This window comes from Buchnera aphidicola (Sitobion avenae) (assembly GCF_005082585.1).
GTDB classification, from domain to species: domain Bacteria; phylum Pseudomonadota; class Gammaproteobacteria; order Enterobacterales; family Enterobacteriaceae; genus Buchnera; species Buchnera aphidicola_Z.
Map to the genome: position 1 here is coordinate 576,716 of NZ_CP034855.1, position 57,671 is coordinate 634,386.

The window sequence follows — 57,671 nt, forward strand, 5'->3', positions numbered from 1 at the left end:
AAGTCTGGAATGATTATTTTATATTGATTAATATTCAAATGTAATTTTTATTAGTTCTTCTATATTTAAAAAATACATCTAAATAACTAATTTAGTTTATTAAAGAAATAAATAAAAGTTGCTTAATTATTGGTGAAAAAAAACTTTTTATAAATTATAAAAAATATTTAAAATAAAAACCTATATCGCCCCAAAAATTGGGGCTCTTATTCGTTCAATTTTAACAATTCTTTCTTAAAAAGGAATCTCATCATCAAAATCTATTTCTGAAGAATGAATTAAATCTTTGTTAGGTTTATGTGTTTCTATATTTTTATCAAAATTTACTTTGTCTATTTTTTGTGCTTTCATTACAGTATTATTATTATCATGTGTTGACATTGCTTGCACGTTAGAATTACGACTACCTAACATTTGCATAGTACCACCAATGTTTACAATTATTTCTGTAGTATAACGTTCGAGTCCATTTTGATCTTGCCACTTTCTAGTTTGTAATGAACCTTCAATATATACTTGAGAACCTTTTCTTAAATATTCTCCAGCGATTTCTGCTAATTTTCCAAACAAAACTATACGATGCCATTCTGTTTTTTCTTTATTTTCACCAGTGTTTTTATCTTTCCAATTTTCTGAAGTAGCCAAAGTCATATTTACTACTGCATTACCATTTGGCATATAACGCACTTCAGGATCTTGTCCTAAATGTCCAATAAGAATAACTTTATTTACACCTCTACTTGCCATAACAAATAACTCCATTTTTAAAGTTTGATTTAAAAAAATACACTTAAATGTATACATGTTAAATATTTTATTTAGTATAATCAAATCTATAAAAATGCTATATTATTTTCTAAAATTTTAAAATATGTTAGATATTAATTTATTAAAATTAATCTAGAAAAAAATGTTATGATTTTTATCATTGTTAATTTAAAGAAATAGTTGCAAATTTTGTTTGCGTTTAAAATAAAAAAATATCTATAAAATTTTATTTAAAATATTTATATCTTTTAAAAGGTAGCAGAATAATCAATATTATTAAAGATAATTTTGAATTATTTTAAATATTATGTTTTCTATAACATAATTAAAAAACACAAAGAAATATTTTTAATAAAAAAACAACTAATTCTTATTAGAATATAACTTTAATAATTTTATTGTTTATATATATTAAAATATAGCAATTAAATTTTAAATAATTATTTGATAAAAATATTACCATCTATATCAGATAAATTTCTAATTTTTTGTTTTTCATTAAATAGATAAAAATATTTTGAAACATGACTCAAACAGACTAGTCCATAGATAGTGTATTATTGCAATATTACGATATAATTTCACACAGATTCATTAAACAATGGTATATGCAATAAATATGGCTAAAAATAAATTATATTTAAACCACATTAATAGATTAAAACTTCCACCTCATTCTTTAGAAGCAGAACAGTCAGTATTAGGTGGATTAATGCTAGATAATGAACAATGGGACAGTGTTTCAGAACATGTAGTTGCTGATGATTTTTTTAGTAAACCCCATCGTTTAATCTTTCAAGAAATGCAAAAACTTCTTGATCTAGGATATCCAATAGATTTGATTACTCTATCTGAATCTTTAGAACAAAAAGGAAAATTAGAAAGTGTAGGTAGATTTTCTTATTTAGCTGAATTATCAAAAAATACGCCTAGCACAGCAAATATTACAGCATATGCAGATATAGTTCGAGAACGTGCTATAGTAAGAGAAATGATATTAGTGGCTAATAAAATAGCTAATGCTGGATATGATACGCAAGGTCGAAAAAGCGAAGAATTATTAGATTATGCAGAATCAAGTGTATTTAAAATTGCAGAGAAGCGTTTTAAAAAAGACTCAGGACCAAAAAATGTAGAACAAATTCTAGATGAAACTGTTGCAAGTATTGAAAAATTATTTTTATCACCTCATGATGGCGTAACAGGAATTAATACAGGATATCAAGATTTAAATAAAAAAACATCAGGTTTACAACGTTCTGAACTAATCATCATTGCAGCAAGACCTTCTATGGGAAAAACAACATTTGCAATGAACTTATGTGAAAATGCTGCTATGCTTTATGATAAGCCTGTATTAATATTTAGTTTAGAAATGCCTGGAGAACAAATTATGATGCGTATGTTAGCATCTTTATCCAGAGTTAATCAAGCACGAATTCGAACTGGACAGTTAAATGATGAAGATTGGGCTCGTATGTCTGGAACTATTAATATTCTTCTTAAAAAAAAGAATATCTATATTGATGATTCTTCAGCACTAACACCTAGTGAAGTTCGTTCAAGAGCACGTCGTATTTATCGTGAAAATAATGGACTAACTTTAATTATGGTGGATTATCTTCAATTAATGAGAGTTCCTTCTCTATCTGATAATCGTACTCTTGAAATTGCAGAAATATCTAGAACATTAAAAGCATTAGCAAAAGAACTGCAAGTTCCAGTAATAGCACTTTCACAACTTAATCGGTCTTTAGAACAAAGATCTGATAAAAGACCAGTAAATTCAGATTTACGTGAATCAGGATCTTTAGAACAAGATGCAGATTTAATTATGTTTATATATCGTGATGAAATCTATAATGAAAATAGTGATCTTAAAGGAATAGCAGAGATTATCATAGGAAAGCAAAGAAACGGACCAATTGGGACTGTTTGTTTGACTTTTAATGGCCATTGGTCTAGATTTGACAATTATTCTGGTCATAAATATGATTAAATATTAACATATTTAAAAAATTTAAAATCAACAATATAAATCATAATTATCAAAAAATATTTTTTTAATTATTTAATAATAAAAAATTAATTCTTTTTTTCAATAAATGATTTAAATATTAAAAACCATTAAACTGTACCAAATTAAAATTTTTATGAAAACGAGTCTATCAATATATTTTTAAAAAAATAAAATAATTAAAATAATATTATTTTAAATTTGAATATATAAATGTATCGCCGATTGAATTCAAATAAAAAAACACCATTTCTTTATTAAAAAATCATTCAATTACTAAGATAAAATATATGTCTAAGAAAAAAAATTTAAAAATTGGAATTGTAATGGATTCTATTGAATCAATTAATATTAAAAAAGATTCAAGTTTTGCTATTTTACTAGAAGCGCAAAAAAGAAATCATATTATCCACTATATGGAAATGAATGATCTTTATTTAAGAAAAGGCCATGCATATGCAAGAACTTTTTTAATAAAATTAAAAAATGATAAAAAACAATGGCATTCTTTTATAAAAGAAAAAAATATTTCTTTAAGTGAATTAGATGTTATTTTTATGCGTAAAGATCCTCCTTTTAACACTGAATTTATTTATTCAACATATATTTTAGAACGTGCAGAAGAAACAGGTGTATTAATAATTAACAAACCTCAAAGTTTACGAGACTGTAATGAAAAAATGTTTATATCATGGTTTTCAGAATTAACTACTGATACTTTAGTGACAAGAAGTCTTGTTAAGATACGTGAATTTTGGGAAAAATATCAAGATGTTATAATAAAACCATTAGATGAAATGGGAGGAGCTCATATATTTCGAATTAAAAAAAATGATCCTAATTTTTCGGTTATTGTTGAAACCATGACAAATTATGAAAAAAAATATTGCATGATTCAAAATTATTTACCAGAAATAAAATTCGGTGATAAAAGAATTTTAATTATCGATGGAAAACCTGTACCTTGGTGTTTAGCTAGAATTCCCTCAACAAGAGAAACAAGAGCCAACTTAGCTGTTGGAGGAACAGGAAAAGTACAATCGTTAAGTGAAACAGACTGGAAAATAGCTAATTATTTATGTCCTATTTTGAAAAAAAAAGGTTTGATTTTTGTAGGATTAGATGTAATAGGTGACAAACTAACAGAAATAAATGTTACAAGTCCAACATGCATTTGTGAAATTGAATCAGAAAAAAAAATTTCTATCACTGGAATGTTATTAGATTGTATTGAAAAAAGAATATTATATTAGAGATCATAAAATGATAGTGATTGCATTTGATTTTGGCATAAAAAGAATTGGAGTAGCAGTGGGAGAAAATATAACTAAAAAAGGAAGACCTTTAAATGTTTTAAATGCTCAAAATGGACATCCAAATTGGAGTATAGTAAAAAAATTAATACAATTTTGGCAACCTAATTTTATCATTGTAGGACTTCCATTAAATATAAATGGTACAAAACAAAATATAACCAGAAAATCAGAAAAATTCGCTAATTTATTACAATATAAATTTAAGATTATTGTAAAAATGCATGATGAACGTTTAACTACTGTAGAAGCTAAATCAATTATGTTTAAAAAAAATGGTTTTAAAGCATTAAAAAAAGAAAAAATTCATTCTTGTGCCGCTACAATTATATTAGAAAGTTGGTTAAATCAATATTTTGTAACATTATAGTTATTTTAAAACTATTTAAAAGTAGTACTTATGTAAATTAAAAGTTATATCTAGCATGGATAATTTTATTAATTTCTATTCTATATTAATTTCTATTCTATATTTAAGAAAAATTATAGAAGTATATTAAATAAAACGATAATACTAATATAAAATATTTATGAATAAAAATACTTTATTAAGTAGATATCAATTTTAATAAAAAAACATTGCTTGTTATAAATATTTTAATAAAAATTAAAAGTGATGTTTTCAATAAATAAAAAATTTTTTAATACAATATTATCTAAAAAGATGAAATAATTGTTATGTTTAAATTACCTCCTATTAGTCTATATATTCATATTCCTTGGTGCTTAAAAAAATGTGGGTATTGTGATTTTTATTCATATGTCAGTCAAGAAGTTATTCCTGAAAAAGAATATATTAAACATTTATTAAAAGATTTCGAAAAAGATTTACTTTTAACTCATAATAGAGAAATAAAAACTGTTTTTATCGGCGGTGGAACACCCAGTTTATTAAAAAGCATTTCTATAAAAAAATTACTTTATGGTATAAAAAAAAGAAATATGATTTCCAAAAACGCTGAAATTACTATAGAAGCAAATCCTAAAACACTTGAATATCAACGTTTTATTCATTATAAAAATTCTGGCGTTAATCGTTTTTCTTTAGGTATTCAAACATTTAATTCCGATTTATTAAAAAAAATAGAGCGTACATATGATGCAAAAGAAGCAATAGATGCAATAATAACATCAAAAAAAATTAGTGATAATGTAAATTTAGATTTGATGTACGGCTTACCTGGACAATTACTAAAAGATGCATTATCTGATTTACAATGTGCTATTCAGCATAATCCAACTCATATATCATGGTATCAACTAAACATAGAACCCAACACTGTGTTTTATGCAAAAAAAATAAAACTTCCAAATGAAGATATAATATCAAAAATGTCAGTAAAAGGAGAGAAATTATTAGAACAATCAGGCTATAAAAAATATGAAATATCTTCATATTCAAAAATCAATTATCAATGTCAACATAATCTTAATTATTGGAATTTTGGAGACTATATAGGAATAGGCTGTGGTGCTCATGGTAAAATTACTCAAAATAATGGGAAAATCATTCGAACTGTTAAAAATAAAAACATAAATGATTTTTTAAATGGAAACTACCTTAATTCTATACATACAGTATCTAAAAAAGATAAAATATTTGAATATTTTATGAATGCTTTTAGACTGTATCAACCTATTCTTAAAAAGGATTTTCAAGAAAAAACCCATGTAACCAAAAACTTCATAGAAAAAAATATTCAAATTGCAATACAAGAAGGTTTTTTAATTAATAAGTCAAATTTTTGGCGTACAACACAAAGAGGAAAAAATTTTTTAAATTTATTATTAGAGATTTTTTTAAAATAAACTAAAATATTATTTTTTAATTTGAAACATTAAATCAAAAATTCTATTACCTTGAAGATATCCTTTTTCTTCAAATTTAGTTATTAAACGAGATAAAGGACGTTGTACAAAATTATTTTTTTTAGATAAATTTTTATAATTTTCAATATCTTTTATTTCATTTAATATATAAAAAGCATATGATTCCGAATCAGTAGCAATATGTAATATACCATCAATTGTTAATTTTTTTGAAATCATTTTTAAAAAATGATTGTTTAAAAGTCTTCTTTTATGATGACGTTTTTTATTCCAAGGATCTGGAAAAAAAATCTGTACAGCAGATAAAGTATAATCTAAAATCATATTTCGTACAACTTCAACTGCATCATAATAAATAATTCTTAAATTGTGAATTTCATAAAAATGAATAGCATTTAAACAAGATCCTATTCCTGATTTATACACTTCCACTCCTAAAAAATTTTTATTAGGAAAGTTTATTGCAGTTTGTACTAAAGATTTTCCTGAACCAAAACCAATCTCTAACACAACTGGAGCATGACAATTAAATATAGAAGTTAGATTTATTGGTGTTAATTGAAAATCAACACCAATTACGGACCAATGTTTTTGAATCGCGCGTAATTGGGATATAGTAATACGACCTTTTCTGGATACGAAACTTCGATTTTGACGTAAAAAAACACCATTATGATTATATTTTGGTGTAATAATGTTATTTTTCATGTTTTATTTAAAATTTTACTTGAAATTAATAAAAATACTTTATTGCAATGATATTATCATATTAACGTTTCTAAAAAAACACGTCGATGATTTTTTTATAAAAATGGTTTAAACTATAATGACCAAATACATTTTTTCACAATTAGTTTTAAATTGGTACCATAAAAATGGTAGAAAAGATTTGCCATGGCAAAAAAATAAAACATTATATACAGTTTGGATATCTGAAATAATGTTACAACAAACTACAGTAAAATCTGTCATCCCTTACTTCAAAAAATTTATATCAAGTTTTCCTAATATAAAATCTTTAAATAATAGTCAATTAGATGATATCTTATACTTGTGGAGTGGTCTAGGATATTACAATAGAGCTAAAAATATTTATAAATCAGCGCAAATAATTAAAAACGAATATAAAGGAATATTTCCTGATCAATTTATAGATGTGATCAAATTACCTGGAATAGGAAGATCCACAGCAGGAGCTATTTTATCTTTATCATTAAATTTTAATTATCCTATTTTAGATGGAAATGTAAAAAGAATTTTGATTCGTTATTATGGAATAGTAGGTTTTTTAAAAGATTTTAGAATAGAAAAAAAATTATGGGACATCATTGAATTAATTACACCAATACATAATACTGGTAAGTTTAATCAAGGGATGATGGATATAGGTTCGTCTATTTGTATATCTAAAAATCCAGCATGTAAAATTTGCCCATTAAATAGAAAATGCATTGCTAATATAGAACAAAAATGGGAAAAATATCCTTTAAAAACTATAAAAAAAAATTCTCCTAAAAAAAAATCTTGGTTTATTATAATAAAATTTAAAAATAATTTTTGGCTCGAAAAAAACACAGACAAAGATATATGGAAAAATTTGTTTTATTTTCCAAAATTTAATGATAAAAAAACGGCTTTGATCTGGTTAAAAGAAAAAAAAATAAATATAAATAAATGTGAAAATATGATATCCTTTTCCCATAAATTTAGTCATTTTATTTTACATATTTATCCAATTGTAATTAAATTAAATAAAGTTCCAAAATTTTTTAAAGAGAAAAGTACGAGTATTTGGTACAACTTAAAAAATCCTCAACATATAGGACTTCCTCAACCAGTACAGAAAATACTTGAAATTTTTAAAAAAGATATTTCTTAAAAAAACGGAGTATTCAAATAATGAGCCGCATCATTTTTTGCACATTTTTAGAAGAAAAATCTGAAGGTCAAGATTTTCAGTCTTATCCAGGTGAATTAGGAAGACAAATATATAATCAAATTTCAAAAAAAGCATGGAAAAAATGGATCGCAAGACAAACTATTTTAATTAATGAAAAAAATCTTAATATGCTTGATCTTCAAGATCGTAAAAAACTTGAAAAATATATGATATCATTTTTATTTAAAAATAAAACTCACACTAATATATAAAATATTGGAAATTATTTAAAATATGTTTTTAATATGCAATATAATATTTTTTACTTTATAAAAAAATCGTACAGTGCTTATATTTGATTCTGGTGTCGGTGGATTATCTGTATTAAAAAATATAAAAAAAATTCTACCAAAAATGCACTATATTTATATTTTAGATAATGAAGCATTTCCTTATGGAAATAAAACAGAATTTTTTATTGTTCAAAGAAGTATAAAAATAATTAATACAGTAAAAAATATTTATCCTATTAATATAGTCGTAATTGCTTGCAACACGGTAAGTACCATAGCTTTATCTATTTTAAAAAGTAAATTTAGTTTTCCTATTATTGGAATATTTCCAGACATAAAAACTGCAAAAAAAATAACTAAAAATAAAATTATCGGCTTAATAGCAACTAAAGCAACGATGAATTCGTCTTATATTAAAAAAACAATATATAAAAATATTTCCAAAAATACCATTCAAGTAATAGGTACAAATAAATTGGCTTCAATATCTGAAAAAAAAATTCGGGGCATTGAAGTTTCACAAAAAAAATTAAAAAATATTTTTAAATCATGGATAGATCTTCCTGTACATCCTGATACCATTATATTAGGATGTACTCACTTTTCATTGCTAGAAAAAGAAATCAAAAAAATTTTATATAAAACATCATCGATTTATTTTATTGATTCAATACACACAGTGACATCTCAGATTAAAAATTATTTAAAAAAATTACATATTAATCAAAATATAAGAAAAAATATTTTTTTATATTCAAAATATAGTATTAGCTTAAAAGAATTATTAATTTTTTTAAAAAAATACCAGTTTACGATAATAAAACATATTAATTTAAATTAATATCTTTAAAGAATAATTTTTTATATTGTTTAACAATATATTCTAACAATTGTTTTAATAACAAAACCTTTTCTAAATTTTTAGAATATTTCTTCAATAAGAATTGAATTTCATTACAATATTGCTTTAAATATAAAGGATTTAAAACATTCATACAATGCTTCAACCATATTTTTCTTTCATTGCTATCTAGTGTATCAAAAAAATTACGAGCTCGATAACGAAAAAGTAAATCTTTTAAACGCGAATCATAGAAATTAAAACTACTATTTTTTAAAGATTCCGGTTCAGAATTTCTAATAACTTTTATTATTGCTTTATCATGAGAGTTAAAAAAAGAATTATATATATCTAAATCAACATTTAAAGATTTTCTAAAATTTTTTTCTTTCGAAAAAATAATTTTGATATTTTTAATAAAAAAATTATTTTTTTTAATTAAATCAATATTTTTGTTAAATAAAGATATATTAAGGTTTAATCTATTAGAGTCTTCTTTTCGTATTGTTTGAATCGGCGCTAAAATAGGACAACGATTTAAATATAAAAATACTATTCCTAAACTGAATAAATTTTTAATAAAAACTTCATCAAAACATATTTTTTTACATGCGTTTATTAATTTTTGAATATCTTTAAACAAATCAACCGCAATTAATAGATTTCTATTATTTTTATCCCATGTTATGGGAAGTACATAGCTTATATTATTACGAATCGCTCCAAAATAACTAGAGACATAAATAATAGGTTTAATTTTTTTTAAATCAATTAATTTATATAATTCATTTTTTTTTCTCATTTTTAAAAAAAAATTAAATAATCTAGGTTGTTTTTTTTTAATAAGTTTAGCTATTTCAATAGTTGCACATACATCTGATACCGCATCATGCGCATATGAATGTGCAATACTATTCATTTTTGTTAGATCTGATAATTTAAAACTCGGAAATCCTAATTTGTTTTTAGGCCATTTTATACCAGCGGGTCTTAATGCATAACATGCTCGTAATAAATTTATTAAATCCCAGCGAGAATTTCCGTTTTTCCAACTCCATTCATAAGGCTCAAAAAAATTTCGATAAAATAAGTTTCTTGTAATCTCATCATCAAAGTTAATATTATTATAACCAAGAATACAAGTATTAGACTCTTTAAAAATATTATATATTTTTTTAGAAAAATTATATTCATTAGTTCCATTTTTTTGTGTATATTGAGGAGTAATATGAGTGATTAACACAGAATAAGGATCAGGTAAATAATCATCAGATGGAAAACAGTAAAAATATTGCGGATCATCTTTGATATTTAAGTTTAAATCTGTTCTAATACAGGCAAATTGAGCTGGTTTATCTAAAGACGTATGTGTACCAAAAGTTTCATAATCATAAAATAAAAAAGTAGGAGTTGTTTTTAGTTGTTTCATTTTAAATTTTAATAAAATATTAAACTCCTAAAAAAATTAATTACATTAATAAAAAAATAAAAATCAAATACAAATTTTAAAAAGGTTTATTAATATGTCAGATACAAAAAAATCATTTAAAAATGTATTAGAATTTGTACATAAGTTTCGAAGAAAGAATAAAATTAAAAGAGAAATAAACGATATTGAAAAAAAAATAAGAGATGATCAAAAAAGAATATTACTTTTAGACAATCTTAGTCAATATATTACATTAGATATGAGTTACGAAGAAATTAAAAAAATAATTTTTATGATGAAAAATGATTATGAAGATCGAGTAGATGATTATATTATGAAAAGCGCAGAATTATCAAAAGAAAAAAGAAACTTGTCACAAGAATTAAAATTAATTATTAAGTAAGAAGTAATTTTTTTCTCCCCTGACTGGATTCGAACCAGTGACATACGGATTAACAGTCCGCCGTTCTACCAACTGAACTACAGAGGAATATTAATATATATATCAAAATTTTTTATATGTGTCAAATATATAAAAAAATATTTTTAAAAAATACAAATTTTTTTAAAAGAATTCTAGATTATTAGAAAAAATTGATTTATAGTAAGAGGATAAAAGAATACGGCCCTTTAGCTCAGTGGTAAGAGCAGGCGACTCATAATCGCTTGGTCGCTGGTTCAAATCCAGCAAGGGCCACCAATATAAAACAAAATTAACTTTTTCTCCCTATATATTATCTAATAAAAATAAAATCATGCTTAATTTTTCATGTCATTCAAATTATTAACATGTAAAATTCTATTGTAAATTTTTACGATTAATTAGGATTTAATTTTTATGGACTGGAAAAAAGAATTCATTGATTTCTCTTTTAAAAAAAAAGCATTAAAATTTGGAACTTTTAAATTAAAGTCAGGACGAAGCAGCCCTTACTTTTTTAATTCAGGATTACTCTCTACAGGCAAAGATATCATTAAAATAGGATTGTTTTACGCTCATTCCATAATAGCATCAAAAATAAAATTCGATGTTTTATTTGGTCCTGCATATAAAGGTATACCTATAGCTGTAGCTACCTCTATAGCATTAAAAAATCATTATAATTTAAATATTCCATATGCTTTTAATAGAAAAGAGTCTAAAAAACATGGAGAACAAGGAGATTTAATTGGAGAAAAAATACATAACAAAAAAATTATTATTTTAGATGATGTAATTACATCAGGTACAGCAATACATCATTCTATAGAAATTATTGAAAAACAAGGAGCTCAAATTTCTTCCGTATTTGTATTGTTAGATCGCAAAGAAAAGGGAAAAAGAAATTTATGCACTATTAATCATTTGAAAAATCAAAAAAGTTATGAAATTATTTCTATAATTACAATTGAAGATTTAATCTCTTATTTGCTAGAAGATAAAACATTAAAAAAACACATACCAGACTTAGTACAATATCGCAAAAAATATGGTATTTAAAAAAATATTTTTTTAGATCATACCGGAATGCCCAAAACCGTTTTCCGAGCGTGAGGTTTTTTTAAACTCTTTCACTAAAGAAAAATGTGGTTTAATAATTGGAATAAATACTATTTGCGCAACCCTATCATATGGGGATACATAAAACTCTTTCTTGCTGCGATTCCAAAGAGATATCATTAATTGACCTTGATAATCAGAATCAATTAAACCAACTAAATTACCTAATACAATACCTTTTTTATGACCTAATCCTGATCTAGGCAAAATCAATGCTGTAATATTAGGATCTGCGATATATATTGCTATTCCAGTCGGAATTAAAATAGTTTGCTGAGATTTCAATATAATTTTTTTTTCTAAACAAGCCCTAAGATCTAAACCAGATGATCCTATTGTTGCATATGTAGGAAAAGAAAAATTTTTTTCTATCTGTGAATCTAAAATTTTTATTTCAATAGTATTCATAATAAAATTATATATTTCTTATAAGATAAATGTTGAATAAAAAAAAATATTATAACACTGACGCACAAAACCCTGGATTAATAAAAGAAGCGCGAGAAGATAGTGAATAATTTAAATTCTTGCCTGTCCATGTTTTTACTTGTCCACCAGCTGCAACAACAATAGCATGACCAGCAGCAGTATCCCATATATGAGTATTTCCAAATCGTGGGTAAACTTGAGCAGTACCTTCAGCTATCAAGCAAAATTTTAATGAAGAACCTAATTTTTTTAATTTATAATGTTTTATTCCTTTTAAATAATTATCTAATTCTTCATCAACATGTGAACGACTAGTAATTAATAATGGAATTTCTGATTGATACACTTTAATTGATTTCTTTAAACCTGAATGATTTTCTTTCCAAGCATTCTGATAAAATGAAGAATACAAAATATCAAAAAAAGGAGCATATACTACTCCTAGTATAGGAACCCCATTTTTAATTAAACTAATATTTACTGTAAATTCACCATTTTTTTTTAAAAATTCTTTAGTTCCATCTAATGGATCAATCAACCAATAATTCTCCCAGTGTTGACAACTTGTTAAGTTGCATGATTGCTCTTCAGAAATTATTGGAATATCAGGAGTAATTAAAATTAGCCCTTTTTTAATTATATCATTGACGGCACAATCAACATTAGTTACAGGAGTGTTGTCAGATTTATACGAAATATTTATAAGTTCCGGGGAATAATAAAACTTCATAATACAATTGCCGGCACAACGTGCTAAATTACAAATTTTTTCTAACATGTTACTTTATAATATTGTTTTAAATTGAATTTTAAAAAATTCTAATGAAATTAATTTTTTGCAATGATGTTAACTATAAAATCAATAGATACTTTTCTATGTGGTTGAAATACGACTATATGCTCACCGACTTGACGTAGCAAACCATTAGGTAATCGAATTTCTTTTTTATTAACTTTTACACCCAACAGCATTATTTCTTTAATGATATTTCTAATGCCTACTGAACCGAATATTTTACCTTCTTTTCCTACTTTAGATGAAATTTTTATAGAACTTAATTTTTTTATTTTTTCAGCTCTTGACTGCGCTATAAGAAATTTACTAATATTTTCTTTTTCTAATGCAATGCGTTGAGCTTCGAAAGATTCAATGTTTTTTTTATTAGCTAAAATAGCTTTTCCTTTAGGAATTAAAAAATTTCTTGCATAACCAGATTTAACATTTATAATCGCACCTGAATCACCTAATTTATCAATTTTAGATAAAAGAATAACTTCCATAGTTTATTTTTCTCTTTTTATATAATATAATCATCAAATTATCTTAGCGATGTTGATCAGTATACGGTAGCAAAGAAAGATAACGTGCTCGCTTAATAGCTCTAGATAATTGTCTTTGATACTTTGCTCTGGTACCAGTAATACGACTAGGCACAATTTTGCCACTTTCTGTTATATAATTTTTTAAAACAGCAATATCTTTATAATCTATTTCTTGAACACCCTCTGCAGTAAAACGACAAAATTTTCTACGACGAAAGTAACGTGCCATTTATTTTTTCTCCAAAAATCATTATAAATGATACAAATTTTTTATATGATTTATTTATAAAATAAATTATGACTATAGGTATATTAGTATTTTTGAAAACGATTTTTAATGAACTAAAACTATTTTTTTTCTTTCTTATCATCTTTTAATTTAAAAATAGGCGAGGGCTCTATTACTGCTTTTTTCATAGACATAATCATGTTACGAAGAATTATATTATTAAAACGAAATTCTGTTTCTAGAAGAGTGATAGTTTTAGAAAAAACTTCTATATTCATTAAGATATAATGTGCTTTATGTAGCTTATTAATTGAATAAGACAGTTGACGTCTGCCCCAATCTTCTAAACGATGTATAACACCATCACTATCATTAATAATTTTTTTATATTTTTCAATTAGTAATGGTACTTTATCACTTTGATCAGGATGAACCATAAATATTATTTCATAATGACGCATTAAAATGCTCCTTTTGGTTTATTTAGCTTTCTTATCGAATAAATATGTTATAAATATTTATTAAGGAAGCAAGGAACTTTTTTTAGAATATTTAACATATCTAAAATAATTATTTTATTTTATTTTTTTAAAAAAATCAATACTATTTCATGGTTTTAAAGATAAAGATCATCAGGTTTTATATAAAGACAATTCTATTTTTCTTTCATTAAGGTTAACAGAAATTACTTTAACTTGCAACGAATCACCAAGACAATAAGTATTTCTTCTAGATTTACCAATAAGTTTAAGTCCTAAAGAATCAAAATAATAATAATCATCATTTAAAGAAGCTATATGAACTAATCCATCAATAAAAAAATGATTTAGACGCACAAAAAAACCAAATGAAGTTACATTAGAAATCACACCATTTAATATAGCACCGATTTTTTTATGCATAAAATCACATTTTAGCCAATCAACTACATCTCTACTCGCTTCATCTGCACGTCTTTCAGTTATAGAACAATGCAACCCTATTTTTTTCATTTCATTGATACTATATAAAAAAGAATTAGAATAATTACAATTATTTATAGATATATCCTTATTTTTTAATAATAAATGTTTAATAACTCTATGTAATATAAGATCGGGATATCGTCTAATGGGTGAAGTGAAATGAACATAACTAGATAAAGATAAACCAAAATGACCACGATTATCTGGAGAATATACTGCTTGCTTCATAGAGCGTAATAATATTGTTTGAATCATTTCATATTCGGGACGATTCGAAACACTTCTCAACAAATTTGAATAATGAGTGGATTCTGGAACATCACCTCCCAATAATGTCAGTCCTAGTTCATTTAAAAATAAACGAAAACTAATAACATTATCTTTTTTAGGACGATCATGATTACGAAATAAAACAGGATGCTTATGTTTTTCAACAAAACGAGATGAAGCTATATTAGCTAATATCATACATGATTCAATAAATTTATGTGCATCATTTCGAGTATTTTGATAAATACTTTTAATTCGAGAATCAGAATCTAAAATAAATCTAGGTTCTATATTTTCAAAATAAATACCTTTTTTAGAAATACTATCTTTATTTAAGATTTTCTGTAAATATGATAAATTCTTAATATCCTTTAAAAAATTTTTATATTTAGAACATAATAGAACGTCTCCATTCCACATTCTAAAAATCTCATCATAAGTAAAGCGCCCATGAGAACATATAATTCCTTCATAATGTTTATAACTAATTAATTCTCCTTTATTTGATAAACTCATTTCGCATATCAAACATAAACGTTCTACATGAGGATTTAAAGAACATAAATCTGTTGAAATTTTTTCTGGCAGCATAGGTATAACTAAAGATGGAAAATATATAGATGTACCTCTTTCTAATGCTTCTTTATCTAAAGGAGTATCAGGTTGAATATAGAAGCTTACATCAGCAATAGCTACCCATAAGTTCCAACCTTCTTCTGGCGAATTAATTTGTCTTTTACAAAATACAGCATCATCAAAATCACGAGCATCCTCATCATCAATTGTAAAAAAAGGAAGATGTCTCAAATCTACACGATTTTTTAAATCAGATTGATTTATTTTATTGCCAATTGTATATAATTGTTTTTTGATTTCTTCTGACCATAAAGAAGGAATAGAATGTGTACGCAGCGCCATTTCTATAGCTAAATTTGTATTCATTTCTTTTCCTAGAACTTCTACTATCAATCCTTGTATTTTGACATTTCTAATAGGATGCTGCTTTAATTTTACCACTACAACAGATCCTGTAGAAATATCTTCTTTAATAGCTGAGCAGATAAAAATCTTAAAACTAAAACGAGTATCATTTGGAATTACAAAGTTCATTCTACTATCAATATAATATCTACCAACAATTAATACATTATTAGGCTGTAATAGTTTTAAAAACCTTGCTGAACTTCTTCTCTTTCCATGATTATTAACAATATGAGCAAGAATAATATCACCATGAATACAAGATTTCATTTGTTCTGATGAAAGCCACAGATCATCTTTTAATGTTTCTGTTCTAAGAAAACCATAACCATCTCTATGACCTATAACTTTTCCTTTAATTACTTTTAGACTTTCAGGAGCAATATAACAATGATTTTTAGTATATATAACTTGGCCATCTCGTTCCATGGCTCTCAATCTTCGACGTAACGCTTTTTTTTCTTCTTGATTATTAATACCAAATTTTTTTTCTAAATTTTTCTGACTTATTAGATCTTGACATTTTTGAAGCCACGAGGAAATATATTCCCGACTAGGAATCGGGTTTTTATATTTACTAGCTTCTCTTTTTTGGTAGGGATCTACTACCATATTTACTTCTCCAAATATATTATTTTATAGTGAAATTATATGTTAATAAATTTTAATCTCATTTTTTATTTAATTCATTATAATTTGTTTGAAAAAAATATATTTAATTTTTTAAATCAAAAATAATTAGTTTTAAATAAAAAAATTATCTTTAACTAAAATAATATCAGAACGATCAGGACCAGTAGAAATAATATCAATAGGAATTTGAGTTATCTCTTCGATACGATCGAGATAATTGCGCGCTTCATAAGGTAAATCTTCTAGTTTTTTAATCCCTAAAGTTTTTCTATTCCATCCAGGATAAGTTTCATATATTGGTGTTACGTTTTCCCAATCATCTATATCAGAAAATGATATCACTTCTGAGGTATGAACATTTCTATAAGCTACACAAATTTTTATTTCATTCAATCCATCTAATACATCTAATTTTGTTATGCATAAACCAGACAAAGAATTAATATGTACTGATTGACATAAAGATACTGCATCTAACCAACCAGTACGTCTTTTTCTGCCAGTTGTAGAACCAAATTCATGACCTTTATTTGAAAAATGTTTATCTGTATTATCAAACAATTCAGTAGGAAAGGGACCATAACCTACTCTTGTAGAGTATGCTTTTGTTACACCAAGAATATAATCTAAATTTTTAGGGCCTACTCCTGTTCCTGTAAGCACACCACCAATAGTGCTATTAGAAGAAGTTACATAAGGATATGTGCCATGATCAATATCTAAAAAACTACCTTGAGCCCCTTCAAAAACTATTTTTTTCTTGTCTTTAATAGCTTGATGTAAGATATTAGTAGTATCTTTTATCATATCATAAATCACGTCTATTGTTGGCAATAAGTCTCTTAAAACAATTTTATAATCAACAGGTTTTTGTTTATAAAAAGATACTAATTGATGATTGTAATAACTGACTATTTTTTCTAAACGCATAGATAAATTTTTTTCGTTTTTCAAATCCCCAACACGTAAAGCACGCCTTGCAACTTTATCTTCATATGCTGGACCAATACCTCTTCCTGTTGTACCTAATGCACTAATTCCTAATTTTTTTTCACGAGCGATATCCATCTCAATATGATATTGTAAAACTAAGGGAGAAGATCTAGAAATAAACAAACGTTTATCGATACAAATATGATTTTTTTTTAACATATTTATTTCTTTTATTAATTCTAAAGGAGAAACTACTACCCCATTAGAAATAACTCCAATGACATTATTATGTAGCAATCCAGATGGAATTAAATGCAGTACTGTTTTCTTTCCATTAACAACTAAAGTGTGACCCGCATTATGTCCACCTTGATATCTTACGACATATGAACTATCCGAAGTTAAATAATCTACTATCTTTCCTTTTCCTTCATCACCCCATTGCGTTCCTAATATTACAATATTTTTATTCATGTCTTATAATGCCTATTTGTATTAAATATTTTAACTCTTACATTTAAAATTATCGATTTTCAATATGAATCATTTTATTTATATAGTGAAAAAAGTCGCTATCTGAATCAATTAACATGATATTTCCATTATTTTTAAAACTATTTTCATATGCACGTAAACTACGAATAAAAAAATAAAAATCTGGTTCCTTGCTAAAATGTTCTGAAAATAATTTTGTTACTTCAGCTTCTCCTTGACCTTTAATTATTAAAGCCTGTTTTTGTGCTTCAGCTAATATCATGGATACTTTATAATCCGCTGCCGCACGTAGTTTTTCAGCTTTTTCTTGTCCTTGAGAACGTTGGCTTCTTGCTACGGATTCTCTTTCTGCTCTCATGCGATTATATATAGCATCAGAGACTTCGATAGGTAAATTAATTTGTTTAATACGAACATCTACTACTTGAATTCCTAACGCATTCATGCTATTTACATTAATCAAAGAAGTTTTTTCTAAATTAATACTTCCTTCATTTAATGCGTTTAAAACATCAGTTGTTAATCTTCCTCGTGAATCAGTAACAATTTCTTTAACATTAAGACAGCCGATCTCAGATCGCAATCGATCACTAAATTTTCTTTTCAATAGTACTTCGGCTTGTAAAATATCACCTCCTCCAGTTGCGAGGTAATAACGACTAAAATCATTAATACGCCATTTTATATAAGAGTCGACAATTAGATCTTTTTTTTCTTTTGTAACAAAACGATCTGCTTGATTGTCCATAGTATGAATTCGACTATCTAACATTTTAACTGTTTCTAAAAATGGCAATTTAAAATGCAACCCAGGATAGTATACTACTGTTTTTTGTTCATTATTACGCAAAACTTTTCCGAACTGCAAAACAATACCACACTCCCCTTCTTTCACAATAAAAAAAGAAGAAGATAGTAAAAGAAGCATCATACTTGACAGGAAAATAAAGATTTTACTCATATTCATTCTCTCTCTATATTTTTCAGATTACTTCGAATAGAATCAATATGACGTTGTTCTAAAACATTATTAGGAAATAACGAAGAAAAATGATTATTTTTTCTTTTCTTTTTATTAAACAAAGAACCCTTTTTGTCAAAATTATTAATTTTATTTTTAAAACTTTTATGCAATGATTTTATATTAGAAAAAAAGTTATCTAAAGATAAAAAAAATATTGAATTATTGTTCTTATTAATAAATATTTTTTTATTTTTGCTTAACAATCTTTCCATAGATTCTATATAAAGACGCTTTAAAGTTATTGTTTTAGCCATTCTATATTCAGGTACAATTTTAGAAAAACGAGCCACTTCTCCTTGAGCTTCTAAAGTAATACGTGAAGAATATGCTCGTGCTTCTTCTAAAATTCTTTGAGCTTTACCATTTGCTTTAGGCTGAACTTCATTTGAATAAGCCTCAGCTTCACGGACGTATTGTTCACGATTTTCACGTGCCGCAATTGCATCATCAAAAGCAGCTTTTACTTCTTCAGGAGGTCGAGCTTTTTGAAAATTAACATCTAATATTGTGATTCCCATTTTATATGGTTTGATTATGTCTTCAATTTCTTTTTGAGTATCACTTCGTACTAAAGTACGTCCTTCTGTCAACACTCGATCCATAGTCGAATGTCCTATAACACCTCTCAATGCACTATCTGTTGCTTGACGTAAACTATCATCTGGATAAGAAACAGAAAAAAGATAATCGGCTGGATTAGTTATTTTATATTGTACATTCATCTCTACACGTACTACATTTTCATCTGAAGTCAACATTATACCTGAAGTAGCCAACTCACGTACCGTTTCAACATTTACAGCTTTAACTTCGTTAAAAAAAACAGGTCTCCAATTTAATCCTGGTTCGACTAAATGACTAAATCTACCAAAACTAGTAATTACACCGCGTTCAGCTTCTTTAATAGTATAAAAACCACTGATACACCAAATAAAAAAACTTATCAATATTATTATTGAAAAAGGATGAATTATTTTTTTTGATGAGTATGAAGAATTAGTGTTTTTAGTAATAGTATTTTTAATACTATATAAAAAATTTTTTATATCTGATACGGTAGTTTTTTTTTCATATTTATTATCTGAACAGTTTTTGCTATTACCGTTCTTATTCCCCCATGGATCAAATTCAGGTTCATTATTATTTGGTTTATTCCAAACCATCTTATGCCTCATTTGTTAATTTTACTACTAAAATAAACTTTGAAAAATAATTTAAGAAATTATATTTTTTTATAGATGATAAGATCTAAAAAAAGTTATTATTAAAATAATATACCTTATATTCTATTGGAATAAAAATGCGTTTTTTATAAAAATTTTTCTAATCATGTAGAAAATTTATTGTTTTTTTGAAGGACATCTAATATTTTTTGAACCAAAATATTGAAATTAGAATCATATAATATTTTATTAAGATTATTCCATTTTTTTAACCAGGTTAATTGATGTTTAGCAAGTTTTCTTGTGGCATATATTATTTTTTTAAACATTTCTGCATAACTATTTTTATATTCAAGATATTCCCAGATTTGACGATATCCTATACATCGAATAGATGGCAAATTTATATGCAAATCTCCTCTCAAAAAGAGAATTTCTACCTCTTTTTGAAAACCCAAAATCAACATTTTTTTTACACGAAGTTCAATTTTATTGTTTAACCATTCTTTGTTTGGAGGCATAATGGCAAATTGAAAAATATTATATGATAATTCATAGTTATTTTTTTCTTTTAGTTCTGTTAAGTTTTTTCCAGAAATATAAAAAACTTCTAGAGCTCTTAATAATCTTTGAAAATCATTTCTATGAATTCTGCTAGCAGAAACAGGATCTATTAATTCTAATCTTTTATGTAAAAAATTTTTCTTATTGCTTGTTTGTAATAAATATTCACGAACTTTGATATTAGATGGTGGCAAAATAGATAATCCATGTAGTAATGTATGATAATAAAACATTGTTCCACCAACAAGACAAGGTATCTTTCCTAATTTAATAACGTCATCAATGGCTTTTAACGCATCTTTTTGAAACTCTGCAGCTGAATAACTTTCAATTGGATCTTTTATACTTAATAAACGATGAGGGTGATTAGACAAATCAGAAGAACTTGGTTTATCTGTTCCAATATCCATTCCACGGTAAATTAATGCAGAATCTACACTAATTAATTCTATTGGCAAAAATTTTCTCATATAAATAGCAAGTCGACTCTTTCCACATCCTGTAGGCCCCATTAAAAAAATAACAAAAGGTTTATTTTTTATAAAATTCATATTTTTAAGATACACAAAGCTTTATTAATATTTATTTTTTGTAGTAATTTTGGCGGAGGATTTTTTAGTAATAAAGGACAATAATATTCCATTTCCAAAAGTACTTTAATACCATTAGTACGAGTCCAATCTTTTAGTTCTATAAAAACATTAATATAAAACCAATCTACTATTTGTGAAATTAAAACTGGTTTTTTAAGAAATAAAAATTTAAAAAAATCTGATACAACTACATTAGTATTGCATTTTTTTAAAAAGATAGGAATAGAACATAAAATAACATAGTTTTTTTTAAAAATTAAACGAAATCCAAATTTTAATAAAGTTTCTTTAATATGGAATAAAATTCCATATTCTTGAGGTGTAGTATTAATTTTAATATTACTTGAAAAATACTCATATATTATTTTTTTTTCAATATTATCTTTCAACTTTTGTCTTCTAACCATTCCTTTAGCTAAAGGAAAAGAAATCAATAAAAAATTTTTACGATGATGAATTAATCCATAATATTCACGTGTAATTGTTAATAATTTTCCAATAGAACATTGGTATTTTTCTAGAAAAATATCGAAAGCAAGATCATTACATATTTTTTTTATATTTATATTTTTAAAATATTTTTTTTTGAAAAAAAATAAAGATATTAATGTTAAAAAAATAGAATCTAAAGGATTAGAATGAATTTTTTTTTCATCATGTAAATTAATTCTTGGATTAGATAAAGAATCCTTTGATAAATATTTTTTTTCTATTTTTTTTAAATTATAAAAAACAGTTTCATAAATAAATTTATAAATTACATTGGGTTTATGAAATTTAATTTCATTTTTAGTCGGATGAATGTTGAAATCAATATTATCAGGTGAAATTTCTAAATACAAAATAAATGATATATTTGTTTTTCCTATTGTTTCATGATAAGCAGAACGAACAGCTTTAAGAAAAATATTATTATAAATACATCGATTATTAACATAACAATATTGAATATTTTTTAATTCTTTGCATGCATATGGATGTGATATCCATCCAAATAAAATCATATTGTACTTATTTTTTTCTTTTACTTCCAGAAATTGATTAGCATCAGATATATTGAATATATCTTGTAATCTATGAATTTTATTATTTTTATTATTCACAGAATTATATTTAATAATTAATTTCTTGTTATGTTCAAGAGAAAAATTTACATAAAAATAGGATAAAGCTATTTTTCGAACTACTTCACAAATTTTTAAAAATTCTAGTTTTTTATTTTTTAAAAATTTAAGACGAACTGGCATATTATAAAATAAATTTTCTATTATAATAGTAGTACCTTGAGGATGTGCTATCGGTTGCAAAGGGATATAATTATTAGAAAATCCTTCTAAATATATCTTCCAAGCACAATCATTAAATTGAGTACAAGAAATCAAAGTTAATCTTGAAACAGCTCTAATACTAGCTAAAGCTTCGCCACGAAATCCGAAAGTAGTAAGTACATCTAAATCTGATAATGAAGTAATTTTACTTGTGGCATGATGGCACACTGCAAGTAATAAATCTTTTTTATTAATACCGCAACCGTCATCTTTTAAGATAATAGATTGAAACCCGCTTTTTTCGATGAAAATATTAATATTTTTTGATCCGGCATCTATACTATTCTCTATAATCTCTTTAACAACTGAAGCTGGACGTTCAATAATTTCTCCAGCAGAAATTTGACTTGATAAATCTTTTGGCAATACACGAATAGACATTACCTTATTCTCTAAATTTATATAAAATACTATTTATAAAAATTAAAATAATATCATATTAAATTCCTATAATTAAAAACAGTTTTACTGTCTACACAATTCAACTATTTTTTAAAATTGAATTATATTCTAAAATGATAGAATTAACTTCTTCACTATTTTCACATAAATTGCAAATTTTAATTAAAGTTTTTTTAAAACCCTGTTTTTTTATTAAAGATGCAATCTGTATTGATTCTAGATCATTTAAATTCTGATAAAAAAATGCTGATGCAATGCCTTTTACTAAATTAGAATAAGGTAGTTGATATTTAATAGTCCCTAGAAGGGGTTTAATTAAACGTTCTTCTTTTCCTAGTTTTTGTAGTGGATTTCTTGCTATTCTTTCAAGGTTGTCTGATAAAAAAGGATTTTTAAAACGTGAAAAAATTTTTTTGATGTAAGATAAGTGATCATTTTTATTAAATTTATAACGTTTTATTAATACTGATCCACTTTCTTCCATAGCAGATCTCACAATAAAACCTATTTTTTCATCTGAAGTCGCTTCTTGTATAGTTTTATATTTTTTTATTAAACCTAAATAAGCTGCTATAGCATGACCGGTATTTAATGTAAATAATTTTCGTTCTACAAATGCATTTAAATTATTACTCAGCTTCATGTCAATTATTTTTGGAATTCTTCCTTTAAATTGAGAGGCATTAACAATCCATTCTTTAAAGTCTTCGGCAACTAAAAATAAATAATCTTTTTTATTAACTAATGGTATAATTGTATCGATGCTACAATCTATAAAACCAATATATTCATTTAAATAATCATGATATTTTATTGGTAATTTTTTAAGAACTTCTTGTTTTAAAAAAGAACTAGCTTGAATTTTATTTTCACAAGCAATGATATTAAGTGGTTTGATAGACTTGTTTTTAATTTTGAGTTTTATTCCACGCATGATAACTAAAGCAATTTTATCTAATACACGCGGACCTACCGCAGTTGTAATTAAATCAACTATAGAAATTATTTTTATAATATTTGAATCATTAGAGTTTATAGCACTGACTCTTTTAACATCAACAATGTTTTTTGTAGTAGCACTTATTATTTGAACAGAATATTCTTTATTACGATTAATAGCATCTACTATCTCTTGATTTACATCAGAAAAAATAACGTTAAAACCAGATTGTGATAATGTTTTTCCAACAAAACCCCGACCAATATTTCCAGCTCCAAAATGTAGTGCTTGCATATAAGTAAGTCCAATAAAATTTTATAAAAAACTATTAGAAAATTAAATTTTTTCAGTAGTTAAAAGTGATAATGCTTCTTTTACACTAGTAGTATTGGATAACTTTTTAATTGTATCTTTATTGTCTAATACATTAGTAATATTACTAACTACCATAATATGTTCATTATTTTTCGCTGCAATTCCAATAACGAGATAAGCAATATCTTCTGCTTCTTCTCCAAAATGAACCCCATTAGGGAATTGACAAAAAATTATTCCAGTTCGTAATACAGAATCTTTTGCCTCAATAGTTCCATGTGGTAATGCTATTGATTCTCCCAACCAAGTAGAAGCTATTTTTTCTCTCTCTAGCATTGAATTAATATAATCAGATTTTACATAACCTTGCTTTACTAAATTATTTCCAACAATATTGATTGCTTCTTCTTTATTATTTGCATGTTGATTAAGAATAATATTCTCTTCAGTTAGATGAAATAAATTATATGATTTTTCTACATTATTAATATTGATAGCATTCTTATGATTATCATCTAAAAAAATTATATTTTCCATTAATTTTCGTATTAAATTATCATAAAAACTATTATTAAGAAAGTTTTTTAAAGATACATGCTTAGCATGTGGTGCATATTTTTGAGCTCGATGTGTTAGATTTTGATGTGTAATTACTAAATCTGCTTTTTTAGGTAATACATTAATTGCCATATTTAATACAGAAATATGAGTTAAATTAGCATTTTTTATTTTTTTACGTAGAATACTTGCACCCATGGCACTAGATCCCATTCCTGCATCACACGCCACAATAATCGTTTTAATTTTTCTATTAAATTGTAAAGTATGAAAACTGTCTTCTAATGTTTCTTGAACAAAAAGATCTTTATTTTTTTGTGTAGCATTTTTATCATCTTTTTTAAAAGTGTAAAAAAAATTATATTTTAACAATACGGCAGCACTTAAAAAAGAAATAATAAAAGAACAAAAAATAGAAAGAATATTAGAAAAATATAAATCTTTAGGAGTCATGGCTAGAATAGATAAAATAGAACCTGGTGACGCAGCTGAAATCAAACCACCATGTAATAAAACAAGCATGAAAATACCACTCATGCCACCTAAGATAAGAGCAAAAATTAATTTTGGTTTAATTAAGACGTAAGGAAAATAAATTTCATGAACTCCTCCTAAAAATTCGATAATTGCTGCTCCTCCAGAAGATTTACGAAGTTCACCTTTTCCGAAAAAAAACCATGCTATTAACACACCTAATCCTGGACCTGGATTAGATTCAATTAAAAAAAATATAGAACTACGTTTTTCTAATGCATCTTGAATGCCTAAAGGAGAAAAAATTCCATGATTAATAATATTATTTAAAAAAAATATTTTAGATGGTTCTATTATAATAGAAATAAGAGGTAATAAATTATAAGATACAATAATTTTTATTAATTTTCCTAAAATATGAGAAGTCCATTCAATAAATGGTCCAATTGTAAAAAATGAAAGTACTGCTAATAATATTCCACAAATAGCAAGAGAAAAATTATTCACTAACATTTCAAAACCATTTTTTATTTTATTTTCTATTTTGCTATCAAAATATTTTATAGTCCATCCACCTAAAGGTCCTGCAATCATGCCACCTAATAACATCGGTATATCAGTACTGGTAATAACTCCTATAGTGGTTATACTACCGACTAAACTTCCTCTTAAACCAGAAACTAAACCGCCTCCAGTATATCCAATTAAAATAGGTAAAAGATAGAAAATTATAGGTGATATTAATTTTTCTAAAGTTTTATTAGGGTGCCATCCTAATGGCATAAATAAAGCAGTCATTATTCCCCATGCAATAAAAATACTTATATTAGGCATAATCATGCTGCTTAAAAATCGACCAAAATTTTGTATTTTCAATTTAATTAATATAAACATAATAACCACTCATATTCTTAAAAAAATAAAATTTTTAAAATAATTTAAAAGTAAAATATTAATTATTGAATTATTAATTCAATTAGATGAAAAGAAATGTTTAACTAATATATCAATATTACTTAAAGAAAATTTTTAATACATTTTTTAATTTGAATATTTTTCTAAATCATAACATTTTTATATTATAAAAGATTTATAAAATTTAATAAGACCTTCAGTTGAAGAATCATAAAACTGATCTTTAATATCACCATGTAAATAATTATAAATATTTTTAGATAATTTTTTTCCTATTTCAACACCCCACTGATCAAAACTAAAAATATTTAATATATAGCCTTGAACAAAAATTTTATGTTCATATAAAGAAATCAACGCTCCTAAAGTATAAGGAGTAATCTTTCGAATTAAAATTGAATTAGTAGGCTGGTTCCCCTTACATATTTTAAAAGGTAAAATTTTACTTGAATTATTCTTGTTCTTTTTTAATAATTTTGATTCATCTATACAATCATCTCTAGATTGACCAAAAGCTAATGCTTGTGTTTGAGCAAAAAAATTAGATACTAATTTTATATGGTGATTGTCTAAATTATTATGTGAAAAAACTGATGCAATAAAATCACAGGGAATTAATTTAGTTCCTTGATGTATTAACTGATAAAATGCATGTTGACCATTGGTACCAGGTTCCCCCCATATAATAGGTCCAGTCTGGTAAGTTATTTTCTTTCCATTCCTATCAATTGATTTACCATTAGATTCCATATTAGATTGTTGAAAATATGCAGAAAAACGATGCATATATTGATCATATGGAAATATTGCTTCTGTTTCAGAATTAAAAAAATTAGTATACCAAATACTAATTAAAGCTAATAAGATAGGAATATTTTCATTATAATTAGAATTGTAAAAGTGATTATCCATAGAATGAGCTCCATCTAAAAATTTCTCAAAATTATCAAATCCAATCGATAATATTATAGATAATCCTGCTGAAGACCATAATGAAAAACGTCCACCTACCCAATCCCAAAATTTAAAAATATTATTAATATTAATTCCAAAATTTAGAGCATTTTTTATATTTGCTGATGAAGCAAAAAAGTGTTTTTCTAAAGCATTTGTATCTTTTGCATGATGTAAAAACCATTTTTTTGCACTATATGCATTCGTGATAGTTTCATCTGTTGTAAATGTTTTAGACGCAATTAAAAAAATAGTTCTTTCAGGATTTATTTTCTTTAAAACTTCAATTAGATGAGTACCATCTATATTTGAAACAAAATGCATATTTAAATGATTTTTATATGGACGTAATGCTTCACTAACCATATAGGGTCCTAAATCAGATCCACCAATACCAATATTTACAATATCAGAAATAGATTTTCCTGTATAACCTTTCCATTGACCATTGATAATACAATTTGAAAAATTTTTCATTTTTTCAAGTGAATTATTTATCTCCAACATAACATTAGAATTATTAACCATAATAGGACGATTACTTCTATTACGCAACGCGATATGTAATACAGCACGATCTTCTGTTTGATTTATTTTCGCTCCGGAAAACATTAATTTTATTCCAGATTTTACATCAGTTTCTTTAGCCAAATTTAATAAATAGATCAAAGTTTCATCATTAATACGATTTTTTGAAAAATCAATTAACATTTCATTTTCAAATACAATTGAAAATTTTTTAAATCGATTTAAATCATTTCTAAAAAGATCTCTTAAGTGGGTATTTTTAATTTTGTTAAAGTGATTTTTTAAATCTTGATAAGATTTAGTCTCATTAAAATTTATATTTTTCATTAAAGAATTATTCTCCTTCAACTGGTATGATAATTTTTTATGTAATAAGAAATATTTTAAATAATATATTTATAATTAAAAAGTTTAATATATAATTAATATATATAATATAAACATTAAATAAAAAATACGATAGAAAATCGTAAATTAATAATTCAAAAATTAAATTTCAAAAGAATGTTTAATAATATAGAAAGAATATGAAAATCAATAGAACAAATTTAATTTGGATAGATCTGGAAATGACTGGACTTGACCCTAAAATACATCGCATTCTTGAAATTGCCACATTAATTACAGACATTAACTTAAATATAATTTCAGAAGGTCCAGTTATTCCTATATACCAAAAAAAAGAGCAGATTTTACTTATGGATCAGTGGAATACAAAAACCCATCAAAAAAATGGACTAATAAAGCGTGTTGAACAAAGTTTATACAACGAACAAAAAGCAGAGTCTGAAACTATACTTTTTTTAAAAAAATGGGTGCCTATTCAATCATCTCCAATTTGCGGAAATAGTATTGCTCAAGATCGAAGATTTTTATTTCAATATATGCCGAAATTAGAAAATTATTTTCATTATCGATATATAGATGTTAGTACTCTTAAAGAATTAGCTTACCGTTGGAATCCATCAATATTTAATAAATTTAAAAAAAAACATAATCATAAAGCATTAGAAGATCTTCATGAATCTGTAATGGAGCTAAATTTTTATAAAAAAAATTTTTTAAAATTTAAATAAAATTATTTTTTTAGAAAAGAAAGCTTGAAAAATTTGTTGTATATATATAAAATAAATTAATAATTTAAAATTAAAATTTTTATATTTTTGCGGGAATAGCTCAGTCGGTAGAGCACAACCTTGCCAAGGTTGGGGTCGCGAGTTCAAATCTCGTTTCCCGCTCCAATCATATCATTCAAAACATTATTCAAAATATTTTTTTAGATTTAATCTAAAAAAAGTAAAATATATAAAAATACAAAATTCAGGAAAATTTATGATTTTTCATTCTTATAAATGGATAGTATTTTTTATCTTTTTAGTAACATTTCCCACTGAAGCTAAAGATAATATTTTCTCTAAAAAAAACAGCTCAAAAACAATAGAAAATTTTTTTTTAATAAAATCAATGTTAAAAAAGAACTATGTAAAAATAGTAATAATACAAATTCATTAAAAAAAATCATTATAATAATAGATGCAGGGCATGGTGGATACGATCCTGGAGCAATTGGCATTCAAGGAATACAAGAAAAAAAAATAAATATCGCAATAGCACTGCGACTTCAAAAATTACTAAATGATAACAGTATGTTTCATACAATTCTAACTCGTAGTAATGATTCTTATCTTTCACTAAAAAAAAGAAAACAATTTATAAATAAAAACCACGTAAATTTTTTAGTATCTATTCACGCCGATTCTTCTAAAAAACAATATGTATCAGGAGCTTCTGTTTGGATTGTATCAAAAACTAGAATTAATCGTGAAATTGACAATTACTTAAAAAAAAAATCACCGATAGTTTTTTCTCAAAAAATTGAAAAAATATTTAACGAAAATAAAAATGATATTTATTTAAAAAAAACTATTTTAGAATTACAAACTAATAACTTTCAAAAAATAGAGTTAGATGTATCTAACAAAATATTAGAACAGCTTGAAAAAAATACAAAATTAAATAAAACATATCCAAATTACGCCAGTTTAGGTATATTAAGCTCTATTAACACGCCCTCCATATTAATAGAAACCGGTTTTATTACAAATTTTTTAGAAGAAAAGAAATTGAGAACTACAGAACACCAAGATAAAATTGCTTATTCGATTTATTTAGCTCTCAAGAATTATTTTAATAACTCATCTTAATTTTGAAAAATAAATATATTTCAAATATTAATTTTATTATTAAGCATCTTAATTACAAAATTCAAGATGCTTAATTCTTAAAAAAATCCATAATAAAACAAAGAATAATTTTATTTTAATTCTTTTTTAATAAATTTAAAACGCTTTTTAAATCTTTCAACACGTCCTCCAGTATCAATTACTCTTTGTTTTCCTGTATAGAATGGATGACACTTTGCACATATATCTAGATTTATATTTTGATTAATAGTAGAAAAAACTTCAATTATGTTTCCACAAGAACAAGTAGCTGTTATCTTGGAATAGAAAGGGTGGATTTTTTTTTTCATATAAAGCATTCCTAATTTAATTTTAAATATATATATATATTGATTATACGAGTATTAGTATATTAATACTAAAAAATTATCAATTTTTATTCATAAAACATAATATGCAGAAAATATATGTATGATAATAAAAAAAAAATTAAATTCATGTATTTTAATAAAAAAAATAATAAAAATAAAAAATTAAATTTGTACATATATTTAATTTTAATATGTATATTTATTTTTTTTATTTATTCGAATATAAACTTGAATATATCTTCTACAATAAAAAGTAATAATATTGAAAAAGACACTAAACATGATAATCAACTACCTCCTAAACCGAAGGAAAAATGGAAATATATTCATAAACTAGAAAATTTATAAAAATACATGTTTTTTTAAATAGAATAGATTACATTTCTAATATATTTTTTTAATAAAAAAAACATTTTAAAAATACAATATATCCAGAAAGCATATACTATTGAAAAAATAGTTAATTACATCTTATATAAAGCTATTTTATTATTGAGAAACAATATATGAGAAATAAAAATATTATTTTAAAGAGGCTTTTCTTGTGACTACAATATTAAGCGTAAGATTAAAAAATAAAGTAGTAATTGGAGGTGATGGACAAGCAACTCTAGGCAACACAATCATGAAAAGTAATGTAAAAAAAATCAGATCTTTATATCATGAACAAGTAATTGCTGGTTTTGCAGGAGGAACTGCAGACGCATTTACTTTATTTGAAATGTTTGAAAAAAAATTAGCGATGTATCAAGGACAATTACAACGCGCAGCTATTGAATTAGCAAAAGATTGGCGATCTGATAGAATGCTACGAAAACTTGAAGCTTTATTAGCCGTTGCTGATAAAGAAAGTTCGTTAATTATCACAGGAAATGGAGACGTAATACAACCTGAAGATGATTTAATAGCTATAGGATCAGGTGGTTCTTATGCCCAATCTTCTGCTCGAGCGTTAATCGAAAATACTAGTTTAGATGCAAATGAAATTGTAAAAAAATCATTAAACATCGCAGCTAATATTTGTATATATACAAATCATACTTTCACTATAAAAGAACTATTTTCGGAAAAATAAGGATTATCTCTATGTCTGAAATGACTCCTCCTCAAATTGTTTCTGAACTTGATAAATTTATTATTGGTCAAGAAAAAGCAAAAAGAGCCGTGTCTATTGCATTAAGGAATCGTTGGCGCCGTATGCAGTTAAATAGTGAACTTCGTCATGAAATCACTCCTAAAAACATTTTAATGATTGGACCTACAGGAGTAGGTAAAACAGAAATAGCAAGACGTTTAGCTAAATTAGCAAACTCTCCTTTTATTAAAGTCGAGGCGACTAAATTTACTGAAGTAGGATATGTTGGTAAAGAAGTAGATTCAATCATTCGCGATTTAACTGATGCTGCAATAAAAATGATTCGAATTAAAAACATCGAAAAAAATAAAACTCAAGTAGAAGCAATAGTGGAAGAGAAAATATTAGATGTTCTTGTTCCCACACCAAAAAAAAATTGGGCCGAAAACGAAAAAAATGAAAGTCTTTTAAAAACAATTCAAACATTTCGAAAAAAATTAAGAGAAGGTGTTTTAGATGAAAAAGAAATAGAGATAAATGTATTGGCAACTACTATGGGAGTTGAAATAATGGCGCCTCCAGGAATGGAAGAGTTAACCAGTCAACTACAATCTTTATTTCAAAATTTAGGAGGACATAAAAAAAATAATAGACGTCTAAAAATTAAAGATGCTATTGCACTATTAACAGAAGAAGAAGCAGCTAAATTAATTAATCAAGAAGAGATCAAAAAAGAGGCTATTCATGCTGTCGAACAAAATGGTATAGTTTTTATTGACGAAATTGATAAAATATGTAAAAGAGGTGATTCTTCTGGACCGGATATTTCTCGAGAGGGTGTTCAAAGAGATTTACTGCCATTAGTTGAAGGATGCACAGTATCTACTAAACATGGAATGGTTAAAACAGATCATATTTTATTTATTGCATCTGGAGCATTTCAAACATCTACACCTTCCGACTTAATTCCTGAACTACAAGGACGTCTTCCAATTAAAGTTGAATTGCAAGCACTTACTATTGATGATTTTGAAAAAATTTTAACTGAACCTACAGCATCTATCACTGCGCAATATAAGGCACTTATGGAAACAGAGGGTGTTTATATTAATTTCACAAAAGAAGGAATACGTAATATCGCAGAAGCTGCTTGGAAAGTTAATGAATCTATGGAAAATATTGGAGCCCGTCGATTACATACTGTATTAGAAAAATTAATGGAAGATATATCTTTTAATGCCAGCGATAATAAAGGCAATACAATTGAAATTAATTCAAATTATGTAGGAGAACATTTGGACCAATTAGTATCTAATGAAGATCTTAGTCGTTTTATTTTATAATTCTTATTGAAAATATTTATCCATTATTATTTTTTTATGAAATGGATGAATATTTTTTTATATTATAAAAAATAAATGTAAATTAATTTATAAGTTACTCTTGAAAAAAAAAAATAAGACCTTACTATAAGGTAAGATATTTTTTAATGTTTTATATGTAAATTTTTAAATTATATATATTTTATAATAAAAAAATATTTAAGAGGAATTTTCTTATGTCTTATCGCTCTTTTTCATTTACCCCTAATTTTAATAATCAAGATATTTTTTCAAATAGATTCAATCAAATTGATAAAATGTTCAGCACTTTAACTGGAGAAAAACCAATATCTGACACACCAGCATATAATCTTTATCAAATAAATGAAGCTCAATATCAATTAACACTTAGCATTCCTGGGTATAAAGAAGAAGAATTAGATATATCGGTGCATAATAATCAATTATCTATTCAAGGAAAGAAACAAGATGATAAAAAATGTAATAATCAAGAATATCATAAATGGTTACATAAAGGTATAATGATTAATAATTTCTCTTTAAATTTTAATTTAGATCATAAAATCAAAGTCAAAAAAGCAGAGTTATCTTTAGGTTTATTAAAATTAGATTTTGAATGCAATATTCCAGAAGAAGAAAAACCTAAAAAAATTTTGATTAATAGTCCTAATGATAATAAAAAACTTGATAAAAAATAAAATCGTAAAAAAAATAAAAAATCATTGTACTTATACCAGTGTAAGTACAATGATTTAATGAAAATGATTGAGAATAATCATGAATCCTTGGATTAACGCTGATATTATAAAAGTAAAAAGATGGACTGATAATTTGTTTAGTCTTTTTTTAAATGCATCTATCGAACCCTTTCATGCAGGACAATTTACAAAATTAGCTTTGTACAACAGCAATTCTTTAAACCGAAAAAAGATTCAAAGAGCATACTCATTTGTTAATGCTCCTAGTGAAAAAAATTTAGAAATTTACATTGTCCGTGTACTAAATGGAGAGTTAAGTAATCTTTTATATAATCTTCAAAGTGGAGATCAAATTTTTATCAAAAAAAAATCGTTTGGTTTTTTTATTATAGATGAAATACCAGATTGCGAAATATTATGGATGTTTGCGACAGGTACTGCAATTGGTCCTTATTGTTCAATTTTAAAAGAAGGGAAAAATATTGACAGATTTAATCATATTGTTTTAATACATGCAGTAAAATATCAGCATGAATTAACTTATTTACCTCTAATGAAAGAACTGCATGAAAAATATAATGGAAAATTAAAAATTCAAACTATTACTAGTCGAGAAAAAAATAAAAACTCTTTAACTGGAAGAATACCTTTTTTATTAAAAAATCAAACATTAGAAAAACATATTGGTTTTTCAATAGATTCTCAAACCTCACATGTTATGTTGTGTGGAAATCCCTTGATGGTAAAAGATACATTTTTATTTCTAAAAAATCACAGAAACATGGAAAAACATCTGCGTCGAAAAAAAGGTAATATTACAATGGAAAATTATTGGTAAAATGTTCTTTTAATTTTTAACAACGATCTAATGGAAAAGCAATAACATCATTAATATTTTTTTTGTTCAAAATCAACATAATTAATCGATCTAAACCCATTGCCACTCCTGAACAAGGAGGTAACCCATAAGACAAAGCATTTAAAAATAAATTATCTATTTTTTGCACTGGAAGATTCATAGAAAAACGTTCTGCATTATCTTTAATAAAACGTTTTTTTTGTTCATTTGGATCTGTAAGTTCGTAAAAACCATTCCCTAATTCTATTCCCTTATAGAAGATTTCAAATCTTTCTGATACACGAGAATCTTTTAGATTAATAGCAGCAAGAGATGCTTGTTCTGAAGGAAAATAATAAACAAATAAAGGTTTTTCTTTTCCTATATTAGGTTCTATATTTAATGTAAATAATATTTGTATAAATTTATTTATATTAGTTTCAAAACCAGTTAAATGATCTAAATTTAATTTTTTAGATATTTTATGCAATTCTGATAGATTAGTACATAAAGGATCTATTTTAAAAAATTCTATAAATAAATCTTGATAAGAGATTTTATCTGATCTATCACATTTTAAAATGACTTGAAGAAATTCATCTATCTCTTTAATAAATTCTTTCATTGAATAAAAAGGTTGATACCATTCAATCATAGTAAATTCGGGATTATGATATCGACCTAGTTCTTTATTTCTAAAACTACGGCAAATTTGATATATAGGTCCACTTTCTGATGCCAACAAACGTTTCATATGATATTCTGGACTAGTTATTAACCATAGTTTTAATTTGTCTACATTGTTCAATGAAATATATTTAGTATCAAATGATACTAAATTCACATCAGTAACTGTTGACTGTGATAAAATTGGTGTTTCTACTTCAAGAATATTTTTTTTAGAAAAAAATAGACGAATATTAGAGATAATTTTTGATCTTTTAATTAAATTTTTTATAGAAGCGCTAGGTTTCCAGTTTTTTTTTTTCATCTTAATTTTCTTTAAAAATTTATTAGAGTTTAGAAAAATTAATTATAAACAGAACAAAAAACAAAAAATATGAATAAAACCGCAATATATCCAGGTACATTCGATCCGATTACATACGGACATTTAGACATTATAACACGTGCAACAAAAATATTTGATAGTATAACTATTGCAATTTCTAGTAATTTCAAAAAAAAACCCATTTTTAATTTAAAAGAACGAATAGAGTTAACCCGAACAGTTACATTACATCTTAAAAATGTAAAAAAAATACTTGGGTTTAATGATTTACTTGCTAATTTAGCAAAAAAAGAAAAAGCTAATATTTTAATTAGAGGAGTTAGAACAATATTTGATTTTGATTATGAAATAAAATTAGCTGCTATAAACAAACAAATTTATCCAGATTTAGATAGTATATTTTTACTTTCTTCTAAAGAAGTTTCGTTTATATCTTCATCTTTCGTTAAAGAAATAGCAAAATATAAAGGTGATATTAAGCCATATCTTCCTAAAGAAGTTCATTCTGCATTATTAAAAAAACTTAATAACGTTTCTAAAAAGTAAAAGTATTTTTATTAAAAATAGCAGGGATATTATACGCCCTGCTATTCACTTAATAATTACATATTTATGAAAAAATATATAATGTCTATTTTATAAAATATGAATATTTCATTATTGGTAAATTGTCTGGTGGAAGAACTATAGTTGCACGTATTCCAAAAGATCTATATTTCTGAACATAGTTATTATTATCATTTATATTTAAATCGGATAAGTTAGTAGCAACTAATTTAATGGAACCATCATTTAAAAAATCTATTTTATAAATATTTCTTAAATTTTTTACTTGATATTGACTAATTTCTGGATGTTCAGACACTAATTGAAGATAAGATTGATATATAAATTTTTGATTTGCATACGTAGAAATTAATTTTTGCGAATCTATATTTGGTACTATTTTCTTAAAATCACTTAATGTTTGATTTCGATTATTAACAGGAATGACATGATCATTTATTATAAAAATAAATGGATTGGAATCAGTCATAAATGTTTTATCTAAATTATTAGATAACTTTAAAGATTCATAGCTTTTTTGAAAATTTTTAATTGTAGCCCGAATATTATGAAATGAATTTAATTGATCTGAAACTTTCCATTCACTGTCATTAATAAAATTATGATAATAAGATTCTTGAACATCTTTATTCATTCTTTTTCTAAAATTTTTATCTGTTTTTAATATGTTTTTTCTTCCTTCTAAATCAAAATTTTCATCTAATCTTTCAAAAGGATGAAAATTATTTCGATTATTAGGTTTAGGTGTAACATTAAAAAGATCAGGAAATGAACTTTGATATCCAGGATGACGTGTATTCCCGTTAAATTCGTTAATAATTTTTATTTTTCCTTGATATCTAATTTTTTCAATAATAGCTCTCATGTAAACTTTTGAAGATTCAATAGTTCTTTTAAGATCTTCGATATGTTTAGATAAAGAAATAACAGACTCTGCGCTGGAATCCGATTTTTCATCGCTATCATTAGATAAAAAAAATATTTTTTTAAACGTTGTACCATTGAATAAATTAATTGTTTCTTGTTTAATAGTTTCAAAAGTATTTACAACGGTATCCTGCATTTTTTCAAGGATATTTTCAGCTATTTCTAAAAAATCAAAATCTAAGAATTCTTTATTAGAACATTCTTTTTGATCGTCAAGAAAATTTAAATGGGATTTTTCAGGAATTTTTTTTTATGAGTGTATTTTGAATTGTTTGATTGTTTGTATCTATATCATACTTTTTAAGAATATTTTTTTCTATTTTTTTTTGCATTATATCCAATAAAAATAAAGAATTTTTATATGAATTTTCTAATTCAATTAACTTTTTTTTATCTTGAAAAGTATTTAATTCTTTAGAATTATAATGATTGCTAACATTAGTTTTTTGAAGTTTATTTATTTTTTTTTTTATTTTTAACATTTCTTTTATAGCATCTTGAGACATCTCTATTTTATTTAGATTGTTTTTATTTACTATATCTATGTTAGATAAAAAATTAGATGACATAATATTTTTGTCCTTTATATGAATTATTTTTTAACATGTTTTTTATACAACATATTTTGTTAAACTTAAATTATATAAAAAATTGTTAATTTGCATTATAATTGAATTTTTCTAAAAGTCAATTATTAATTTTAAAAAATAAAAAAGATAAAAAATATGAAAGTATATTTAGAATTTCAGTCTTATAATGAAAGAATATATAACTTAATCAACTTACTTAAATTAGAACATGATGAAAATGCTTCTATATCTTTAATAATGAATCGTGACTCATTAGAATTATATAATCGTGAAAATACGAAACAAAAACCTATAAAAGTTGATTTTACTTCAAAAAAAAATAATTATCGATGTTTTCATTTTAAAAAAAAAAATGAAGTCTTATCTAAAGTTATAGGAATAAAAAAATCTTATTTTCCTTCTATACTAGATGTTACTGCCGGTTTAGGTAATGATGCTTTTATGTTTTCTTTTTTAGGATGTCAAGTTACAATGATAGAGCGAAATCCAATAGTTGCTGCTTTATTAAAAGATGGTTTGCAAAGAGGGTATGAAGATAAAAAAATAGGTTATTGGTTAAAAAAAAGACTTCATTTAATAGTAGAAGATAGTTTTAATATGTTTAAAATGCCTATTTCACAACCAGATATAATTTATTTAGATCCAATGTATCCTTCTCATCATAAAAAATCTTTACCTAAAAAAAATATGCAGATTTTTAGAAAATTAATAGGATATGATTTTAATACTGAAAAATTATTAAATATTTCTAGAAAATTAGCAAAAAATAGAATTATTGTAAAACGCCCCAATTATGCAAAACCTTTATCCGAAGATAAAGTGAATTTTATTGTTACGACAAGAAATCATCGTTTTGATATATATCAACCTTTTTAAAATAACAGGAGTACATATATTTTGCACGTACCCCTATTTAAAATTTCTAAGTACTTTTAATTATTTATATTAAAAATAGCGCCATCCAATATAAAAATCCAGATAATAAAATTGAAACAGGTAAAGTTAACATCCATGCTAAAGCTATATTTTTAACAGTTTTCATTTGAATTCCATCACCATCAATCAACATAGTACCTGCAACCGAAGATGAAAGTATATGTGTAGTAGAAACTGGTATACCTGTATAACTCGCTATTCCAATAGAAAAAGAAGCTGTTATTTGTGCTGACATAGCTTGTGCATATGTCATTCTTTTTTTTCCTATTTTTTCACCGATAGTAACTACTATACGTTTCCAACCTATCATTGTTCCTATTGATAAAGATAACGCGACAATTAATATAATCCACATAGGTGCATATTCAATTGTTTTAAGTATTATTTTTTTACTGTCTATTAAAAAATATTTCTCTTTAGAACTAACGTTAGAAGATTTCACTGTTCTGTCAATTGACTCGGAAATATACAATAAAAAATGACGTAATTGAAATCTTTGTTTAAGACTTAGTTTATTATAGTTAGATATATTTTTTAATAATAATTTAGTACTTTGAATATTTTTTATAAAATCATAAAATTGAGAGTTTGTAACTGAATTATTCGTTTCATTTAATGTGTTAGTAGTCTTTTTTAAATAGTATTCTTCTAAATTATTTAGTGTTTTTTTCGTATAATTTATTTCATATTTATCAGCATGTAAATTTACTAAAAAAGAAGCAGGAGCAATTCCTATAAGTACAAGCATTATTAATCCAATTCCTTTTTGTCCATCATTTGCACCATGAGCATAACTAACTCCAATAGATGATAAAATAAGCGCTATTCTAATTAATAATGGTGGTATTTTTTTACCGTCTATTTTTTCTCGTTCTAATGGTGTCATATGAATACGATAAAAAATCTTATTGTTTTTTAAAAAATATCGTAGTAAAAAAATTAAGCCCCCAGCTATTATTAATCCAATGATAGGAGAAAAAATAAGAGATAAAAAAACACTTGTCATCTTAGGAATATTGAGCGCATCTAATAAAGATGAACCTGTCACTATTGCATTTGTTAAACCTATTCCAATAATTGCTCCAATTAAAGAATGTGAACTCGATGCGGGTAAACATAAATACCATGTAAATAAGTTCCAAATTATAGCTGCTAATAACATTGAAAAAACCATAGAAAGAGCATTTTTAGAAGTAGTATTTAATAATAAATCATTTGGTAATAAATGAACAATTGCATACGCAACAGTTAAACCTCCTAATAAAACACCCATAAAATTGAAAAAACCAGACATTATAACTGCAATATGCGCAGATATTGCTCGAGTATATATTAAAGTTGATACTGCATTCGCTGTATCATGGAAACCATTAATAGCTTCATAAAATAAAACAAAAAATAAAGCTAAAAAAATCCATAAACTATGATTCAAATCAGAACAAGAAAATAAATATAGCATAATCTTTAAGCCGTTTTGATGAATTGAACTAAGTTTATTATCTGTGAGAAACTATGTTTGAGGAAAGTAAAATATAAATTTTATTTTATACACTATAAAAAAATATATTAGCTAGCAATATAATAATATTTTTATAAATATTACTAAATTTTTTTTAACAATTTTTACTTCTTAATTTAAAAGATAAAAAAACTCCAAGAAATAACATTAATATAATAAAAATAGAAATTCCAAGCCATTGCATATGAAACCAAAAAAAACCACCAAATGTACCAAACACACTAGAACCTAAATAATAAAAGAACAAATACAAAGATGTAGCCTGAATTTTAGCAATATTTGCATATGAACCAACCCAACTACTAGCAGTAGAATGAGATGCAAAAAAACCACCAGAAAAAATTATTAAACCTAAAATTACTATTAATAATTGATTGTATTGTGTAATAAAAACACCAAGTATCATCAAAAATAATGATGCGATAAGAATATTGTTTCTATGGTATTTGCTAATTAACATACCAGCTTTAGGAGAACTATATACTCCAGTTAAATAAATAATAGATAATAAACCTATACTAGATGGACAAAGAAAAAAAGGTTCTAACATTAAACGATAGCCAATATAATTAAAAATAGTGACAAAACTACCCATTAATATAAATCCTATGACAAATAAAATAAATAATAATGGATTTTTTAATTGTAAATAAAAACGATTTAAAAATTTATTAAGATCAATAGAAATTGATGAAAAGTTTTTAGAGGGAGGTAAAAAATATAAAAAAAAAGAAGATGATATTAATGAGAATAAACCAATAATCATTAATGAAATATTCCAAGAAAATTTTTCTGCTAAAATACTGCTTAATAACCTTCCTGAAAAACCACCTATAGTATTTCCGCTAATATATAAACCCATACAAAAAGATAAGGAATTAGGATGTATTTCTTCACTAATATATGTCATGGCAACAGCTACAACACCACTTAAAGCCAAACCAGTTAATGAACGTAATAAAACAATACTTGTCCAACTATTCATCATTGAACATATAATAGTTAATATTGCAGCGATAAACAAAGAAGTAGACATAATTGATTTTCTACCAATTACATCAGATAAAGGCCCGGTAAAAAGCATTCCTAAAGCCATTGTGATAGTTGCTGCAGAAAGAGATAAACTACTTTCGGCAGGAGTTAAAAAAAATTGTTTAGAAAATATTGGTAAAATTGATTGTACGCAATACAAAATAGAAAAAGTAGCAAAACCACCTGAAAACAGAGCTAAAATCACTTGATTAAATTTTTTTGTATTTTTTTTTATATATTGTTTTTTTAGCGAGTCTTTTTTATTTTCTAATAAAATCAAAATATAACCTCTTTGTTAGTAAGAAAATAGTTTATATATATATACAACCATCATAAACATGTTCTGCAGGTCCTATCATATAGAGAGAAGTTCCAAAACCTTTCCACATTATAATTAATTTTCCACCCAATAATTCAACTTTAACAATATTAAAGAGTAATTTTTGTGCGATACCCATTGCAACTGCAGCACAAGCGGCACTTCCACAAGATTGTGTTTCACCTACATCACGTTCATATACTCTTAACTTAATATGATTTTTATTGATAATTTCTATAAAACTTACATTTATACCTTCTGGGAACATTGAATTTTCTGCTATACGTTTACCAATAATTTTCACGGGAGCATTTTTAATGCATTCTACTTTAATAATACAATGAGGATTGCCCATAGACACTAAACCACAGATTAAATTTTCACTATGAAGTTTTATTGAAAAATTTTTGCATGAATTTTTTTTTAGTAAAGAGAAATCATAAAATTTAAAATCAGGTTCATTCATATTGACTTTAATTCTATTTTTAAGTAGAAACTCAATAATTAAATGTTTTTTTTTAGTACTAACCAAAATTTTATTTTTATTAGTTAATTTTTTTAATAATAAAAAAAGACCAAAACATCGAGCACCATTTCCACATTGCTCAACTTCATTACCATTAGAATTAAAAATTCGGTAATGAAAATCAAATAACTCATTAGTTGATTTTTCTATAAGTAATAATTGATCAAAACCAATCCCAGTATATCGATTAGATAATTTTTTTATCATAAATGATGATAAAATAAAATTTTCTTTAATACAATTAATAACCATAAAATCATTACCTAATCCATGCATTTTAGAAAAATGTATTTTTTTTTTATTGTTGTAATATAAGTTCATTTTGCCTCTTAATAATCATTTGATGATTTTATAATATTATTTTCTGATAGTCTTAATATTTTAATATTACGTTAATTATTCAATTTAAAAAATAAGATAATATTTATTATGTAAATTTGATTATTTTTATTTTTTATAATTTGTTATAATAAAATTTAAATTAAGGACTATTTTATGAAAAAAAAAATAACTTTTCAAAAAGAAAATAAAAATTTTTATATATTAGTAAACGATTTGTTTTTAAAAATAGAAGATAATTTAAATTTATATGATAATGAAATTGATCTTGATTATCAGATTCAAGATTATGTCATGACTATTACTTTTAACAAAAAAAGTTTAATAATAATTAATAAACAAGAATCATTACAACAAATCTGGTTAGCTACAAAAAAAAATGGATATCATTTTAATTATAAAAATAATCAATGGATCTGCAATCGTAGTGGTGAAAATTTTTGGAAAATTTTTGAAAATGCATGCTCTGTTCAATCTAATAAAATTTTAATTTTTTCTAAAAAATAATATTTATTTAATGAAAAAATATATACATATAAAAAAATGATAATATTTTGCGTTTTTACTAATATAAAAAAATATTTTTATTTCACATAATTATAAAAAATATATCTATATTAATATGAATTTTAATATCTATAAAAAAACACTAAGAATTGCAACTAGAAAAAGCCCATTAGCCTTAGAACAAACTAAATATGTTCAAAAAAAAATACTATCTTTATATCCAGATTTGAATATAAAATTAGTACCTATTGTTACTCATGGAGATAATATTTTAAATCAATCTCTTTCAAAAATTGGAGGAAAAGGTTTATTTATTAAAGAACTAGAACGCGCTCTACTTGAAAACAAAGCAGATATTGCAATTCATTCTATGAAAGATCTGCCAGTAAATATCACAAAAGAATTATCTTTAGTTAGTATATGTAAAAGAGGAAATGCTTTAGATTCACTAGTTTCTAATAATTATGAATCAATCAATAAGTTACCTAAAGGAGCTACAGTCGGCACTTCTAGTTTAAGAAGACAATGTCAATTAATTACGTATCGTCCAGATTTAATTGTTTCTCCTTTAAGAGGTAATATAGGGACTCGATTAAATAAATTAGATCAAGGCAAATATGATGCAATTATTCTTGCTACTGAAGGATTGAATAGATTAAATCTAAAAAATAGAATTACTCAAATTATACCTGCGGAGTTATCTCTACCTTCATGTGGTCAAGGTGCTATTGGTATTCAATCTAGACTACATGATAAAAAAGTTCTATTTTTTTTATCTCATCTTAATCATATTAATACTGTTATTGAAATTAATGCAGAAAGAGCATTTTGTAGAAAATTAGAATCGGGATGTCAAATTCCGATTGGAAGTTATGCTGTTTTAAAAAAAAATAAAATTTGGTTAAGAGGATTGGTAGGTTCACCTAACGGTAAAACAATATTAAAAGGAGAAAGAATAGGTTCGTATAACACAGGAGAAAAGATGGGATATTCACTTGCTGATGAATTGCTTAGAAATGGAGCTAAAAATATTCTTAACAATCTTCATGTTAAACAATTTTATTATATATGAAAATACTAGTAATACGACCCTCTCCTACAGGAGAAGAGTTAGCAAATGATCTAAATAGCATTGGCATACCTTCTTGGCATTTTTCATTGTTTGATTTTTGTCCAAGCTCCAGTTCAATTAGTTTATCAAAAAAAATTAATATATTATATCAATCAAAAATTATTCTTATTTTTTCTAAAAAATCTGTTTATTATACAAATTTATATTTGAAGAAAAATAATTTAAAGTGGCCTTTTCATGCAAGATATTATGCTATTGGGGAAAGTACTGCTTTTTTTCTCTACAACTATATAAAAAAAAATTTTTTTTCCTACAAAAAAAGAAAATAGTGAAGAATTATTAAAAATATTATATAAAGATAAAATAAAAAATAGCAGAATAACTTTATTACAAGGAGAAAACGGACGAAAACTAATAGAAAAAAAATTAAAAAAAGAAGGTTTTAAAGTTTGTTTGATTGAATGTTATAAAAGAGTTTTAAAAATTTTTGATGCTAATATAGAGATTAAAAAATGGTATTCATATAAAATAAATACTTTAGTAGTAGCAAGTGGTGAATCTTTATATCAATTAAAAAACATTGTTCATAAAAATAATCAAAAGAGATGGCTATTTAAATGTAAAATTTTTGTTGTTGGTCAAAGATTATCAATAATAGCAAAAAAACTAGGATGGAAAAATATAATAATTTCAAAATATGCTAATAATAAATATTTTCTTAGCGTAATTAAAAAAGAAAATATTAAAAGTTAATTTTTTGGTCGGCGAAAGAGGATTTGAACCTCTGACCTACTGGTCCCAAACCAGTTGCGCTACCAAGCTGCGCTATTCGCCGTTTTGAAGCTAAAAATTTTTATTTTTTTGGGGTGGCTAATGGGATTTGAACCCATGACCACTGGAATCACAATCCAGCACTCTACCAACTGAGCTATAGCCACCAATTTAAAATTTTTTTATAAAAAAAAATAAGTGCGCTCGACAGGATTTGAACCTGACACCTCTACCTTCGGAAGGTAGCGCTCTATCCAAATGAGCTACGAGCGCATTAATATAACAATTAGATTTTAAAATTAATAACACCTCTTGTCCAGCTTTTTTTTGGAAAATTTCTATATTGTAAATATTATTATAGATAATATAATGAATGTTATTATTAAATACCCTGATTTTTAAAAAACAAAATAAAATTTTTTACAAAAGATTTACGAGATATCAATTTAATATTTATCAAGATTGAAAATATTTTAAAATTTATGAACGTTTCATCATGTCAAAAAATTCATCATTTGTTTTAGTCATAGATAGTTTGTTAAGTAAAAATTCCATTGCATCTATTTCACTCATAGGATGAATAATTTTCCTTAGAATCCACATTTTTTGAAGTTCATCTGGCAAAGTCAATAGCTCTTCTTTTCTGGTTCCAGATCTATTGTAGTCAATAGCGGGAAATACACGCTTTTCTGCAATTTTTCTAGACAATGGGAGTTCCATATTTCCTGTTCCTTTAAATTCTTCGTAAATCACTTCATCCATTTTAGAACCAGTATCTACTAAAGCAGTTGCAATAATCGTTAAACTTCCTCCTTCTTCTACATTTCGTGCGGCACCAAAAAATCTTTTAGGTCTATGTAAAGCATTGGCATCAACTCCTCCTGTTAAAACTTTTCCAGAGGCTGGTACTACTGTATTATAAGCTCTTGCCAAACGAGTAATTGAATCAAGTAAAATAATTACATCTTTTTTGTGTTCTACTAATCGTTTTGCTTTTTCAATAACCATTTCTGCCACTTGAACATGTCTTGATGCAGGCTCGTCAAAAGTAGATGCAACTACTTCTCCTTTGACCAATCTTTGCATTTCTGTAACTTCTTCTGGTCTTTCATCAATTAATAATACCATTAAAACACAATCAGGATGATTATAAGCGATACTTTGTGCTATATTTTGAAGTAATATTGTTTTTCCGGCTTTTGGAGGTGCAACAATTAATCCACGTTGTCCTCGTCCAATAGGTGATGCTAAATCTAAAACTCTTGCCGTTAAATCTTCGGTTGATCCATTGCCACGTTCCATTCTTAATCTAGAATTAGCATGTAGTGGTGTTAAATTTTCAAATAATATTTTACTTCTAGCATTTTCAGGTTTATCATAATTTACTTCGTTTACTTTAAGTAAAGCAAAATATCTTTCACCTTCTTTAGGTGGTCTTATTTTTCCTGCAATAGTATCACCTGTACGTAAATTAAATCTGCGAATTTGACTTGGTGAAACATAAATATCATCAGGACCAGCTAAATAAGAACTATCTGCAGAACGTAGAAATCCAAATCCATCTTGTAATATTTCTAAAACGCCGTCTCCAAATATATCTTCTCCACTTTTTGCGTGTTGTTTAAGGATGGCAAAAATAATATCTTGTTTACGCATACGCGCTAAATTTTCCAACCCCATTTTTTCACCAAGAGTAATTAATTCAGAAACTGGCATATTTTTAAGTGCGGTAAGATTCATAATGGTGGGTTCTTAGTAAAATCGGGGTATATCTCGAAATAAAAATTATGACATAAATTTAAAATTTATTGATAAATTTTAAATAGAATTAAATTTTTAATATTTTAAATTATCTATTTTTGAACGATACTAGCTAGCATTTCATCTAAAAACTCTTTGAGTTGTAGCTTAGACATTGCTCCTACTTTTGTAGCAAGAACTTCGCCGTTATAAAATAACAATAATGAAGGAATACTTCTTACAGAATATAATGGAGCAGTTTTTGGGTTTTCTTCAATATTTAATTTTCCAAAAATTATTTTATTTAAATATTCTTTAGATGTTTCTTCTAAAACAGGTGCTAATATTTTGCAAGGATTGCACCATTCAGCCCAAAAATCAACTAAAAAAAAACTTTTTGAGTTTAAAACTTTTTCTTTAAAATTTTGATCGGTTAGTTCGATTATTTTATTCATTTTGATTTGATTACTCAGTAAAAAGAAATTTTAAATAAATAAAATTTAAATTTTTTGTAATTTATAAGTATATAACATCATAATATCATTTTTTAAGAATTTTTTAAAACTAAATTTAAAAAATTTATTTATTTTTTTTTGATATTTTTTTTTAAATTATGAATTTTAATTTTAATTTCTTCGATTTTATTAGTAGATGATTCTAAAAGATTTTTTTGATTCCACTTTATATCTTCTTTTGGTAATTCAAATAAAAACCTGCTAGGTAACATATCTAATGTTTGACCATATTGAGTACGTCTACAACAATAAGTAAAAAATAATTGTTTTTTTGCTCGAGTTATTCCTACATAAGTTAATCTTCGTTCTTCTTCGATATTATTACTACTAATACTTTTTTGATTAGGTAAAATTCCTTCGCACATACCAATAATAAATACCGAGGAAAATTCTAATCCCTTAGAAGCATGTAAGGTCATTAATTGTATTTGATCTTCTTTTTTTTCTGTAATATTACTTTCTGCAATATCGCGAATTGTCATTCTTGTAACAATTTGTGAAAGAGTCATTGGTTTTTCAAAATCATCTCCTTTAAGCATGTTTTTAAACCATTTTGATAAAGTATGAATATTATTTATACTATTTTTAATTTTATTAGATTCTTTTAAAATTTTAGACAACCACTTTTCATACTCAAGATCATAAATAATGTCATCTAAAATATTAGATGGTTTTGAATAAGACCATTCAGTAAATTTTTTTATTTTACAAATAAATTTTTTTATATTATCTATAGTTTTTGCTTTAAGAAAATTTTTTATTTCAACATCATTACTAGCTTGAAAAAGACTTTTATTTTTTTTATTAGCCCATTCTTCTAATTTTTTTAATGTAACTAAACCTATTTGACGAGAAGGAATATTGATGATCTTCATAAATGCATGATTATCATCTGGATTAATAATAACACGAAGATAACTTAATAGATCTTTAATTTCAGGACGAGAAAAAAATGATGCTTTTTCAGAAATATTATATGGTATGTTTTCTTTTATTAAAACTTTTTCAAGAATTCGAGATTGATAATTACCTCTATACAAAATAGCACAATCTTTATATCGAATGTTTTTTAAAGAATATTGCGAAATAATTTTTTTAACTATTTTTTCTGCTTCATCTTCTTCACTTTGACCTATTAAAATTTCTATCACATTTCCATATTGAAGTTTAGAAAATAATTTTTTTTGTAAATAATGTGTGTTATTAGAGATGAGAGCATTGGCGACTTTTAATATTCTGCCTGAAGATCGATAATTATGCTCCATAGTTATAACTTTCAAATTAGGAAAATCTTTTTTTAACAAAAAAATGTTTTGAGGATTAGCTCCTCTCCATGAATAAATAGATTGATCATCATCTCCAACTAATGTGAAACTAGAGTTAGTGTTAGTAAGCATTTTAATTAATTCATACTGACTATTATTAGTATCTTGATATTCATCTACTAACAAATAAGATATTTTTTTTTGCCAACGTGTTTTTATTATTTTGTTATTTTTTAATAAAAGCGTAGGTATACAAATCAAATCATCAAAATCTAACATATTAAATTCATAAAGATAATTTTTATATTTTTTATAAATATATGCAAAATCTTCATCTTCAGAACACTTAATGAGCGATTGAACTTTAGAAGGGCTGAGAAACTTATTTTTCCAAAAAGAAATCATAAATTTCAATTTTTTTAACGATTGAACATTATTGCTAATTTCTTTTTTGCATATTTTTTTTAATAAAATTTTTTGATCTGTTTCATCTATTAGAGTGAAATTACTATTAAAATTTAATGTATCAATTTCTTTTTTAATAATTTCTAATCCTAATGAATGAAAAGTTGAAATAATTATTTTTTTTATTTTAGAAGTATTTAAATATTCTGAAAGACGAATTCTCATTTCATAAGCAGCTTTATTAGTAAAAGTCACTGCTGCGATATTATAAGGATTATATTTGCAATTATTAATTAAATAAATTATTTTATTAACAATTACTTTTGTTTTTCCAGAACCAGCCCCTGCTAATATTAAACAGGGACCATTAGTAAGTTCGATAGCATTTTTTTGAGCACTATTTAGATGCATAAAGTATTAAGTTTCAATTAATGAATTATATTACGTGATATATAAAAAATTATACATTTCTATTTTGCAACTGCAATTGCTTTCATTTTTTTCATATAATTTCTTAGTTTACGTCCAATAATTTCTATTGGATGATTTTGGATATTTTGATTTATTTTATATAATTTAATATTATCAACGGGTTTACAAGATAATGAATAACCAAGATCACTTGTTTCAAGTGTTGATATAAATTTTTTTAAAATAGGATATGCCGTTTCTGAAAAAAGATAACTTCCATATTCAGCAGTATCTGAAATAACTTTATTCATTTCATATAGTTTTTTTCTTGCAATAGTATTGGCAATTAATGGAAGTTCATGTAAAGATTCATAGTACGCTGATTCTTCCAAAATACCTGCGTCAATCATCTTTTCAAAAGATAATTCGATACCAGATTTTAATATTGCCACCATTAATATCCCATGATCATAATATTCTTGTTCTGGTATTATATCATCATACAAAGGCGCTTTTTCAAAAGATGTGTTTTTTGTATCATATCTCCAATTTAGTAATTTTTTATCATTATTTTCCCAGTCTTTCATCATTTCATCAGAAAATTCTCCTGAGATAATATCATCCATATGTTTTTGAAATAGTGGTGATAATATTTTTTTAATTTTTTCAGAAAGTTTATAAGCTCTTATTTTTGATGTATTAGATAATCGATCCATCATTAAGGTAATACCACCATGTTTCAGAGATTCTGTAATAGTCTCCCATCCATATTGTATTAATTTTGCGGCGTATGCTGGATTATGCTTTTCTGTAATTAATTTTTCATAGCATAATAATGATGCCGTTTGCAGTATCCCACATAAAATTGTTTGTTCACCCATTAAATCTGATTTTACTTCTGCAACAAATGATGACTCAAGAACACCTGCACGATGTCCTCCAATAGAAAAAGCCCATGCTTTCGCAATATCTAAACCTATTTTTTGAATATCATTTTCATGATGAACAGCAATTAATGTAGGAACCCCAAATCCTCGTTTATATTCTTCTCTTACTTCTGTTCCTGGGCATTTTGGTGCAACCATGATAACAGTAATATCTGCTCTTATTTTTTCTCCAAATTCAACAATATTAAAACCATGAGAATAACCTAAAAAAGAATTTTTTTTCATTAACTTTTGTAACTTTTGTATAACATTATGATGTTGTTTATCAGGAGTTAAATTAATTACTAAATCAGCATGTGGTATTAATGATTCATAATCATCTACTTTAAAATTATTATTGACAGCATTCATCCAAGATTGATTTTTGTTTAGAATGCTATTTTTTTTTAATGCATAAGAAACATGTAATCCTGCATCTCTCATATTCAATCCTTGATTTAAACCTTGAGCACCACAACCTAAAATAACTATGTTTTTATTTTTTAAAATATCATTTTTTTTATTAAATTCTTCTTTTTGCATAAAACGACATTTATTTATTTGATTAATTTTTTGACTAAAAGTTAATGTATTAAAATAATTCATGACAAATATTCCTATATTTTTAAAACTTTATTTTTTTAATTTAATACTATTTTTTTTAGATGTTAGATATTTTTTTATAATCTCTAACAGCCCCTTTATCCGCACTAGTTGAAAAGAAAGCATATACTTTTAAAGCAGAAGAAATATGTCTTTTACGATTGTAGGGTTTATAAGCTAATGATCCTTTTGATTCTTCTTTAAAAATTCGATAAGAAAGTTCTTTTTCTGTTATATTTAAGTGAATAGTTCTCTTAGGAATATTGATATCAATAATATCACCATTTTTTACTAAAGCAATCATACCTTTATCTGCAGCTTCAGGCGAGATATGTCCTATAGAAATTCCTGATGTACCTCCTGAGAATCTACCATCAGTAATTAATGCACATGTTTTATCTAAATCCATTGATTTTAAATATGTAGTAGGATATAACATTTCTTGCATTCCTGGACCTCCTTTAGGTCCTTCATAGCGAATAACGATCACTTGACCAGCAGTAATGTTTTTATTTAAAATAGCAGTTGCTGCTTCTTCTTGACTTTCATATACTCGAGCAATACCAGAAAAAACATAGTTTTTTTTATCTATTCCAGCAGTTTTGATTATACAACCATTTTTTGCTAAATTTCCATATAAAACAGCTAAACCTCCATCTTCACTATAAGCATATTCACAGGAACGAATACAGCCTTTTTTACGATCACGATCTAATGTTGACCATCTAAAATCTTGAGAATATGCTTTTGTTGTGCGTATTCCACCTGGTCCTGCTTTAAACATATTTATTATATCAAGATTTTTTGTAGATAAAATATCATATTCATCTAATGTTTCATCTAAATTTAGCTGTAAAATATTTTTAGTTTTTTTATGTAATAAATTAGAACGATTTAATTCTCCTAAGATTGCCATAACACCACCAGCACGATGAACATCTTCTACATGATACAATGAAGTACTTGGTGCTACTTTGCAAATATGAGGTATTTTTTTAGATAGTTTATTAATATCAGACATTTTAAAATCTACTTGTGCTTCTTGAGCTGCTGCTAATAAATGCAAAATAGTATTAGTGGAACCTCCCATAGCAATATCTAATATCATTGCATTTTCAAAAGATTCTTTAGTAGCAATTTTTCTAGGCAAAATATTTTCATTGTTTCTTTTGTAGTATTCTTCGGTAATATTAACTATCGTTTGAGCTGATTTTATAAATAAATTTTTACGGTCAACATGAGTAGCTAATAACGTACCGTTTCCAGGCAAAGCAAAACCAATTGCTTCTGTTAAACAATTCATGGAATTAGCTGTAAACATACCTGAACAAGAACCACAAGTAGGACATGCTGAATATTCGATATCTTTAAGAAAATCATCGGATTTTTTAGATTTTCCTCCATGAACAATAGCATCAACTAGATCAATTTTGATTATTTTATCATTTTTTTTAATTTTACCTGCTTCCATAGGACCACCGGAAACAAAAACTGATGGTATGTTTAAACGTAATGCTGCCATAAGCATACCTGGAGTTATTTTATCACAATTTGACACGCAAATCATTGCGTCAGCACAGTGCGCATTAATTACATATTCAATCGAATCTGCAATTAATTCACGTGATGGTAAAGAATATAGCATTCCAGAATGTCCCATGGCTATTCCATCATCAATTGCAATAGTGTTAAACTCTTTTGCGACACCTCCAAATTTTTGAATTTCTTCCGAGATTAATTTTCCAACTTCCTGCAAGTGAATATGTCCTGGGACAAATTGAGAAAAAGAGTTAACTACTGCAATAATTGGTTTTTTAAAATCTTCATCAGTCATTCCTGTAGCACGCCATAATGATCTTGCCCCAGACATATTTCTACCATGAGTAGTTGTAAAAGAACGATATTTAGGCATTTTAGAAAACTCCAAAAACAATGATTATTTAAAATAATTGTTTAAAATAAATTAATTATAAAAACTTTTTTAATAAGTTCTTGTTTTAATTGCAATGAAAATTTTTATATGAAATATTTTTTTTGAGAAAGTTCTTTTAAGAATTAGGAGGAATTATATAATAGTGATATTGATCTATTTTTTAATATTTGAAAAAAAGGTCGTTATTAAAAGATTTTCAATTGGTGAAATTTTGGCAGGGGTGGAAGGATTTGAACCTACAACTTTCGGTTTTGGAGACCGATGCTCTACCAAATTGAACTACACCCCTAATAATTATAAAATATTATTAAATAATATTATATTATTAATAATGGTAAAAGTCTAGCATGTATTTTAGAAATTTCAAAAAACTAAATTTTAGTAATTTTTAGATCTAAAATTTTATTAAAATGATAGAATATATCTTCTCTCAATGTTATTTGAAGGTGAATATTTATTATGAAAAATCCAATTTATTTAGATTATGCAGCAACTACACCAGTAGAATTTGAAGTTGCAAAAAAAATGATGAATTATTTAACAATTGATGGAATATTCGGAAATTCCGCATCGCGTTCTCATAAATTTGGTTGGGATGCAGAAGAAGTGGTTGATATTGCACGTAATCAGATATCTGAATTAATTGGGGCGGACTCACGTGAAATTGTCTTTACTTCTGGTGCTACTGAAGCTAATAATTTAGCTATAAAAGGTATTGCTTTTTTTCATCAAAACAAAGGTAAACATATTATTACTAGTAAAACAGAACATAAATCTGTTTTAGATACTTGTAGATATTTAGAAAACAAAGGGTTTAGATTGACTTATCTTACCCCTAAAAATAATGGTATTATTGATTTAAATGACTTAAAAAAAAATATAAAAAACGATACTATACTTGTTTCTATAATGCATGTAAATAATGAAATTGGCATTATACAAGATGTTAATAGTATATCAAAAATTTGTAAAAATCATGGTATTTTTTTTCATGTCGATGCCACACAAAGTGTAGGAAAAATACCTATTAATTTAAAAAAGTTATCTGTAGATTTAATGTCTTTTTCTGCTCATAAAGTTTATGGTCCAAAGGGAATTGGAGGTCTTTATGTTCGCCGCAAACCACGTGTTAGATTACTGGCTGCTATACATGGGGGGGGGCATGAAAGAGGTATGCGTTCAGGAACTTTGCCTGTTCATCAAATTGTAGGTATGGGTGAATCATTCATGTTGGCAAAAAGAAAAATACATGATGATTTTGTTCATCTAACAAAATTGAGAAATTTGCTTTGGAATGGTATCAAAAATATTGAAGAAGTATATTTAAATAGTGATTTGCAACAAGGTGTACCTCATATATTAAATGTTAGTTTTAATTATATTGAAGGTGAATCACTGATAATGGCTCTTAAAGATCTAGCTGTTTCTTCTGGTTCTGCTTGTACTTCTGCTAGTTTAGAGCCTTCTTATGTTTTAAAAGCTTTAGGGATAAAGGATGAGCTAGCTCATAGTTCTATACGTTTTTCAATTGGAAGATTTACTACAGAAGAAGAAATTCAATATACAATACAATTAGTTCATAAATCTATTAGTAGATTGCGCGAACTCTCTCCTTTATGGGAAATGTTTAAATCAGGAGTTGATTTAAATAGTATAGAATGGGATCATAGTTAAAATAACTATAATTAATATAAGGTAATTTTAAATGGCTTACAGTAAAAAAGTAATGGATCATTATGAAAATCCACGAAATGTTGGATCTTTTTCTAATTCAGATCTTAATGTAGGAAGTGGGTTAGTCGGAGCTCCTGCTTGTGGTGATGTAATGAAATTACAGATTAAGGTTAATAAAAAGGGTATTATTGAAGATGCATGTTTTAAAACTTATGGTTGTGGTTCTGCTATAGCATCAAGTTCATTAGTTACCGAATGGGTTAAAGGTAAATCTATCACAGAAGCGGAATCAATTAAAAATACTACTATAGTAGAAGAATTAGAGCTCCCTCCAGTAAAGATTCATTGTTCTATTTTAGCAGAAGATGCTATTAAAGCAGCTATTGCTGATTATAAAAAGAAAACAAAATAAGTTAACTATACAATTTTATTTGGTGTTGAAAGAATGTCTTCTTTCAACATACTATTTTTGATATTTTATTATTATTTTATTTGATGTAGGTGATTTATGAATTATTTTAGACTATTTAATGTACCAGAAGAATTTAAAATTAATAAAAAATTACTTTCTGAAAACTTTTATAAATTACAATTAAAATTTCATCCTGATTTATTTATAAACGATTCTAAATTGAAAAGAAAGATAATTTTAGAAAAATCAATAGAAATCAATAAAGGTTATAAAACCTTAAAAGATTTTTCAAGTAGAGCAATATATTTACTTTTTTTAAATGGTATAAAAACAAAAAAAGAAAGTGTTTTATTACAAAATAACGATTTTTTAATAAAATATTTTTCTTTACATGAAGAATTAGATAATTTAAAAAAAAATAATTTTGATAAAATACAATTAAACAATTTTGAGAATAAAATAGAAAAAAAAATTTTGAACTGTAAAAATATAGTTGAAATGGAATTTGAAAAAAAAAAACATGACAAAATTATTAAACTAATTGCAAAGCTATCTTTTTTTGAAAAATTACAAGACAATTTAAAGAAAGCATATAATACTTATTTAAGACAAATAAATTAGGATAATTTTACATGATTTTTTTTAAAAAAAAAAATAATAAAAAATTATTGTTAGGGATTGATCTTGGAACTACTTATTCTTTAGTAGCCACAATAAGAAAAGACAATATAATTTTATTGCCAGATCAGAAAAAACGTTATTTATTACCATCAGTTGTTCATTATAAAAAAAATGAGATGCTTGTAGGTTGGGAAGCTTTAGAAAAAATTATTAAAGATCCTTGTAATACTATTAGTTCTGCAAAACGTTTTTTAGGTCGTTCTATTGATTTTGTCAAAAAAAAACTTCCGTTTGTACCATATCTTATAGAAAAAGATACAAATGAAGGGATTTTTTTTCATACAAATTTTGGTAAAGTTACTCCAGTTGATGTTTCAAGCCATATATTAAAATTTTTAAAGAAAAGAGCCGTTTTTTTGTTTAATCAAGAAATAGATGCAAGTATTATTACTGTTCCAGCATATTTTAATGATCTTCAGAAAAAAGAAACTAAAAAAGCGGCTCTTTTAGCTAAAATTAATTTAATAAGATTGTTAAATGAACCTACAGCAGCGGCTTTAGCATACGGCTTGCAAAAACAAAAAAAAGGGATCGTTATTATTTATGATTTAGGAGGTGGTACATTTGATATTTCTATATTGCATTTAAATAAAGGTATTTTTGAAGTATTAGCTACCAGTGGAGATTCTAATTTAGGTGGAGACGATTTTGATTATGCTTTAGCAAAATATATTTATAAAAAATCAAACGTATTAAATAAATGTGATGAATTTTTTCAATCTTCCTTGATCGAAGTCGCTAAATCAACAAAATTAAAATTAACAAAATATAAAAAAGTTGAAGTTCATTTTTTTAATTGGAAAGGATATATTACTCGCGATGAATTTGATTTAATTATCATATCTTATGTTAAAAAAACTTTATTAATTTGTTCTAATCTTATTCAAGAAATTAATTTATCATTTGAAAAAATTGAAGAAGTAATTATGGTCGGAGGATCTACTCGTGTTCCATTAGTTTATTTAGAAGTTTCAAAATTTTTCAAAAAAATTCCCCTAAATTCTATTAATCCTGATCAGGTTGTAGCAATAGGTGCAGCAATGCATGTTAATATGCTTGTTAATACCGAAAATGTTAAAAATAAAACAATATTATTAGATGTAATACCGCTTTCATTAGGTATTGAAGTTATGGGTGGTTTTGTAGAAAAAATTATTTCCCGAAATACTTCAGTTCCCACTTCAAAAACAATGGAATTTACAACTTATAAAGACAATCAAACATCTATTCTTATACATATTCTACAAGGAGAAAGAGAATTAGTAAAAGAATGTATCTCATTATCTTATTTTGTCTTAAAAGACATTCAACCACAAAAAGCTGGTTTAGTAAGAATTTTAGTTACATTTCAAGTTGATACAAATGGATTAATTAATGTAAAAGTTTTAGAAAAATACAGTAATAAAGAAAAAAATATTACAATTGATAATAATATTATATTAAAAAATACTAATGTTTCTAAAATTTTAAAAGATTCCTTAAAATATTCTAAAGATGATTACTATTTTAGGGCTATAGAAGAAAAAAAAATGGAATCTATTCGTGTTTTAGAAATTTTAAATACATCTTTAAAAAAAGATAAAAAATTAATTACCAAAAAAGAACTAATCAAAATAAAAGAAATACAAAAAAAGTTACAAGAATCTATTAAAAAAGATGATTTTTTTTCTATGAAAATTAATCTAAAAAAATTGGATGAGGCGAGTAAAAATTTATTTTCATTACAATTTAAAAATACTATTAATTATTCTTCTATTAAAAACATTTTAAAAGAGAACATATGATGCCTAAAGTTTTATTTTTACCTCATAAAATTATACTACCAAAAGGTGGTGTATTTGAAGCGGATGAAGGAGAAACAATATTATCTGTTGCCCTCCGAAACAATGTTAAATTAGAACATGCATGTGAACAATCATGTGCTTGTAGTACATGTCATTGTATTGTAAGAAAAGGATTTTCGTCTCTTTCAGGATGGTCTGAAAAAGAAGATGATATTTTAGATAAAGCTTGGGGTCTCGAATCTGAAAGTCGTTTGAGTTGCCAAGCTGTTATTGGGTCATCTGATATTGAAGTAGAAATTCCCTTATATAGTCTAAATTATATTACAGATTGCTAGTTTTTATTTTTAATATAAGGGTTTATATTATCTTTAAACTGTATTTGAATAGCAGTACCTTTTATTTTTAGAATATTATAAAAAAAATTTATTAAATATCGCTTATAAGGTGAAGATAAATATCGAACTTGATTGCCATGTATAATAATTTTAGGTGGATTAGAACTACCTAAATGTGCATATTTTAATTTTATTCGACGTCCTTTTACAATTGGCGGTTGATGTTTTTTAATTGCTATATGCATAGTTTTGGTAAGTATTGATGTACTAATTTTTCTTTTTGATTCGTTATAAGATTCATTAATAGATCTAAATATTTGAAATATTCCTTTTTTATAGAGTGCTGATATAAAATGTATTCTTGAAAAAGAAAGAAATTTCAATTGATTTTTTATGGATTCTTTTATTTTTTTTAGTTCTAATTGGCTTAATAAAT

At 25.3% G+C, this 57,671-nt stretch carries 56 protein-coding genes and 7 tRNA genes (1 of these 63 cut by a window edge); 28 read left to right on the plus strand and 35 right to left on the minus strand.

What is annotated here, in order from left to right:
• Positions 1–234: 234 nt before the first annotated feature.
• Complete coding sequence (locus D9V77_RS02730) at positions 235–747, minus strand: single-stranded DNA-binding protein (protein WP_158338989.1); 513 nt, start codon at positions 745–747, stop codon at positions 235–237.
• A gap of 622 nt (positions 748–1,369) precedes the next feature.
• Here D9V77_RS02730 and dnaB point away from each other — a divergent pair.
• The 4 genes from dnaB (at position 1,370) to hemW (ending at position 5,907) form a co-directional block, all read left to right on the plus strand.
• The gene (gene dnaB / locus D9V77_RS02735; RefSeq protein WP_158338836.1) at positions 1,370–2,767 is read left to right on the plus strand and encodes a replicative DNA helicase; all 1,398 of its coding nucleotides are present in this window, start codon (positions 1,370–1,372) and stop codon (positions 2,765–2,767) included.
• 308 nt (positions 2,768–3,075) lie between these two features.
• Positions 3,076–4,038 (plus strand): glutathione synthase, encoded by a 963-nt coding sequence (gene gshB, locus D9V77_RS02740; RefSeq protein WP_158338838.1) that lies wholly within the window; start codon positions 3,076–3,078, stop codon positions 4,036–4,038.
• Positions 4,039–4,048: 10 nt separating this feature from the next.
• The gene (gene ruvX / locus D9V77_RS02745; RefSeq protein ID WP_158338840.1) at positions 4,049–4,468 is read left to right on the plus strand and encodes a Holliday junction resolvase RuvX; all 420 of its coding nucleotides are present in this window, start codon (positions 4,049–4,051) and stop codon (positions 4,466–4,468) included.
• A gap of 308 nt (positions 4,469–4,776) precedes the next feature.
• Complete coding sequence (hemW, locus tag D9V77_RS02750; protein ID WP_158338842.1) at positions 4,777–5,907, plus strand: radical SAM family heme chaperone HemW; 1,131 nt, start codon at positions 4,777–4,779, stop codon at positions 5,905–5,907.
• A gap of 9 nt (positions 5,908–5,916) precedes the next feature.
• Here hemW and trmB read toward each other — a convergent pair whose 3' ends face one another.
• The gene (gene trmB / locus D9V77_RS02755) at positions 5,917–6,636 is read right to left on the minus strand and encodes a tRNA (guanosine(46)-N7)-methyltransferase TrmB (RefSeq protein WP_158338844.1); all 720 of its coding nucleotides are present in this window, start codon (positions 6,634–6,636) and stop codon (positions 5,917–5,919) included.
• A 118-nt stretch (positions 6,637–6,754) separates the two neighbouring features.
• On the opposite strand from trmB, the gene mutY reads away from it, so the two are divergent.
• From mutY to murI, 3 genes are all read left to right on the plus strand, one after another.
• Positions 6,755–7,807 carry an A/G-specific adenine glycosylase gene (mutY, locus tag D9V77_RS02760; RefSeq protein ID WP_158338846.1) on the plus strand — a complete coding sequence of 351 codons (1,053 nt, stop codon included), beginning with the start codon at positions 6,755–6,757 and terminating at the stop codon, positions 7,805–7,807.
• Between the two features lie 20 nt (positions 7,808–7,827).
• Positions 7,828–8,079 carry an oxidative damage protection protein gene (locus tag D9V77_RS02765; RefSeq protein WP_158338848.1) on the plus strand — a complete coding sequence of 84 codons (252 nt, stop codon included), beginning with the start codon at positions 7,828–7,830 and terminating at the stop codon, positions 8,077–8,079.
• 73 nt (positions 8,080–8,152) lie between these two features.
• Complete coding sequence (murI, locus tag D9V77_RS02770) at positions 8,153–8,941, plus strand: glutamate racemase (protein WP_158338850.1); 789 nt, start codon at positions 8,153–8,155, stop codon at positions 8,939–8,941.
• Here murI and sbcB read toward each other — a convergent pair.
• A complete protein-coding gene (gene sbcB, locus D9V77_RS02775; RefSeq protein WP_158338852.1) occupies positions 8,928–10,370 on the minus strand; it encodes an exodeoxyribonuclease I in 1,443 nt (480 codons plus the stop codon). The genes murI and sbcB overlap by 14 nt on opposite strands.
• A gap of 94 nt (positions 10,371–10,464) precedes the next feature.
• On the opposite strand from sbcB, the gene D9V77_RS02780 reads away from it, so the two are divergent.
• Positions 10,465–10,773: a DUF496 family protein gene (locus tag D9V77_RS02780; RefSeq protein ID WP_158338854.1), complete on the plus strand. Its 309-nt coding sequence runs from the start codon at positions 10,465–10,467 to the stop codon at positions 10,771–10,773.
• Positions 10,774–10,787: 14 nt separating this feature from the next.
• Here D9V77_RS02780 and D9V77_RS02785 read toward each other — a convergent pair.
• Positions 10,788–10,860 (minus strand) — tRNA-Asn (locus D9V77_RS02785).
• Positions 10,861–10,994: 134 nt separating this feature from the next.
• Here D9V77_RS02785 and D9V77_RS02790 point away from each other — a divergent pair.
• Both D9V77_RS02790 and pyrE read left to right on the plus strand, forming a co-directional pair.
• Positions 10,995–11,070 (plus strand) — tRNA-Ile (locus D9V77_RS02790).
• A gap of 138 nt (positions 11,071–11,208) precedes the next feature.
• Positions 11,209–11,850 carry an orotate phosphoribosyltransferase gene (gene pyrE / locus D9V77_RS02795; RefSeq protein WP_158338856.1) on the plus strand — a complete coding sequence of 214 codons (642 nt, stop codon included), beginning with the start codon at positions 11,209–11,211 and terminating at the stop codon, positions 11,848–11,850.
• Positions 11,851–11,862: 12 nt separating this feature from the next.
• On the opposite strand, the gene dut is transcribed toward pyrE, so the two are convergent.
• The 14 genes from dut to pgi all read right to left on the minus strand — a co-directional run bounded on the left by dut (position 11,863) and on the right by pgi (position 28,253).
• A complete protein-coding gene (gene dut, locus D9V77_RS02800; protein WP_261979303.1) occupies positions 11,863–12,321 on the minus strand; it encodes a dUTP diphosphatase in 459 nt (152 codons plus the stop codon).
• Between the two features lie 46 nt (positions 12,322–12,367).
• Entirely contained in the window at positions 12,368–13,117 is a 750-nt protein-coding gene (gene cysQ, locus D9V77_RS02805; RefSeq protein WP_158338860.1) for a 3'(2'),5'-bisphosphate nucleotidase CysQ, read from the minus strand.
• 50 nt (positions 13,118–13,167) lie between these two features.
• Complete coding sequence (rplI, locus tag D9V77_RS02810) at positions 13,168–13,620, minus strand: 50S ribosomal protein L9 (protein ID WP_158338862.1); 453 nt, start codon at positions 13,618–13,620, stop codon at positions 13,168–13,170.
• 43 nt (positions 13,621–13,663) lie between these two features.
• A complete protein-coding gene (gene rpsR, locus D9V77_RS02815) occupies positions 13,664–13,891 on the minus strand; it encodes a 30S ribosomal protein S18 (RefSeq protein ID WP_158338865.1) in 228 nt (75 codons plus the stop codon).
• A gap of 119 nt (positions 13,892–14,010) precedes the next feature.
• The gene (gene rpsF, locus D9V77_RS02820) at positions 14,011–14,352 is read right to left on the minus strand and encodes a 30S ribosomal protein S6 (protein WP_158338867.1); all 342 of its coding nucleotides are present in this window, start codon (positions 14,350–14,352) and stop codon (positions 14,011–14,013) included.
• Positions 14,353–14,523: 171 nt separating this feature from the next.
• Positions 14,524–16,719, minus strand: a complete 2,196-nt coding sequence (rnr, locus tag D9V77_RS02825) for a ribonuclease R (protein WP_158338869.1) — start codon at positions 16,717–16,719, stop codon at positions 14,524–14,526.
• A gap of 132 nt (positions 16,720–16,851) precedes the next feature.
• Entirely contained in the window at positions 16,852–18,147 is a 1,296-nt protein-coding gene (locus D9V77_RS02830) for an adenylosuccinate synthase (RefSeq protein WP_158338871.1), read from the minus strand.
• A gap of 49 nt (positions 18,148–18,196) precedes the next feature.
• Complete coding sequence (gene hflC / locus D9V77_RS02835) at positions 18,197–19,129, minus strand: protease modulator HflC (RefSeq protein WP_158338991.1); 933 nt, start codon at positions 19,127–19,129, stop codon at positions 18,197–18,199.
• 2 nt (positions 19,130–19,131) lie between these two features.
• Positions 19,132–20,355, minus strand: coding sequence for an FtsH protease activity modulator HflK (hflK, locus tag D9V77_RS02840; protein ID WP_158338873.1), 1,224 nt, complete (start codon positions 20,353–20,355; stop codon positions 19,132–19,134).
• 164 nt (positions 20,356–20,519) lie between these two features.
• Positions 20,520–21,431, minus strand: a complete 912-nt coding sequence (miaA, locus tag D9V77_RS02845) for a tRNA (adenosine(37)-N6)-dimethylallyltransferase MiaA (protein ID WP_222837021.1) — start codon at positions 21,429–21,431, stop codon at positions 20,520–20,522.
• Between the two features lie 35 nt (positions 21,432–21,466).
• On the minus strand, positions 21,467–23,221 hold the full coding sequence (mutL, locus tag D9V77_RS02850) for a DNA mismatch repair endonuclease MutL (protein ID WP_158338877.1): 1,755 nt from the start codon (positions 23,219–23,221) through the stop codon (positions 21,467–21,469).
• Positions 23,222–23,321: 100 nt separating this feature from the next.
• Positions 23,322–24,476, minus strand: a complete 1,155-nt coding sequence (locus tag D9V77_RS02855; protein WP_158338879.1) for a mannitol-1-phosphate 5-dehydrogenase — start codon at positions 24,474–24,476, stop codon at positions 23,322–23,324.
• 42 nt (positions 24,477–24,518) lie between these two features.
• Complete coding sequence (locus D9V77_RS02860) at positions 24,519–26,423, minus strand: PTS mannitol transporter subunit IICBA (RefSeq protein WP_158338881.1); 1,905 nt, start codon at positions 26,421–26,423, stop codon at positions 24,519–24,521.
• Positions 26,424–26,603: 180 nt separating this feature from the next.
• Positions 26,604–28,253, minus strand: a complete 1,650-nt coding sequence (pgi, locus tag D9V77_RS02865; protein WP_158338883.1) for a glucose-6-phosphate isomerase — start codon at positions 28,251–28,253, stop codon at positions 26,604–26,606.
• Between the two features lie 200 nt (positions 28,254–28,453).
• Between pgi and orn the strand changes: the two genes are divergently transcribed.
• The 3 genes from orn to D9V77_RS02885 all read left to right on the plus strand — a co-directional run bounded on the left by orn (position 28,454) and on the right by D9V77_RS02885 (position 30,130).
• Positions 28,454–29,002 carry an oligoribonuclease gene (orn, locus tag D9V77_RS02870; RefSeq protein ID WP_158338885.1) on the plus strand — a complete coding sequence of 183 codons (549 nt, stop codon included), beginning with the start codon at positions 28,454–28,456 and terminating at the stop codon, positions 29,000–29,002.
• An 89-nt stretch (positions 29,003–29,091) separates the two neighbouring features.
• Positions 29,092–29,167 (plus strand) — tRNA-Gly (locus D9V77_RS02875).
• Positions 29,168–29,386: 219 nt separating this feature from the next.
• Complete coding sequence (locus D9V77_RS02885; RefSeq protein WP_261979304.1) at positions 29,387–30,130, plus strand: N-acetylmuramoyl-L-alanine amidase; 744 nt, start codon at positions 29,387–29,389, stop codon at positions 30,128–30,130.
• 110 nt (positions 30,131–30,240) lie between these two features.
• Here the strand turns inward: D9V77_RS02885 and rpmE are convergent, their stop codons facing one another.
• Entirely contained in the window at positions 30,241–30,459 is a 219-nt protein-coding gene (gene rpmE / locus D9V77_RS02890; RefSeq protein WP_158338891.1) for a 50S ribosomal protein L31, read from the minus strand.
• 565 nt (positions 30,460–31,024) lie between these two features.
• Between rpmE and hslV the strand changes: the two genes are divergently transcribed.
• The 4 genes from hslV (at position 31,025) to D9V77_RS02915 (ending at position 34,434) form a co-directional block, all read left to right on the plus strand.
• Complete coding sequence (gene hslV / locus D9V77_RS02900) at positions 31,025–31,555, plus strand: ATP-dependent protease subunit HslV (protein WP_158338896.1); 531 nt, start codon at positions 31,025–31,027, stop codon at positions 31,553–31,555.
• An 11-nt stretch (positions 31,556–31,566) separates the two neighbouring features.
• The gene (gene hslU / locus D9V77_RS02905) at positions 31,567–32,898 is read left to right on the plus strand and encodes an HslU--HslV peptidase ATPase subunit (protein WP_158338899.1); all 1,332 of its coding nucleotides are present in this window, start codon (positions 31,567–31,569) and stop codon (positions 32,896–32,898) included.
• Between the two features lie 215 nt (positions 32,899–33,113).
• Entirely contained in the window at positions 33,114–33,596 is a 483-nt protein-coding gene (locus tag D9V77_RS02910) for an Hsp20 family protein (protein WP_158338901.1), read from the plus strand.
• 79 nt (positions 33,597–33,675) lie between these two features.
• Positions 33,676–34,434 (plus strand): FAD-binding oxidoreductase, encoded by a 759-nt coding sequence (locus tag D9V77_RS02915; protein WP_158338904.1) that lies wholly within the window; start codon positions 33,676–33,678, stop codon positions 34,432–34,434.
• Positions 34,435–34,450: 16 nt separating this feature from the next.
• Here the strand turns inward: D9V77_RS02915 and epmA are convergent, their stop codons facing one another.
• Entirely contained in the window at positions 34,451–35,425 is a 975-nt protein-coding gene (gene epmA, locus D9V77_RS02920; RefSeq protein ID WP_158338906.1) for an elongation factor P--(R)-beta-lysine ligase, read from the minus strand.
• Between the two features lie 69 nt (positions 35,426–35,494).
• Here epmA and coaD point away from each other — a divergent pair, with 69 nt between their 5' ends.
• A complete protein-coding gene (gene coaD / locus D9V77_RS02925; RefSeq protein WP_158338908.1) occupies positions 35,495–35,992 on the plus strand; it encodes a pantetheine-phosphate adenylyltransferase in 498 nt (165 codons plus the stop codon).
• Between the two features lie 85 nt (positions 35,993–36,077).
• Here coaD and D9V77_RS03115 read toward each other — a convergent pair whose 3' ends face one another.
• Positions 36,078–37,184 (minus strand): hypothetical protein, encoded by a 1,107-nt coding sequence (locus tag D9V77_RS03115; protein ID WP_187307865.1) that lies wholly within the window; start codon positions 37,182–37,184, stop codon positions 36,078–36,080.
• Positions 37,177–37,509: a hypothetical protein gene (locus D9V77_RS02935; protein ID WP_158338911.1), complete on the minus strand. Its 333-nt coding sequence runs from the start codon at positions 37,507–37,509 to the stop codon at positions 37,177–37,179. Before D9V77_RS02935 ends, D9V77_RS03115 begins: the two co-directional genes overlap by 8 nt.
• Before the next feature lie 156 nt (positions 37,510–37,665).
• Here D9V77_RS02935 and D9V77_RS02940 point away from each other — a divergent pair, with 156 nt between their 5' ends.
• Positions 37,666–38,406 carry a class I SAM-dependent methyltransferase gene (locus tag D9V77_RS02940; protein ID WP_158338913.1) on the plus strand — a complete coding sequence of 247 codons (741 nt, stop codon included), beginning with the start codon at positions 37,666–37,668 and terminating at the stop codon, positions 38,404–38,406.
• 64 nt (positions 38,407–38,470) lie between these two features.
• On the opposite strand, the gene D9V77_RS02945 is transcribed toward D9V77_RS02940, so the two are convergent.
• From D9V77_RS02945 to dapF, 3 genes are all read right to left on the minus strand, one after another.
• Complete coding sequence (locus D9V77_RS02945) at positions 38,471–39,925, minus strand: inorganic phosphate transporter (RefSeq protein ID WP_158338916.1); 1,455 nt, start codon at positions 39,923–39,925, stop codon at positions 38,471–38,473.
• 154 nt (positions 39,926–40,079) lie between these two features.
• On the minus strand, positions 40,080–41,297 hold the full coding sequence (locus D9V77_RS02950) for an MFS transporter (protein ID WP_158338918.1): 1,218 nt from the start codon (positions 41,295–41,297) through the stop codon (positions 40,080–40,082).
• Between the two features lie 31 nt (positions 41,298–41,328).
• The gene (dapF, locus tag D9V77_RS02955; RefSeq protein WP_158338920.1) at positions 41,329–42,183 is read right to left on the minus strand and encodes a diaminopimelate epimerase; all 855 of its coding nucleotides are present in this window, start codon (positions 42,181–42,183) and stop codon (positions 41,329–41,331) included.
• A 174-nt stretch (positions 42,184–42,357) separates the two neighbouring features.
• On the opposite strand from dapF, the gene cyaY reads away from it, so the two are divergent.
• From cyaY to D9V77_RS02975, 4 genes are all read left to right on the plus strand, one after another.
• A complete protein-coding gene (gene cyaY / locus D9V77_RS02960) occupies positions 42,358–42,708 on the plus strand; it encodes an iron donor protein CyaY (protein ID WP_158338922.1) in 351 nt (116 codons plus the stop codon).
• 127 nt (positions 42,709–42,835) lie between these two features.
• Positions 42,836–43,780 (plus strand): hydroxymethylbilane synthase, encoded by a 945-nt coding sequence (gene hemC, locus D9V77_RS02965; RefSeq protein ID WP_158338995.1) that lies wholly within the window; start codon positions 42,836–42,838, stop codon positions 43,778–43,780.
• Positions 43,777–44,109: a uroporphyrinogen-III synthase gene (locus tag D9V77_RS02970; RefSeq protein WP_158338924.1), complete on the plus strand. Its 333-nt coding sequence runs from the start codon at positions 43,777–43,779 to the stop codon at positions 44,107–44,109. The genes hemC and D9V77_RS02970 overlap by 4 nt, the downstream gene beginning before the upstream one ends.
• A gap of 16 nt (positions 44,110–44,125) precedes the next feature.
• On the plus strand, positions 44,126–44,533 hold the full coding sequence (locus D9V77_RS02975; protein ID WP_302053670.1) for a uroporphyrinogen-III synthase: 408 nt from the start codon (positions 44,126–44,128) through the stop codon (positions 44,531–44,533).
• Positions 44,534–44,538: 5 nt separating this feature from the next.
• Here D9V77_RS02975 and D9V77_RS02980 read toward each other — a convergent pair.
• From D9V77_RS02980 to D9V77_RS03020, 9 genes are all read right to left on the minus strand, one after another.
• A tRNA-Pro gene (locus tag D9V77_RS02980) sits at positions 44,539–44,615 on the minus strand.
• A 27-nt stretch (positions 44,616–44,642) separates the two neighbouring features.
• Positions 44,643–44,718 (minus strand) — tRNA-His (locus D9V77_RS02985).
• Positions 44,719–44,750: 32 nt separating this feature from the next.
• Positions 44,751–44,824, minus strand: a tRNA-Arg gene (locus D9V77_RS02990).
• A gap of 207 nt (positions 44,825–45,031) precedes the next feature.
• Positions 45,032–46,291 (minus strand): transcription termination factor Rho, encoded by a 1,260-nt coding sequence (gene rho / locus D9V77_RS02995; protein WP_158338928.1) that lies wholly within the window; start codon positions 46,289–46,291, stop codon positions 45,032–45,034.
• A gap of 113 nt (positions 46,292–46,404) precedes the next feature.
• Complete coding sequence (gene trxA, locus D9V77_RS03000; protein WP_158338930.1) at positions 46,405–46,746, minus strand: thioredoxin TrxA; 342 nt, start codon at positions 46,744–46,746, stop codon at positions 46,405–46,407.
• Positions 46,747–46,874: 128 nt separating this feature from the next.
• Complete coding sequence (gene rep, locus D9V77_RS03005; RefSeq protein ID WP_158338932.1) at positions 46,875–48,887, minus strand: DNA helicase Rep; 2,013 nt, start codon at positions 48,885–48,887, stop codon at positions 46,875–46,877.
• A 59-nt stretch (positions 48,888–48,946) separates the two neighbouring features.
• Positions 48,947–50,419: a ketol-acid reductoisomerase gene (gene ilvC, locus D9V77_RS03010; protein ID WP_158338934.1), complete on the minus strand. Its 1,473-nt coding sequence runs from the start codon at positions 50,417–50,419 to the stop codon at positions 48,947–48,949.
• 55 nt (positions 50,420–50,474) lie between these two features.
• Positions 50,475–52,328, minus strand: a complete 1,854-nt coding sequence (gene ilvD / locus D9V77_RS03015) for a dihydroxy-acid dehydratase (protein ID WP_158338936.1) — start codon at positions 52,326–52,328, stop codon at positions 50,475–50,477.
• Positions 52,329–52,561: 233 nt separating this feature from the next.
• Positions 52,562–52,638 (minus strand) — tRNA-Trp (locus tag D9V77_RS03020).
• A 170-nt stretch (positions 52,639–52,808) separates the two neighbouring features.
• Between D9V77_RS03020 and D9V77_RS03025 the strand changes: the two genes are divergently transcribed.
• The 5 genes from D9V77_RS03025 (at position 52,809) to fdx (ending at position 57,235) form a co-directional block, all read left to right on the plus strand.
• On the plus strand, positions 52,809–54,023 hold the full coding sequence (locus tag D9V77_RS03025; RefSeq protein ID WP_158338938.1) for an IscS subfamily cysteine desulfurase: 1,215 nt from the start codon (positions 52,809–52,811) through the stop codon (positions 54,021–54,023).
• Positions 54,024–54,054: 31 nt separating this feature from the next.
• Positions 54,055–54,435 carry a Fe-S cluster assembly scaffold IscU gene (gene iscU / locus D9V77_RS03030; RefSeq protein ID WP_158338940.1) on the plus strand — a complete coding sequence of 127 codons (381 nt, stop codon included), beginning with the start codon at positions 54,055–54,057 and terminating at the stop codon, positions 54,433–54,435.
• A 96-nt stretch (positions 54,436–54,531) separates the two neighbouring features.
• Entirely contained in the window at positions 54,532–55,056 is a 525-nt protein-coding gene (hscB, locus tag D9V77_RS03035; protein WP_158338942.1) for a Fe-S protein assembly co-chaperone HscB, read from the plus strand.
• Between the two features lie 11 nt (positions 55,057–55,067).
• Positions 55,068–56,900, plus strand: coding sequence for a Fe-S protein assembly chaperone HscA (gene hscA, locus D9V77_RS03040; protein ID WP_158338944.1), 1,833 nt, complete (start codon positions 55,068–55,070; stop codon positions 56,898–56,900).
• Entirely contained in the window at positions 56,900–57,235 is a 336-nt protein-coding gene (fdx, locus tag D9V77_RS03045; protein WP_158338997.1) for an ISC system 2Fe-2S type ferredoxin, read from the plus strand. The genes hscA and fdx overlap by 1 nt, the downstream gene beginning before the upstream one ends.
• Here the strand turns inward: fdx and der are convergent.
• Positions 57,232–57,671: the 3' end of a ribosome biogenesis GTPase Der gene (gene der, locus D9V77_RS03050; protein WP_158338946.1), read on the minus strand. 916 nt of this gene lie beyond the right edge of the window; the window shows 440 of its 1,356 coding nt (coding positions 917–1,356); its start codon lies beyond the right edge, outside the window; its stop codon occupies positions 57,232–57,234. The genes fdx and der overlap by 4 nt on opposite strands.

Coding starts and splice junctions, on each gene's coding strand:
- D9V77_RS02730 (WP_158338989.1), bottom strand. CDS start 747: ATGGCAAGTAGAGGTGTAAATAAAGTTATTCTTATTGGACATTTAGGA.
- dnaB (WP_158338836.1), top strand. CDS start 1,370: ATGGTATATGCAATAAATATGGCTAAAAATAAATTATATTTAAACCAC.
- gshB (WP_158338838.1), top strand. CDS start 3,076: ATGTCTAAGAAAAAAAATTTAAAAATTGGAATTGTAATGGATTCTATT.
- ruvX (WP_158338840.1), top strand. CDS start 4,049: ATGATAGTGATTGCATTTGATTTTGGCATAAAAAGAATTGGAGTAGCA.
- hemW (WP_158338842.1), top strand. CDS start 4,777: ATGTTTAAATTACCTCCTATTAGTCTATATATTCATATTCCTTGGTGC.
- trmB (WP_158338844.1), bottom strand. CDS start 6,636: ATGAAAAATAACATTATTACACCAAAATATAATCATAATGGTGTTTTT.
- mutY (WP_158338846.1), top strand. CDS start 6,755: ATGACCAAATACATTTTTTCACAATTAGTTTTAAATTGGTACCATAAA.
- D9V77_RS02765 (WP_158338848.1), top strand. CDS start 7,828: ATGAGCCGCATCATTTTTTGCACATTTTTAGAAGAAAAATCTGAAGGT.
- sbcB (WP_158338852.1), bottom strand. CDS start 10,370: ATGAAACAACTAAAAACAACTCCTACTTTTTTATTTTATGATTATGAA.
- D9V77_RS02780 (WP_158338854.1), top strand. CDS start 10,465: ATGTCAGATACAAAAAAATCATTTAAAAATGTATTAGAATTTGTACAT.
- pyrE (WP_158338856.1), top strand. CDS start 11,209: ATGGACTGGAAAAAAGAATTCATTGATTTCTCTTTTAAAAAAAAAGCA.
- cysQ (WP_158338860.1), bottom strand. CDS start 13,117: ATGTTAGAAAAAATTTGTAATTTAGCACGTTGTGCCGGCAATTGTATT.
- rplI (WP_158338862.1), bottom strand. CDS start 13,620: ATGGAAGTTATTCTTTTATCTAAAATTGATAAATTAGGTGATTCAGGT.
- rpsR (WP_158338865.1), bottom strand. CDS start 13,891: ATGGCACGTTACTTTCGTCGTAGAAAATTTTGTCGTTTTACTGCAGAG.
- rpsF (WP_158338867.1), bottom strand. CDS start 14,352: ATGCGTCATTATGAAATAATATTTATGGTTCATCCTGATCAAAGTGAT.
- rnr (WP_158338869.1), bottom strand. CDS start 16,719: ATGGTAGTAGATCCCTACCAAAAAAGAGAAGCTAGTAAATATAAAAAC.
- D9V77_RS02830 (WP_158338871.1), bottom strand. CDS start 18,147: ATGAATAAAAATATTGTAATATTAGGAACGCAATGGGGTGATGAAGGA.
- hflC (WP_158338991.1), bottom strand. CDS start 19,129: ATGAGTAAAATCTTTATTTTCCTGTCAAGTATGATGCTTCTTTTACTA.
- hflK (WP_158338873.1), bottom strand. CDS start 20,355: ATGGTTTGGAATAAACCAAATAATAATGAACCTGAATTTGATCCATGG.
- miaA (WP_222837021.1), bottom strand. CDS start 21,431: ATGGGGCCTACAGGATGTGGAAAGAGTCGACTTGCTATTTATATGAGA.
- mutL (WP_158338877.1), bottom strand. CDS start 23,221: ATGTCTATTCGTGTATTGCCAAAAGATTTATCAAGTCAAATTTCTGCT.
- D9V77_RS02855 (WP_158338879.1), bottom strand. CDS start 24,476: ATGCAAGCACTACATTTTGGAGCTGGAAATATTGGTCGGGGTTTTGTT.
- D9V77_RS02860 (WP_158338881.1), bottom strand. CDS start 26,423: ATGTTTATATTAATTAAATTGAAAATACAAAATTTTGGTCGATTTTTA.
- pgi (WP_158338883.1), bottom strand. CDS start 28,253: ATGAAAAATATAAATTTTAATGAGACTAAATCTTATCAAGATTTAAAA.
- orn (WP_158338885.1), top strand. CDS start 28,454: ATGAAAATCAATAGAACAAATTTAATTTGGATAGATCTGGAAATGACT.
- rpmE (WP_158338891.1), bottom strand. CDS start 30,459: ATGAAAAAAAAAATCCACCCTTTCTATTCCAAGATAACAGCTACTTGT.
- hslU (WP_158338899.1), top strand. CDS start 31,567: ATGTCTGAAATGACTCCTCCTCAAATTGTTTCTGAACTTGATAAATTT.
- D9V77_RS02910 (WP_158338901.1), top strand. CDS start 33,114: ATGTCTTATCGCTCTTTTTCATTTACCCCTAATTTTAATAATCAAGAT.
- D9V77_RS02915 (WP_158338904.1), top strand. CDS start 33,676: ATGAATCCTTGGATTAACGCTGATATTATAAAAGTAAAAAGATGGACT.
- epmA (WP_158338906.1), bottom strand. CDS start 35,425: ATGAAAAAAAAAAACTGGAAACCTAGCGCTTCTATAAAAAATTTAATT.
- coaD (WP_158338908.1), top strand. CDS start 35,495: ATGAATAAAACCGCAATATATCCAGGTACATTCGATCCGATTACATAC.
- D9V77_RS02935 (WP_158338911.1), bottom strand. CDS start 37,509: ATGTCATCTAATTTTTTATCTAACATAGATATAGTAAATAAAAACAAT.
- D9V77_RS02940 (WP_158338913.1), top strand. CDS start 37,666: ATGAAAGTATATTTAGAATTTCAGTCTTATAATGAAAGAATATATAAC.
- D9V77_RS02945 (WP_158338916.1), bottom strand. CDS start 39,925: ATGCTATATTTATTTTCTTGTTCTGATTTGAATCATAGTTTATGGATT.
- dapF (WP_158338920.1), bottom strand. CDS start 42,183: ATGAACTTATATTACAACAATAAAAAAAAAATACATTTTTCTAAAATG.
- cyaY (WP_158338922.1), top strand. CDS start 42,358: ATGAAAAAAAAAATAACTTTTCAAAAAGAAAATAAAAATTTTTATATA.
- D9V77_RS02970 (WP_158338924.1), top strand. CDS start 43,777: ATGAAAATACTAGTAATACGACCCTCTCCTACAGGAGAAGAGTTAGCA.
- rho (WP_158338928.1), bottom strand. CDS start 46,291: ATGAATCTTACCGCACTTAAAAATATGCCAGTTTCTGAATTAATTACT.
- trxA (WP_158338930.1), bottom strand. CDS start 46,746: ATGAATAAAATAATCGAACTAACCGATCAAAATTTTAAAGAAAAAGTT.
- rep (WP_158338932.1), bottom strand. CDS start 48,887: ATGCATCTAAATAGTGCTCAAAAAAATGCTATCGAACTTACTAATGGT.
- ilvC (WP_158338934.1), bottom strand. CDS start 50,419: ATGAATTATTTTAATACATTAACTTTTAGTCAAAAAATTAATCAAATA.
- ilvD (WP_158338936.1), bottom strand. CDS start 52,328: ATGCCTAAATATCGTTCTTTTACAACTACTCATGGTAGAAATATGTCT.
- D9V77_RS03025 (WP_158338938.1), top strand. CDS start 52,809: ATGAAAAATCCAATTTATTTAGATTATGCAGCAACTACACCAGTAGAA.
- iscU (WP_158338940.1), top strand. CDS start 54,055: ATGGCTTACAGTAAAAAAGTAATGGATCATTATGAAAATCCACGAAAT.
- hscB (WP_158338942.1), top strand. CDS start 54,532: ATGAATTATTTTAGACTATTTAATGTACCAGAAGAATTTAAAATTAAT.
- hscA (WP_158338944.1), top strand. CDS start 55,068: ATGATTTTTTTTAAAAAAAAAAATAATAAAAAATTATTGTTAGGGATT.
- fdx (WP_158338997.1), top strand. CDS start 56,900: ATGCCTAAAGTTTTATTTTTACCTCATAAAATTATACTACCAAAAGGT.